The 57,671-nt window shown below is 33.9% G+C and carries 56 protein-coding genes and 1 riboswitch (2 of these 57 cut by a window edge); of the genes, 28 read left to right on the top strand and 28 right to left on the bottom strand.

All coding sequences use genetic code 11. The annotated features are described in order from the left end of the window. Window positions 1-869, bottom strand: the 5' portion of a protein-coding gene (gene dnaA, locus ACKX2A_RS19445) for a chromosomal replication initiator protein DnaA (protein ID WP_415326620.1). The gene continues 586 nt to the left of window position 1, outside the view; the window shows 869 of its 1,455 coding nt (coding positions 1-869); its start codon is at window positions 867-869; its stop codon lies off the left edge, out of view. A 136-nt stretch (window positions 870-1,005) separates the two neighbouring features. Here dnaA and ACKX2A_RS19440 point away from each other — a divergent pair, with 136 nt between their 5' ends. The 5 genes from ACKX2A_RS19440 (at window position 1,006) to ACKX2A_RS19420 (ending at window position 6,511) form a co-directional block, all read left to right on the top strand. Continuing rightward, window positions 1,006-1,416 carry an acyl-CoA thioesterase gene (locus ACKX2A_RS19440; RefSeq protein WP_415326619.1) on the top strand — a complete coding sequence of 137 codons (411 nt, stop codon included), beginning with the start codon at window positions 1,006-1,008 and terminating at the stop codon, window positions 1,414-1,416. A gap of 157 nt (window positions 1,417-1,573) precedes the next feature. After that, window positions 1,574-2,422 (top strand): prephenate dehydratase, encoded by an 849-nt coding sequence (pheA, locus tag ACKX2A_RS19435; protein WP_415326617.1) that lies wholly within the window; start codon window positions 1,574-1,576, stop codon window positions 2,420-2,422. Between the two features lie 476 nt (window positions 2,423-2,898). Then, entirely contained in the window at window positions 2,899-3,651 is a 753-nt protein-coding gene (locus ACKX2A_RS19430; RefSeq protein WP_415326616.1) for a hypothetical protein, read from the top strand. A 106-nt stretch (window positions 3,652-3,757) separates the two neighbouring features. Continuing rightward, the gene (locus tag ACKX2A_RS19425; RefSeq protein WP_415326614.1) at window positions 3,758-5,965 is read left to right on the top strand and encodes a DUF2339 domain-containing protein; all 2,208 of its coding nucleotides are present in this window, start codon (window positions 3,758-3,760) and stop codon (window positions 5,963-5,965) included. Between the two features lie 108 nt (window positions 5,966-6,073). Beyond that, window positions 6,074-6,511 carry a hypothetical protein gene (locus ACKX2A_RS19420; RefSeq protein WP_415326613.1) on the top strand — a complete coding sequence of 146 codons (438 nt, stop codon included), beginning with the start codon at window positions 6,074-6,076 and terminating at the stop codon, window positions 6,509-6,511. Window positions 6,512-6,561: 50 nt separating this feature from the next. On the opposite strand, the gene ACKX2A_RS19415 is transcribed toward ACKX2A_RS19420, so the two are convergent. Next, a complete protein-coding gene (locus tag ACKX2A_RS19415) occupies window positions 6,562-7,839 on the bottom strand; it encodes a replication-associated recombination protein A (RefSeq protein WP_415326612.1) in 1,278 nt (425 codons plus the stop codon). Between the two features lie 195 nt (window positions 7,840-8,034). Between ACKX2A_RS19415 and yidD the strand changes: the two genes are divergently transcribed. Further along, complete coding sequence (gene yidD / locus ACKX2A_RS19410; RefSeq protein WP_415326610.1) at window positions 8,035-8,277, top strand: membrane protein insertion efficiency factor YidD; 243 nt, start codon at window positions 8,035-8,037, stop codon at window positions 8,275-8,277. A 433-nt stretch (window positions 8,278-8,710) separates the two neighbouring features. Then, window positions 8,711-9,577 carry a prolipoprotein diacylglyceryl transferase gene (gene lgt / locus ACKX2A_RS19405; protein WP_415329507.1) on the top strand — a complete coding sequence of 289 codons (867 nt, stop codon included), beginning with the start codon at window positions 8,711-8,713 and terminating at the stop codon, window positions 9,575-9,577. An 81-nt stretch (window positions 9,578-9,658) separates the two neighbouring features. On the opposite strand, the gene ACKX2A_RS19400 is transcribed toward lgt, so the two are convergent. Continuing rightward, the gene (locus tag ACKX2A_RS19400; RefSeq protein WP_415326608.1) at window positions 9,659-11,176 is read right to left on the bottom strand and encodes an NAD(P)H-hydrate dehydratase; all 1,518 of its coding nucleotides are present in this window, start codon (window positions 11,174-11,176) and stop codon (window positions 9,659-9,661) included. Window positions 11,177-11,401: 225 nt separating this feature from the next. Between ACKX2A_RS19400 and mscL (ACKX2A_RS19395) the strand changes: the two genes are divergently transcribed. Both mscL (ACKX2A_RS19395) and mscL (ACKX2A_RS19390) read left to right on the top strand, forming a co-directional pair. After that, the gene (gene mscL / locus ACKX2A_RS19395; protein WP_415326606.1) at window positions 11,402-11,782 is read left to right on the top strand and encodes a large conductance mechanosensitive channel protein MscL; all 381 of its coding nucleotides are present in this window, start codon (window positions 11,402-11,404) and stop codon (window positions 11,780-11,782) included. 105 nt (window positions 11,783-11,887) lie between these two features. Then, the gene (mscL, locus tag ACKX2A_RS19390; protein ID WP_415326604.1) at window positions 11,888-12,265 is read left to right on the top strand and encodes a large conductance mechanosensitive channel protein MscL; all 378 of its coding nucleotides are present in this window, start codon (window positions 11,888-11,890) and stop codon (window positions 12,263-12,265) included. A gap of 56 nt (window positions 12,266-12,321) precedes the next feature. Here the strand turns inward: mscL (ACKX2A_RS19390) and ACKX2A_RS19385 are convergent, their stop codons facing one another. Then, a complete protein-coding gene (locus ACKX2A_RS19385) occupies window positions 12,322-13,281 on the bottom strand; it encodes a D-2-hydroxyacid dehydrogenase (protein WP_415326602.1) in 960 nt (319 codons plus the stop codon). A gap of 94 nt (window positions 13,282-13,375) precedes the next feature. Continuing rightward, window positions 13,376-13,783 (bottom strand): phosphoheptose isomerase, encoded by a 408-nt coding sequence (locus tag ACKX2A_RS19380; RefSeq protein ID WP_415326601.1) that lies wholly within the window; start codon window positions 13,781-13,783, stop codon window positions 13,376-13,378. Window positions 13,784-14,004: 221 nt separating this feature from the next. On the opposite strand from ACKX2A_RS19380, the gene ACKX2A_RS19375 reads away from it, so the two are divergent. From ACKX2A_RS19375 to gcvT, 5 genes are all read left to right on the top strand, one after another. Beyond that, the gene (locus ACKX2A_RS19375) at window positions 14,005-14,634 is read left to right on the top strand and encodes a hypothetical protein (protein ID WP_415326599.1); all 630 of its coding nucleotides are present in this window, start codon (window positions 14,005-14,007) and stop codon (window positions 14,632-14,634) included. 84 nt (window positions 14,635-14,718) lie between these two features. Continuing rightward, entirely contained in the window at window positions 14,719-15,318 is a 600-nt protein-coding gene (locus tag ACKX2A_RS19370; RefSeq protein WP_415326598.1) for a Pr6Pr family membrane protein, read from the top strand. A gap of 219 nt (window positions 15,319-15,537) precedes the next feature. Then, entirely contained in the window at window positions 15,538-16,047 is a 510-nt protein-coding gene (gene idi / locus ACKX2A_RS19365; protein WP_415326596.1) for an isopentenyl-diphosphate Delta-isomerase, read from the top strand. Window position 16,048: 1 nt separating this feature from the next. Then, window positions 16,049-16,528 (top strand): hypothetical protein, encoded by a 480-nt coding sequence (locus tag ACKX2A_RS19360; protein WP_415326595.1) that lies wholly within the window; start codon window positions 16,049-16,051, stop codon window positions 16,526-16,528. A 15-nt stretch (window positions 16,529-16,543) separates the two neighbouring features. Then, a complete protein-coding gene (gene gcvT / locus ACKX2A_RS19355) occupies window positions 16,544-17,620 on the top strand; it encodes a glycine cleavage system aminomethyltransferase GcvT (RefSeq protein WP_415326593.1) in 1,077 nt (358 codons plus the stop codon). Between the two features lie 193 nt (window positions 17,621-17,813). On the opposite strand, the gene ACKX2A_RS19350 is transcribed toward gcvT, so the two are convergent. Both ACKX2A_RS19350 and ACKX2A_RS19345 read right to left on the bottom strand, forming a co-directional pair. Further along, complete coding sequence (locus tag ACKX2A_RS19350; RefSeq protein ID WP_415326592.1) at window positions 17,814-18,236, bottom strand: hypothetical protein; 423 nt, start codon at window positions 18,234-18,236, stop codon at window positions 17,814-17,816. 35 nt (window positions 18,237-18,271) lie between these two features. Beyond that, complete coding sequence (locus ACKX2A_RS19345) at window positions 18,272-18,625, bottom strand: arsenate reductase family protein (RefSeq protein WP_415326590.1); 354 nt, start codon at window positions 18,623-18,625, stop codon at window positions 18,272-18,274. Between the two features lie 126 nt (window positions 18,626-18,751). Here ACKX2A_RS19345 and ACKX2A_RS19340 point away from each other — a divergent pair, with 126 nt between their 5' ends. From ACKX2A_RS19340 to ACKX2A_RS19330, 3 genes are all read left to right on the top strand, one after another. After that, the gene (locus ACKX2A_RS19340) at window positions 18,752-19,219 is read left to right on the top strand and encodes an acyl-CoA thioesterase (RefSeq protein WP_415326588.1); all 468 of its coding nucleotides are present in this window, start codon (window positions 18,752-18,754) and stop codon (window positions 19,217-19,219) included. Continuing rightward, entirely contained in the window at window positions 19,219-20,091 is an 873-nt protein-coding gene (locus tag ACKX2A_RS19335) for a sugar phosphate isomerase/epimerase family protein (RefSeq protein WP_415326586.1), read from the top strand. Before ACKX2A_RS19340 ends, ACKX2A_RS19335 begins: the two co-directional genes overlap by 1 nt. A 13-nt stretch (window positions 20,092-20,104) precedes the next feature. Next, window positions 20,105-20,172: riboswitch (Fluoride riboswitch) on the top strand. Window positions 20,173-20,203: 31 nt separating this feature from the next. After that, window positions 20,204-21,508 (top strand): voltage-gated chloride channel family protein, encoded by a 1,305-nt coding sequence (locus ACKX2A_RS19330; RefSeq protein WP_415326584.1) that lies wholly within the window; start codon window positions 20,204-20,206, stop codon window positions 21,506-21,508. A gap of 461 nt (window positions 21,509-21,969) precedes the next feature. Here ACKX2A_RS19330 and ACKX2A_RS19325 read toward each other — a convergent pair whose 3' ends face one another. The 8 genes from ACKX2A_RS19325 to ACKX2A_RS19290 all read right to left on the bottom strand — a co-directional run bounded on the left by ACKX2A_RS19325 (window position 21,970) and on the right by ACKX2A_RS19290 (window position 28,269). Beyond that, a complete protein-coding gene (locus tag ACKX2A_RS19325; RefSeq protein WP_415326582.1) occupies window positions 21,970-22,161 on the bottom strand; it encodes a hypothetical protein in 192 nt (63 codons plus the stop codon). A gap of 171 nt (window positions 22,162-22,332) precedes the next feature. Continuing rightward, entirely contained in the window at window positions 22,333-23,574 is a 1,242-nt protein-coding gene (locus ACKX2A_RS19320) for an MFS transporter (RefSeq protein ID WP_415326581.1), read from the bottom strand. Window positions 23,575-23,654: 80 nt separating this feature from the next. Next, window positions 23,655-25,223, bottom strand: a complete 1,569-nt coding sequence (gene rny / locus ACKX2A_RS19315) for a ribonuclease Y (protein ID WP_415326579.1) — start codon at window positions 25,221-25,223, stop codon at window positions 23,655-23,657. 227 nt (window positions 25,224-25,450) lie between these two features. Next, entirely contained in the window at window positions 25,451-25,738 is a 288-nt protein-coding gene (locus tag ACKX2A_RS19310) for a cell division protein ZapA (RefSeq protein WP_415326578.1), read from the bottom strand. Beyond that, on the bottom strand, window positions 25,738-26,040 hold the full coding sequence (locus ACKX2A_RS19305; protein ID WP_415326576.1) for a hypothetical protein: 303 nt from the start codon (window positions 26,038-26,040) through the stop codon (window positions 25,738-25,740). The genes ACKX2A_RS19310 and ACKX2A_RS19305 overlap by 1 nt, the downstream gene beginning before the upstream one ends. A 138-nt stretch (window positions 26,041-26,178) precedes the next feature. Further along, entirely contained in the window at window positions 26,179-26,961 is a 783-nt protein-coding gene (locus ACKX2A_RS19300) for a porin family protein (RefSeq protein WP_415326575.1), read from the bottom strand. Between the two features lie 3 nt (window positions 26,962-26,964). Then, a complete protein-coding gene (gene ubiE / locus ACKX2A_RS19295) occupies window positions 26,965-27,627 on the bottom strand; it encodes a bifunctional demethylmenaquinone methyltransferase/2-methoxy-6-polyprenyl-1,4-benzoquinol methylase UbiE (protein WP_415329505.1) in 663 nt (220 codons plus the stop codon). A gap of 72 nt (window positions 27,628-27,699) precedes the next feature. After that, window positions 27,700-28,269, bottom strand: a complete 570-nt coding sequence (locus ACKX2A_RS19290) for a hypothetical protein (protein ID WP_415326573.1) — start codon at window positions 28,267-28,269, stop codon at window positions 27,700-27,702. A gap of 101 nt (window positions 28,270-28,370) precedes the next feature. Between ACKX2A_RS19290 and ACKX2A_RS19285 the strand changes: the two genes are divergently transcribed. Next, window positions 28,371-29,438: a 3-oxoacyl-ACP synthase III family protein gene (locus ACKX2A_RS19285; protein WP_415326571.1), complete on the top strand. Its 1,068-nt coding sequence runs from the start codon at window positions 28,371-28,373 to the stop codon at window positions 29,436-29,438. A 69-nt stretch (window positions 29,439-29,507) separates the two neighbouring features. After that, window positions 29,508-30,713, top strand: coding sequence for a metallophosphoesterase (locus ACKX2A_RS19280; protein ID WP_415326569.1), 1,206 nt, complete (start codon window positions 29,508-29,510; stop codon window positions 30,711-30,713). A 259-nt stretch (window positions 30,714-30,972) separates the two neighbouring features. Here ACKX2A_RS19280 and ACKX2A_RS19275 read toward each other — a convergent pair whose 3' ends face one another. Continuing rightward, on the bottom strand, window positions 30,973-31,725 hold the full coding sequence (locus ACKX2A_RS19275) for a polysaccharide deacetylase family protein (RefSeq protein ID WP_415326567.1): 753 nt from the start codon (window positions 31,723-31,725) through the stop codon (window positions 30,973-30,975). Between the two features lie 85 nt (window positions 31,726-31,810). After that, window positions 31,811-32,776: an NAD-dependent epimerase/dehydratase family protein gene (locus tag ACKX2A_RS19270; RefSeq protein WP_415326565.1), complete on the bottom strand. Its 966-nt coding sequence runs from the start codon at window positions 32,774-32,776 to the stop codon at window positions 31,811-31,813. Between the two features lie 90 nt (window positions 32,777-32,866). On the opposite strand from ACKX2A_RS19270, the gene ggt reads away from it, so the two are divergent. Together ggt and ACKX2A_RS19260 are read left to right on the top strand one after the other, a co-directional pair. Then, window positions 32,867-34,552: a gamma-glutamyltransferase gene (gene ggt, locus ACKX2A_RS19265; protein WP_415326563.1), complete on the top strand. Its 1,686-nt coding sequence runs from the start codon at window positions 32,867-32,869 to the stop codon at window positions 34,550-34,552. A 137-nt stretch (window positions 34,553-34,689) separates the two neighbouring features. After that, the gene (locus tag ACKX2A_RS19260) at window positions 34,690-35,970 is read left to right on the top strand and encodes a dicarboxylate/amino acid:cation symporter (protein WP_415326562.1); all 1,281 of its coding nucleotides are present in this window, start codon (window positions 34,690-34,692) and stop codon (window positions 35,968-35,970) included. Between the two features lie 213 nt (window positions 35,971-36,183). Here ACKX2A_RS19260 and ACKX2A_RS19255 read toward each other — a convergent pair whose 3' ends face one another. The 7 genes from ACKX2A_RS19255 to gyrB all read right to left on the bottom strand — a co-directional run bounded on the left by ACKX2A_RS19255 (window position 36,184) and on the right by gyrB (window position 45,810). Continuing rightward, entirely contained in the window at window positions 36,184-37,035 is an 852-nt protein-coding gene (locus tag ACKX2A_RS19255; RefSeq protein WP_415329503.1) for a diacylglycerol/lipid kinase family protein, read from the bottom strand. Window positions 37,036-37,080: 45 nt separating this feature from the next. Then, the gene (locus ACKX2A_RS19250; protein WP_415326561.1) at window positions 37,081-37,893 is read right to left on the bottom strand and encodes a DUF3298 domain-containing protein; all 813 of its coding nucleotides are present in this window, start codon (window positions 37,891-37,893) and stop codon (window positions 37,081-37,083) included. Window positions 37,894-37,980: 87 nt separating this feature from the next. Next, the gene (locus ACKX2A_RS19245) at window positions 37,981-38,808 is read right to left on the bottom strand and encodes an RsiV family protein (protein WP_415326559.1); all 828 of its coding nucleotides are present in this window, start codon (window positions 38,806-38,808) and stop codon (window positions 37,981-37,983) included. Between the two features lie 77 nt (window positions 38,809-38,885). After that, a complete protein-coding gene (locus ACKX2A_RS19240; RefSeq protein WP_415326557.1) occupies window positions 38,886-40,820 on the bottom strand; it encodes a DUF3857 domain-containing protein in 1,935 nt (644 codons plus the stop codon). 2 nt (window positions 40,821-40,822) lie between these two features. After that, entirely contained in the window at window positions 40,823-42,715 is a 1,893-nt protein-coding gene (locus ACKX2A_RS19235; protein WP_415326555.1) for a DUF3857 domain-containing protein, read from the bottom strand. A gap of 139 nt (window positions 42,716-42,854) precedes the next feature. Beyond that, a complete protein-coding gene (locus ACKX2A_RS19230; protein ID WP_415326554.1) occupies window positions 42,855-43,733 on the bottom strand; it encodes a hypothetical protein in 879 nt (292 codons plus the stop codon). Between the two features lie 142 nt (window positions 43,734-43,875). Then, on the bottom strand, window positions 43,876-45,810 hold the full coding sequence (gene gyrB / locus ACKX2A_RS19225) for a DNA topoisomerase (ATP-hydrolyzing) subunit B (protein ID WP_415326553.1): 1,935 nt from the start codon (window positions 45,808-45,810) through the stop codon (window positions 43,876-43,878). A 231-nt stretch (window positions 45,811-46,041) separates the two neighbouring features. Between gyrB and ACKX2A_RS19220 the strand changes: the two genes are divergently transcribed. Together ACKX2A_RS19220 and ACKX2A_RS19215 are read left to right on the top strand one after the other, a co-directional pair. Beyond that, the gene (locus tag ACKX2A_RS19220; protein WP_415326552.1) at window positions 46,042-47,385 is read left to right on the top strand and encodes a cytochrome ubiquinol oxidase subunit I; all 1,344 of its coding nucleotides are present in this window, start codon (window positions 46,042-46,044) and stop codon (window positions 47,383-47,385) included. After that, the gene (locus tag ACKX2A_RS19215; protein WP_415326551.1) at window positions 47,382-48,386 is read left to right on the top strand and encodes a cytochrome d ubiquinol oxidase subunit II; all 1,005 of its coding nucleotides are present in this window, start codon (window positions 47,382-47,384) and stop codon (window positions 48,384-48,386) included. The genes ACKX2A_RS19220 and ACKX2A_RS19215 overlap by 4 nt, the downstream gene beginning before the upstream one ends. 120 nt (window positions 48,387-48,506) lie before the next feature. On the opposite strand, the gene ACKX2A_RS19210 is transcribed toward ACKX2A_RS19215, so the two are convergent. Next, complete coding sequence (locus ACKX2A_RS19210) at window positions 48,507-49,331, bottom strand: OmpA family protein (RefSeq protein WP_415326549.1); 825 nt, start codon at window positions 49,329-49,331, stop codon at window positions 48,507-48,509. Between the two features lie 107 nt (window positions 49,332-49,438). Then, a complete protein-coding gene (gene lysS, locus ACKX2A_RS19205; RefSeq protein WP_415326547.1) occupies window positions 49,439-51,136 on the bottom strand; it encodes a lysine--tRNA ligase in 1,698 nt (565 codons plus the stop codon). A gap of 296 nt (window positions 51,137-51,432) precedes the next feature. Between lysS and ACKX2A_RS19200 the strand changes: the two genes are divergently transcribed. Then, on the top strand, window positions 51,433-53,181 hold the full coding sequence (locus tag ACKX2A_RS19200) for a beta strand repeat-containing protein (RefSeq protein WP_415326545.1): 1,749 nt from the start codon (window positions 51,433-51,435) through the stop codon (window positions 53,179-53,181). Window positions 53,182-53,263: 82 nt separating this feature from the next. Here ACKX2A_RS19200 and ACKX2A_RS19195 read toward each other — a convergent pair whose 3' ends face one another. Continuing rightward, window positions 53,264-53,641, bottom strand: coding sequence for a c-type cytochrome (locus ACKX2A_RS19195; RefSeq protein WP_415326543.1), 378 nt, complete (start codon window positions 53,639-53,641; stop codon window positions 53,264-53,266). Then, window positions 53,641-53,859: a hypothetical protein gene (locus tag ACKX2A_RS19190; RefSeq protein WP_415326542.1), complete on the bottom strand. Its 219-nt coding sequence runs from the start codon at window positions 53,857-53,859 to the stop codon at window positions 53,641-53,643. The genes ACKX2A_RS19195 and ACKX2A_RS19190 overlap by 1 nt, the downstream gene beginning before the upstream one ends. Window positions 53,860-53,993: 134 nt before the next feature. Here ACKX2A_RS19190 and ACKX2A_RS19185 point away from each other — a divergent pair, with 134 nt between their 5' ends. The 4 genes from ACKX2A_RS19185 to trpD all read left to right on the top strand — a co-directional run. After that, on the top strand, window positions 53,994-54,629 hold the full coding sequence (locus tag ACKX2A_RS19185; protein ID WP_415326541.1) for a hypothetical protein: 636 nt from the start codon (window positions 53,994-53,996) through the stop codon (window positions 54,627-54,629). Between the two features lie 247 nt (window positions 54,630-54,876). After that, a complete protein-coding gene (locus tag ACKX2A_RS19180) occupies window positions 54,877-56,304 on the top strand; it encodes an anthranilate synthase component I family protein (protein ID WP_415326539.1) in 1,428 nt (475 codons plus the stop codon). 12 nt (window positions 56,305-56,316) lie between these two features. Then, window positions 56,317-56,919, top strand: a complete 603-nt coding sequence (locus ACKX2A_RS19175; protein ID WP_415326537.1) for an anthranilate synthase component II — start codon at window positions 56,317-56,319, stop codon at window positions 56,917-56,919. Window positions 56,920-56,957: 38 nt separating this feature from the next. After that, window positions 56,958-57,671: the 5' portion of an anthranilate phosphoribosyltransferase gene (gene trpD / locus ACKX2A_RS19170; protein WP_415326535.1), read on the top strand. Its footprint extends 273 nt past the window's final position; only the first 714 of its 987 coding nucleotides appear in the window; its start codon is at window positions 56,958-56,960; its stop codon lies beyond the right edge, outside the window.

Below are 57,671 nucleotides of genomic sequence, written 5' to 3'. Positions count from 1 at the left end.
GCCGGAGCTTTATCTGAAGTAAGGATAATCTGTTTTCCATTTTGATGCAAATGATCGAAAATATGGAAGAAACTGTCCTGAGTTGCAGATTTTCCTGAAAGGAACTGAATATCATCAATGATCAAAACATCAACCATTTGATAGAAATTCGCAAATTCCGTTTGTTTATGAGCTTTTGCCGCTGAAATAAATTGTTGAATGAATTTTTCAGAAGACAAATAAAGAACTACTTTATCCGGAAACTGGCTTTTCACTTCAAGACCAACTGCTTGTCCTAAATGGGTTTTACCAACTCCATAACCTCCATATAAAAATAATGGGTTGAAAGCTGTTGCTCCCGGTCTTTTTGCGATAGATCTCGCTACTGTTGCTGCAAATTTGTTGCTTTCTCCTTCAACATAGTTATCGAAAGAAAAATCTGATTTCAAATTTGAATCTATATTTACTTTTCTGATTCCCGGAACCACAAAAGGATTTACAATATTTGATGAGAAACCTTGTGGCATCGTCTCCTGTACTTTCGGAGTAGGAACAGATTTCCCTTTCATATTCATGGTAACGGGCTTTTCTAAACCGGTAGGCTTGTTTTCCATTACAGAATACCACAATTTTACTCCTTTTCCTATATTTTTCTTCAGGGCAGCAGAAAGTAAGGACAAGTAATTATCCTCTATATATTCCTTGTAAAAATCGCTCGGAACTATCAACGTAAGGTTGTTTTCAACCAAAGACAATGGCTGAACCTTATCAAATAGCAAATCGAAAGATTTCTCAAGTTTTTTGAGGTCAGAATTATCTTCAGCAGCGTTCAGATTATCGCGCATGAACTGAAGGCACCTCTGCCATATCATCATTAAATTTTCATCCATAAATATGCCCCGATTATTCTTGGTTAGTACTTTTTTTTAGAAGGAAGACAAAGGTCTATATTTTTTATTTTAAAAAAAAATATTGGGGTTATTGATTATTTAAAAATATATTTGTATGTATAATTTAGAATAAAAAATGATACACACAACACACTCATTAAGAGTACGTTACGGAGAAACAGATCCTATGAAATATGTCTACTACGGCAACTATGCCGAGTACTTGGAAATTGGTCGCGTTGAGCTTTTTCGAAGCATCGGAATGTCATATAATGAGATTGAGAATCAAGGAATTTGGTTGCCTGTTTCGGAGTATAAAATTAAGTATTTGCGACCTGCTTTTTATGATGAAAAATTAGAAATTCATACCTATGTAAAAAAAATTCCGGGAGTGAGAATTGAATTTGAATATGAAATTTTCAACGAAGAAAATGTTAAAATTACAGAAGCTTCCACTACTCTCTTCTTTTTAGATGCAAAAACCAACAAAGTTGTGAAGTGTCCGGATTATCTGATGAAGTTGATTGAAGAAAATTGGAATAAGTAGTTCCGGGTTGCTGGATGTGGGTTTCGAGTTTAATATTTAATATAAATTAGCTTCAAATTTCAAACTTTAAACATTGAATTGCTAAACTTCCCTCTTCCAACTTCTGACTTCCTAACTTTTTTCACTACATTTAAAATTCAAAAAATATAGATACATAATGAAGATTGCATTTTTGGGTCCACAAGCAAGCTTTACGCAGCTTACTACAACCCAGCTTTTCCCGAATGAAGAACTTTTACCACAAACAAATATTTTAGATTGTTTTAATGCTGTAGAAAACGGAGAAGTAGATAAAGCCGTTGTTCCTTTGGAAAACTCGATTGAAGGAACGGTTTCTATGACGCTGGACTATTTATATAAAACGCCTGAAATTAAAATCGAGGCTGAAGCCGTTCTACCAATTGCCCATCATTTGATGGTTCATCCCGATTGTGATGTTGAAGCGATCGAAAAAATTTACTCTCATCCGCAAGCTTTGGCGCAAAGTTTTCACTTTTTGGATTCTCATTTTAAAGGAGTTCAAAAGCAGGATTTTTCTTCAACTGCAGCAGCGGCAAAACATGTTGCGGAAAATACAGACAGAAATTTAGCTGCAGTTGCCAATCAGTTTGCGGCAAATTTGTATGGTCTAAAAATCATTCATAGAAATATTCAGGATTTTGAACAGAATCATACACGTTTTATTATTATATCTAAAAAGCAGAATGTTTACCAAAATGAAAATTTACAGATTTTAGGAGAAAAATCCGGAATGCTGATTACACTTCCAGAAGATCATGCGGGAGGACTTCATCAGGTTTTATCTGTTTTTGCCTGGCGAAAAATGAACCTCAGCAAAATTGAATCAAGAACATTGAAGACTGGTCTGGGCAATTATTTCTTCTTCATTAACGTTGTTGGAGAATGGCAACCGATACTCCATCAAAATGCTCTTGAAGAGCTGAAAGCTCTCGAAGCCGAAGTAGACTTCCTGGGAAATTATAAAGAATATCTTTTGGAAAGCTAATAAATAAGTGAAATTATCTTACATAAAACTATCTCGTTTGAGATAGTTTTTTTTATAATTTAAGCTAAATTAAGTCTCTTGAAAAGGATTTACGGTAAAATATTTTCATTAAAAAAGAAAATTTCAATCAAAAAACACATTTCTGTGAAATTTCATCTATAATCTATCCCACTTAAAATCAGCATAGTACCACATTTGGTATTTAATTTTAATTAAAATTTATTTAATAAATAAATTTTTTAACCAAGGAAAAATATTCACTTAAATGTGATAAAAAAGCCATTACATTAGTCTACAAAAGGGTTTGAAAGATTTTTTTAAATTAAATTTTAAAAAATACTTAAAAAAATTAACCTTACTACCTGATTATCAGTAAAAATATTTCTTAAAATCGTTTTAATCCGCACAGTTTTTGCTGTATCTTTATACAAAACTAACTGAGGATAAACCATCAACTAATTTAAATTTTTTTAAACATGAAAACTAAGATTTGTACCGCGCTTTTAGCACTTATGGCAATCCCTATGTTTGCACAATCTGGTTGGGTTGGGATAAACACTCCAAATCCACAGGCAAACCTTGACATTAATGGGACAATGAAAATTAGAAACACCCCTGCTGCAGCTGCATTACCTGGATATCAAATCCTTGCAGTAAATAAAAATACAGGAGGTGACTTTCAGGTAGCACAAGTTGACCCACAACTTATTGCTGATTTTGTGATCTCTCAGATGAACACAACTAATGGTATCACAGCATCTGTATATTCTGCAAAAAAAATAGGGAGCTTAACTTTGCTTGATGTAACTCTTTTAACGAATTACAAGCCTATTGCTTTTGTTGCAGCCGACAGAACTGCAGGAAATGCGAGTCTTCTGAACAGTACAGACAATTCTTATAATGTACCGTCTTCCGGAACATATGCCGTAGGATTTTATTTCCGTTACGGAACCGGAGTTCAGGCTGCCTTATTAACAGGAGGAACAACGGGTATAGGAATTTTGAAAACAACCGGATCAACAACAACAGTTTTAGATACCAGAGAATTTAACGGGGTAAGCTTGGCTGGTCTTGCCAGCATTACTTTATCTGAGTCGCATATCAATTCCCTTTACACATTGCAGGCTGGTGACAAATTGCGATTCGGGCTTATTAATTCCGGTTTGTTAAATGCAGGATTATTAGGATCAAGTAACGCTTCATTTTTTGTATATAAAGTATCGAACTAAATTTATTTTTTATATAGTTTAATCACTCCACAATGTTAATCCATCGTATAGAATACGATGGATTAATTGTTTGTATGCTTTTTGATATATTTGAAAAAAACTAAAAATGGATAATTATTCGTTTTTCTTTTTGTCGATCATTATTATCATTGCTGTTTACAATTATCTGAATAGTAAAATAAAAAGATTGGAAAAGGAAATTTCCGAACTTCGGAAAAAGCCAGTAACTCAACATGAAAATCTGGACATTCCAAAACCAATAGCCGATTCAACAGAGATTAAAGAAGAAATAAAAATTTCGTCCCAGCCTGAAATTCATGAAGAAATTCCTGCTGAAAAAAACTGGACCACTCCTATCTTTGATTTTTTAAAACAAAATGCGCTCACTATTATCGGAATTTTCACTTTAGTTTTAGGAATCGGATATTTTGTGAAATATGCTATCGACAGAAACTGGATCGGTGAAACGTCTCGTGTAGGAATTGGTTTTTTGGTGGGAGCCGGAATTATAGCAGTCGGACATTTTCTTAGGAAAAATTACTCTGCTTTTTCTTCAATTATTACTGGAGGTGGAGTTGCCGTTTTATATTTTACCACGACCATTGCGTTTAGAGAATATCATTTGTTTTCTCAGACTACCGCGTTTTCTATTACATGCCTGATTACTTTGATTTCAATTGCGCTTTCTTACTATTATAAAAGTGAGATTTTAATTATTTTTTCTCTTTTTGGAGGGTTTTTAGCACCCTTAATGATAAGTACAGGACAAAGTAATTACCCCTTCTTATTCACTTATTTAACTGTTTTAAATATTGGAATGTTGGTTGTTGTCTTTCTTAAAAATTGGAGAAGTGTAGGTTGGATTGCCTTTATTTTCACGATTCTTTATTTGTTTTATTGGACTTCAGAACAAACTGAAATCAACAGTATTTATTTTTATATCATTAGTTATATCATATTTTATGCATTTGCTTTGTTGGATTATTTTAAGAACGATATCATTTCAAAGTATAATATTTTGATGTTGATCTTAATAAATTTCTCAAGTATTATTGGTTTGGTTTATATTTTCAACACTTTACAGTACAAACCAATTATTATTTTCCCATTAGTATTTGCGACTGTCAACGGAATAATTTTCTATAAAGAATTCAGTAAAAGACATCATGGAATCAACTATTCGGTTTTTGCAGCTTTAACGGTTAGTTTAATTACAATTGCAATTGCTTTACAATTTGAAACCCATTTAATTACAAGTGTTTGGGCTGTGGAAGCAACTTTGTTATTATTCATCTGGAAAAAGACCAATCAGAATATCTTTAAAATCTGTTTTTACATTTTGTTTCCGCTAGTAATTATTGCACAAATAATAACCTGGGGACAATATGCTTATGTACAGAATCTTAAAATTGTTTTCAATCCTGTTTTCCTGACGAGTTCAGTTACCGTAATTACCACCTTTGCAAACCTGATTTTATTAAGAAAATTATCTGATAATGAATCTGAAACCAACTTTTTTGAAGATCTATTTACGATTTTAAGTTATGGCGTTATTTACGTTGCTTTATTGCTGGAAATTATCTATCATATTTCGGAAAAGCCACTTGTTACAATTACTTGTATTGCGATATTATATACTATAACTTTCATTTTTGGATTATTAATTTTCCGTAAAAAATTAGAAATCAATAATTTTTTTGAACTTGGAATTGTTTATATTTTCTTAATTTTAATTGTTTACCATACATCGTTTACAGGTTCGGTGCTTGTTGATAATATTTTAGAGAAAATTAATAAAGAAAGTTTTTATGGTATTTACTTGATGTATTTAATTCCATTAATTATTATTGGTTATAATATTCTTCCAAAAACTGATTTCTATAAATCAAATTATGGATATTGGGCAATTTGTGGAACAATTGTCATTACAGTGAGCTTTGAAATTTACCGTCTTTATATCTTAGGAAACACACCTACTCTTTCAGAATCTTATCAAGTTCAAAAACATTTCAGTATTTTGTATTTGCCGATTATTTGGACGGTTTTGGCAAGTATTTTTATTTATTTGGGTTTAAAAAACAATATTTCCGAACTCAATAAAATCGGTTTTGCTTTAATAGGAATTATGATCTTAAAGCTATATTCTTACGATGTCTGGCAAATGGATAACGTTTCCAGAATTATTGCATTTATCATTTTAGGTATTATTTTATTATTAAGTTCATTTTTGTTCCAAAGATTAAAAAAGATTATTAAAAATCTGGTAGACAGCAAACAAGAAAATAAGGAGCATGAAAATATAGAATCACAATAAAATGATTTATTTATAATTATTTTTTAATTTAATGTAAATTTTTATTCACATTTTATAAATTTTAACTATATTTATCAAGTTTTTAATAGTCACATATTCCTAAACATTATGAAAAAATTACTCTACTCTTTTTTACTATTGTCTTCGGCTACTTTGTTTGCACAGAAGAATCCGGCGACAAAGTTTGCAATTGCCAATGATATCGTTGGAACGGTAGATATGTTTAATGCAAATAAAAATGCAGTTCAAAGCATGAACGTTTTTAAATCTGCAGCAAATCTGCCTCTGAATCTTAAAAAATACAGCGATTTAGCAGAAAATGGATTGATAGAGGTAAAATTCAAAAAAGGTTCTGATAATTTTGATAGAATTTCCTTAGCTGAACTAAACGATCAATATAAAATCGCAAAACAAACTCCAGTTTATATTGATGGATACGAATTTTCAAATACACAGACTTTGGTGTTTGGAGATATCCTGACAAGAATGGAAGCGAAAGATTACAATGGCAAAAAAACATTGTTTATCACAACAAAAATAAAGTAATTTCTTAAATCATATTTAAATGAAAAGGATACTCCGTTGAGTATCCTTTTTTAGTATTTATTATTCCATTTTTTCTTCAATTCTTCGTAAATTTTTTTCTCCGTAGAATTGTTTCCAGGTTGATAAATTTTCACATCTTTGATTTCTTCCGGTAAAAAATCCTGTTCTACAAAATTGCCTTCGTAGGAATGTGCATACTTGTATTCTTTTCCATAATCCAGATCTTTCATCAATTTTGTCGGAGCATTTCTTAAATGTAGCGGAACAGGCAGATTTCCAGTCTGTTTCACCAAAGCAAGAGCATCATTAATCGCCATATAAGCTGAATTACTTTTTGGAGAAACCGCCAGATAAACAGCCGTTTCGCTCAAAATAATTCTCGCTTCCGGATTTCCTATAACGTTGATCGCCTGAAAGCAATTGTTGGCAACCACCAAAGCATTCGGATTGGCTAATCCAACATCTTCCGCAGCCAAAATCAACATTCTTCGAGCAATAAATTTAATATCTTCACCACCAGCAATCATCCTTGCTAACCAATATACCGCGCCATTCGGATCACCTCCACGCATCGACTTGATAAATGCAGAAATAATATCATAATGCTGCTCTCCATTTTTATCATAAAGCGCCATCGTTTCCTGCAAAACTTCTAGCACATCCTCATTTTTAATCTCCGTTTTCGATGAATTTTTATATTGATTTAAAACCAATTCAATCGAATTAATCAATTTTCTGGCATCACCTCCGGAATATTGAATAAAAGCCTCATTTTCAATTATTTTAAAATCCGTTTTTTCATCTTTATTATAACTTTCAGAAGCTATTTTAATTAATTCTTCCAACTTTTCATACGTCAAAGCCTTCAGAATATACACCTGACTTCTCGAAAGCAAAGCCGAAACCACCTCAAAACTAGGATTTTCCGTCGTTGCTCCGATTAAAACAATCCAGCCTTTTTCTACAGCATGAAGCAAAGAATCCTGTTGAGATTTATTAAAACGGTGAATTTCATCTATAAATAAAATTGGTGATTTTCCTGAAAAGAGATTCTGCTTTTTGGCATCTTCAATCACATCACGAACGTCTTTTACACCAGAAGAAACCGCAGAAAGTTTGTAAAATTTTCTTCCAGATTTTTCAGAAATAATTTCCGCTAATGTTGTTTTCCCTGTTCCCGGTGGCCCCCACAAAATAAGAGAATTCAGTGTATTATTTTCTAGCATTTTTCTAATTGTCCCCTTTTCTCCGGTCAAATGTTCCTGTCCAAGAACTTCATCCAGAGTTTTGGGTCTTAATTTTTCAGCTAAAGGAATATTTTGATTCAAAATTTTTAGATTTAATGTAAAGTAAAATTTTTAATGTAATCGTCTCAAAGCAGACATAAATTTCATGATTTTAAAACAACAAAGTAATCAAATCGATAAACACCGGAATTTATCCGACGAACAGTCTTTTACAGCTCCGAAACTTCTAACAAATTTAAACTAATTTTCAATTTTTTACCCTATTTTTGTACCGTTTTGAAACTTACATTCAATAAAATAATCACTTTTCCTTTGGTAATACTCATCAGATTTTACCAATGGTTTATCTCGCCCTTACTTCCAAAAAACTGCCGTTACGAACCTACCTGCTCACATTATATGGTGAAAGCATTGCAAGTACATGGAGTTTTTAAGGGATTTTGGCTGGGAGTGAAAAGAATTTCAAGATGTCATCCGTGGGGAGGAAGTGGCTACGATCCTGTTCCACCAAAAAAGTAAAATCAATTAACAAACTACTAAAAAAATAGAAATGAGTAATATTTTTTTCAGAATTTATCTCGTAATATTTGCACTTATTACACAATCTTTATTCGCGCAAAATTATCCGGACGGAATGTCTGACGGAATCTTAAAAGTAAATTCCACAAACATTCCTGTAAAAATTTATTCAACAACTGAAGTGGGTGAATTGAATGAATTTGCGGAAAAACCAGCCAATAAAAATGTCTTAGTAATTCTGAATGAAACTAATTTTGAACCCGCTTATTTTAATTATAGTGCTAATATTTTAGCAAAATTTAAAGCAACAGGCTATCAGCTTTTAGATAAAAATTTTAAAGTAATTACAACTCCTGCAACGGAACAAAATATTGAAACCTTTAAATATGCTGTAAAATCTGATAAACCAATTACCGTTGCTGATAACGTAAACTTGGAAACATCTTTCAAAATTTGGGATCCTTCAAAAGGAATTCAATTAGGTCCAATCACGTTGCATTTTTATAGCTTAATGTTCATTTTTGCTTTCGGTTTTGGATATATTTTAATGACTAAAATGTTCAAAATTGATAATATTAACCAAAAATATTTGGAGCCACTTTTCACTTGGACCTTGATCGGGACAATTCTTGGAGCAAGAATGGGACATGTTATTTTTTACCAGCCGGAATTATTTAAAGAAGACTTCTGGAGTGTATTTTTACCAATAAGTACTAAAAATGGTTTAAAATTTACAGGTTTCTCTGGGCTGGCAAGTCACGGCGCAACGATCGCTTTGATCTTCACGACATTATATTACTCATTCAAAATCATTAGAAAAAATCCTTTCTGGGTATATGATAGATTGGGAATTGTTGTTGCTTTAGGTGGTGCTTTTGTAAGAATGGGGAACTTCTTCAACTCAGAAATCATTGGAAAACCAGTGGATCCAAACTCTCCTTTTGCATTACTTTTCCCACAACAGAGCAGCGAATATGGTATGACAGTTCCACGTTATCCTGCACAATTATTCGAAGCTTTTGGATACGTTTGTCTATTCGTTTTGCTATGGATTTTATACAGAAAAACAAATAAAAAATATCAGCAAGGATGGTTATTCGGATTGTTTTTCATCATTCTTTGGGCAATAAGATTCTTTGTTGAATTCTTAAAAGAACCACAAGGTGACGAATTTATAACATTCGGAGGATTAAACACAGGACAAGTTCTTTCTATCCCTTTCATGATTGCCGGAGTTGTGATTATGATTGTTTCTAAAAAGTTTAAAATTACTCCTGCGGAAAACGAAAAACCGGAATAATTTTTAAGCTCAGATAAAATAAAAAAGGCAAACTTGAAACGTACAAGTTTGCCTTTTCTATTTTGATTTTTTAATTTAAATTCAAAGTTCTATTTCTGCTCTTTTGTTTAACAACTCAAAAACGTTTCCAAATTCATTAATAACATCCGTCGGAAGCATAGATTCTTTAGAATATTTTTCAGAAGCAAACTCAGCAGCTTTTCCATGAAACCAAACTCCCAAAATAGCAGCATTTTCCTCGGAATAGCCTTGAGCAACAAATGAAGTTAAGATTCCCAAAAGAATATCTCCACTTCCCCCCTTCGCCAATCCTGAATTTCCTGTAATATTGTAGAAAACGTTTCCTTCAGGAGTCACAACTTGGGTGTGATGATCTTTCAAAATAATATAAACGTCTAATTCGTTGGCTTTTTTTCTCGCTAATTCTACTCTTTCAAAAGAATCTTCAGTTTTTCCGAAAAGTCTTTCAAATTCTTTAGGATGTGGAGTGATAATTGATTTTTTTGGAATTAATTTTAAATTTTTCTCATCCTGCGAAATAATATTCAAGGCATCAGCATCTAAAATTAATGGTTTTGAATATTCTTTTAAAAATTGAAGAAAACCTTTCATTGTTTCTTTTTGAGTTCCCAATCCAGGACCAATCCCATATGTAGAATTTTCATCAATTTCTATATTTTGAATAAAATCATTTCCACCTTCGATGAACATTGCCTCTGGGCAGGAAGTTTGTAGAATTTCGTAACCACATTTTGGAGCAATTGTGAAAGTTAATCCCGTTCCTGTTTTCAAAGCCGATCTTGTAGAAAGTACTGCTGCACCGATCTTTCCATAGCTTCCTCCAATAATTGTTGATTTTCCGTAAGTTCCTTTGTGAGAAAATTCATTTCTTGGTTTAAAGATATTTTCAACAACCTCATCATCGATGACGAAATCTTTAGTTTCTGTTTGTGAAATATATTCTTCACTTAAATCTATATCTAAAACTTCAACTTTCCCAGTATATTTTCCACTTTCAGGATGCAGAAAACTCTTTTTCCAAAACTGGAAACTTAAAGTATAATCTGCTTTAAAAATTGTGGAACCATCGGAAGAAATACCATCTGATAAAAGTCCGGAAGGAACATCAATAGAAATTTTAACACTCGTTTTTGAGTTTAAAAAATCAATTAAATTTTTAAAATCACCTTCTAAATTTCTTGACAGACCTGTTCCGAAAAGAGCATCGATAATAATCGTTCTTTTATCAAAACGATAATCTTCAACATCTTTAAAATCTTTTATAGTTATTCCCGAAATCTCCTTTAATTCTTTAAAATTTATTGTTGCATCTTCAGAGAACTTTGCTTTTGGACTCTGGATAAAAACATCCACATCAAATCCTTTATGGTAAAGCATTCTTGCCATAGCAAATCCATCTCCACCATTATTTCCGTTGCCACAAAAGATGGCAAAATTTCTGTGATTTTTACAGTTTTCGGAAATCCAGTCGATGCAGGTTTGCGCTGCTCTTTCCATTAATTGAATTGATAAAATTGGCTCGTTTTTAATCGTATATTGATCACATTCTCGGATCTGTTGTGCTTTGAAAATTTTCATAGTGGAGATTACTTATTTATGGATAATCTTTACATAGCAATTTACAAAAAAGAAATTTTACACTTACTAAAAATAAAATTCTAATACGGTTAAAAATTCAATTGATAATAATTTACATTTCAATCAATTCACATATTTTTAATCATAAAAATGGGAAAAATATAATATTTTTTGTACCTTAAATCCCTATTTTTACTTCATACAATAATTAAAAAAATATAAATTATGGGATTTATTAAAGAATTTAAAGAGTTTGCCTTCAAAGGAAATGTTCTTGATCTGGCTGTCGGTGTGATCATTGGTGCTGCATTCAGCGCGATTGTAAAATCATTTGTAGATGATATTATAACACCTTTACTTCTAAATCCTGCATTGGAAAAAGCAAATGTAAAAAACATTGCAGAGCTTTCATGGAACGGGGTAAAGTACGGTAATTTTCTATCATCGGTCATTAGCTTTATTATTGTTGCTTTTGTTTTATTCTTATTAATTAAAGGTGTAAACAGTTTAAGTAAAAAACCGGCAGAAGCAGCTCCGGCAGGACCAACGGAAGACCAAAAATTATTAATGGAAATCAGAGATTTATTGAAAAATAAAAACCTATAAAACATAAACCACTTCAAATTGAAGTGGTTTTTTCATAAAATCCCATTTTAAGTTTTAAAAACTTCCCATTTTATATACATTTGCTGTAAAAGATGTAAAAAAATTATGGGATTTTTAAAAGAATTTAAAGAGTTTGCCTTCAAAGGAAACGTTATTGATTTAGCTGTCGGTGTTATTATTGGTGGTGCTTTCGGCAAAATTGTTTCATCATTGGTAGCAGATGTTATTACGCCTTTATTATTAACTCCGGCTTTGAAAGCTGCAGGTGCAGATGATATTTCAAAACTTTCCTGGAATGGTGTTACATATGGAAATTTCCTTTCTGCAGTAATCAGTTTTTTCTGTATTGCGATGGTACTTTTCTGGATCATTAAAGGTGCCAATAAAATTGTAAAGAAAACAGATCCTGTTGCTGCAGGGCCAACAGAAGATCAAAAATTGTTAATGGAAATCAGAGATTTGCTTAAAAATAAAAACAATTAATAAAAACAAAAGCACTTCAAAATCGAAGTGCTTTTCTATATTTAACAATAAATAAATTATTGAATCTGTAAAATACTTGAAATTTGTTCAGCCAAAGACAGTCCGATTCTATCCTGAGCTTCCAATGTAGATGCACCTGTGTGCGGAGTTAAAGAAATTTTAGAATGATTCAAGATATCCTTTGAAGGCGTTGGTTCGTTGATGAAAACATCCAGACCGGCAAATCTTACTTTTCCTGAGTTCAAAGCCTCGATCAAAGCAGTTTCGTCGATCACGCCACCTCTTGAGCAGTTTACGATAGCCACCCCGTCTTTCATCATATCAAATTCATCTTTACCTATCATATAACCGTTTTTCTGAGCCGGAACGTGAAGTGTAATAAAATCTGAATGCTTTAAAACATCCTGAAGTGGTTCAGTTTCGATATCAACATTGATGAACTGGTTGTTGTAGAAAGTTACCTTTATACTTGCTTTTCCGACATTGCTGTCTGCTGCAATAACCCTCATTCCAAGTCCAAGAGCGATTTTTGCTACTTCTTGACCAATTCTCCCCATTCCTACAATCCCAATCGTTTTGCCTTTCAGTTCGATACCTGCAGCATAAGCTTTTTTCAAACCTGCAAATTCCGTATCTCCTACTAAAGGCATTTTTCTGTTTGAGTCCTGTAAAAATCTTGCACCCGAAAATAAGTGTGCAAAAACCAACTCAGCAACCGATTCTGAGGAAGCAGAAGGTGTATTGATTACATGAATTCCCTTTTCTCTTGCATAATCTACATCGATATTATCCATCCCGACACCACCTCTCCCGATGATCTCAATTGAAGGACAATTGTCGATAATATCTTTTCTCACCTGCGTTGCACTGCGAACCAGAATAGTACGGATCTGGTGCTCATTAATGTAATCTACCAATTGTTCTTGCGGAACTTTTGTAGTAATCACTTCAAAACCTTTCTCAGTCAATGCATCAATTCCAGACTGATCCAAGCCATCGTTTGCTAAAACTTTCATAAAACTTTTTAATAGATTTAAAAATTAAAAAGATTAAATGATTAAAAATTACAGATGTAAAAATTTAATCGTTTAATCTTTAAACTAAATTTTTTTATTCTTCTTCTTTGAAAACTTCAATGGTAACTTGTTTTTCCACAAGATCCGTGAATTTTCCTTTATATCTTGTTGCTCTTACCAAGTGGTTGTCGATCCAGTGGTAGTTTCCACCTCTTGGTTTTCCGCATAATACACTGTGATATTTAAATCCGTGTTTGTCTAACCAATCGATTGTAATTTGTTTAAGATTTTCCGTTCTCGAAGTGAAAAAACAAATCTGGTGACCTTCATCATACCATTTGTTGATGGTTTCCAATGCGTCCGGGAAGGGCTCACAAGTCACCATTCTCTCAGGCTCTTCGTTCGGAACGTCTTCCGTGATGGTTCCATCGATATCGATTAAATAATTTTTTACGCCGTCCTTCAGAATCGGACTGATGTGCTCTATGTACTCTAATTCCATTATAAAAAATTGAATGACAAAGTTAAGGTTTTTACTTCAAAAAGGTTCGTTAAACTTAATTTATATTAAATTTTTACCTAAAAAAACCTTATTTATAGAATAATTTCAATAATTTATATATAGTTTTTATAATTATGGTTAAAAATTTTCTCTTTTATAATAATCCAATCTTTTTGTATTTATTTGGTACTATTATTGGTGCAAAAATGGTAAAATTATTTATGAAAATTAATTTATTTACCCTTGGAGTTTGTTCTCTACTTCTTTTTTCCTGTAATAAAAACAATAAGATAGAAGAAACAGTAAAAAATTCAGACAGTACAATTATTACTCCTCCTGAAAAGGATGTTACACCTGCAGAAGAAATTAAAGAAGATGCTCCAAAAACAGAAAAATATATCCTGATTGCAGAATCGAAAGATGCTCCGGGGACAATTAATGAAGCTGATATCAAAAAAATTCCAGAATCTTTAAAAGCAATCGCAGCATTATACAGTGGATTGGGAGGATCTAATTGTGAAGGTGAAAACTGTGAATTAACAACTGCTTTAGGTTTGGGAAAACAGGGTTCACAAGCTCAAAAAGATTTAGTAAAAAAATGGTTTGGAAAAGATAAAGCTGCTGAACAATTGATTGCACAAGATTTTTATCAACCGCCAAGCTCGGCTTCCAGCTTTTCAAATTTTCAGTATCTGAATTTTGAACAAAATGGAGACACTGTAACCGTCGATTACAGCTTATCGGTCTATAATCATGGATCTACAACCGATATTAAAGGTCCTGATAAATTTATCATCAAAGGAAATACAATAGAAACCATCAACAGAAATATCTGGAAAGACACGAAATAACTCTTTTTTAAATACAATGAAAAGTCATTTTACAACATGTAAAGTGGCTTTTTTGTTTTATATTTGAGTAACACTTTATTAAATATGAAAAGAATTTTGGCGCTTATTTTCAGTATTATCGGCTGGTTTGCAATCATTGCACAGTTTTATATCATGATGGAAAACCGTGTTTTACCTGCTTCAGAATCTGTGATAAGATTTTTCAGCTATTTTACGATTTTAACGAATATTATTGTTGCTTCGTATTTTACTTTTCAAATATTTAGAAATCAATCAAAAACAGAAAAATCCGGAATTTTAACTGCGATCACAATTTATATTACCGTAGTTGGGCTGATTTATCAGGTTCTGCTTCGTTTTACATGGAATCCAACAGGTTTGCAAAAGATTATTGATGAATTACTGCATACGATTATTCCAATTTTAGTTATTATTTATTGGTATTTATTCGAAAACAAAAGCAATTTGAATTATAAAATGATTCCCAAATGGGCAATTTATCCGCTCGTTTATCTTTTCTATATATTAATAAGAGGAAGTTTTTCCGATTTTTATCCTTATCCATTTGTAGATGTTACAGCATTTGGCTTGACAAAAGTTTTAATTAATGCTTTCTGGATTTTGGTTTTCTTTGTGGGATTGTCGATGCTTTTTATTCGTGTTGGAAGGGTTTTGCATAAATAGTTGTTGGGAAAGTTTCTTACATAGTTATGCTTTAAGACATAAGGATTTATCTTTGATAAAATTTTATATGAATATTACTACCTCCAAAAAAAATGAAAATATTTGATTTTCTTGCTTCTTTTCAAATTCCAACAACAAACAACCATCAACCACCAACAAAGAATATGATGTTTCACCAAAAATTTTCGAAATACATTTATTAAACTTACATTTGTAGAAATGGAAGAATTCGTAGTTTTAGTAAATCCTCAAGATGAAGTTTTGGGCTTAATGGAAAAACAGCAGGCTCATGTCAACGGTTTATTACACCGTGCTTTCTCCGTGTTTTTGTTTAATCATAAAGGTGAAATGCTTTTACAAAAAAGAGCTTCCGGAAAATATCATTCTCCGTTAAAATGGACGAATGCAGTTTGTTCACATCCAAGAAATGGCGAAACGTATCTTGAAGGTGCAAAACGCAGAGTGAAAGAAGAATTAGGAATTGAGGTTGAAATTTCAGAAAAATTCAATTTTATTTATAAAGCAGATGTTGGAAATGAGCTTTGGGAGCATGAATTAGACCATGTTTTCATTGGAACTTTTGAAGATGATTTTCATTTAAATCCAGACGAAGTTGCAGAAGTACGATATATTTCTTTTGAAGATTTAGATAAAGAAATGATCGATCAGCCTGAAAACTTTACAGAATGGTTTAAAATTATCCTTGAAGAATACAAACACCATTTTTAGAATGATGAAGAAAATAATTTTAGCATTATCTTTTTTTGTAGGATGTTTTTCATTTGCACAGGGCGTTCCGACGAAAGTTTATGAAAATCCGAACTATTCTATCACTGTTCCAGAAGTTTGGAAAGTTACCAATGATGAAGAAATCATTAATATTTTTCCGAGTAACCAAATTGGAGCAATCACGATTTCAGAATATCATGATCTAAATCTTCCAAAAACAGAGACCAAAAAATTTATTCTCGCTCTTTACAAATCTGAAGACGACGAGAAAAAGATAAAATCTAAAAGCGGTAAAAAAGGATACACAGAATATTTTTACGAATATTTCGATGAAAAAGAAAAATTATTCTGGATTACAAAGGTTTTTCAAAAAGATAAAGATCTATTCCTCGTTTCCATCAATTGCGAACAAAAGTACTGGAACGGAAATTACATGAAACTTTTCAACGAGACTTTTGACAGTTTTAAAATAAAGAAATAGAAATAAAATTTAAATATGAAGAAAACAGCATTGTACGACAAACACGTTTCTTTGGGAGCTAAAATCGTACCTTTCGCAGGATTTGAAATGCCTGTACAATATTCCGGAGTTACAGAAGAGCATTTTGCAGTAAGAGAAAAAGCAGGTTTGTTCGACGTTTCTCACATGGGACAGTTCTTCGTGGAAGGTCCTGAAGCAAAAGATCTTTTACAATTGGTAACAACCAATAATGTGGATGCTTTAGAAAACGGAAAAGCTCAATATTCTTGTCTTCCGAACGAAAACGGAGGAATTGTAGATGATCTTATTGTTTACAAAATCGAGGATAACAAATATTTCGTGGTTGTAAATGCTTCAAACATCGAAAAAGACTGGAATCACATCGTGAAATTCAACAAGTTCGATGCTACTTTAACAAATGCTTCAGACGATATGTCGCTATTGGCTGTTCAGGGACCAAAAGCAACTGAAATTCTTCAAAAATTAACGGAAACTAACCTTTCTGAAATTCCATATTATAACTTCACTATCGGTTCTGTTGCCGGAGTTGAGAACGTAATCATCTCAAATACAGGATATACTGGGAGTGGAGGTTTCGAAATTTATTTCAACAACGAATCTGCAGAAAAACTTTGGGACGCAATCATCGATGCGGGGCAAGAAGAAGGAATTATTCCTTGCGGATTGGCTGCCAGAGATACTTTAAGACTAGAAAAAGGATTCTGTCTTTACGGAAATGATATCGATGATACGACTTCTCCAATAGAAGCTGGCTTAGGATGGATCACGAAATTCGACAAAGAATTTATTTCTAAAGAAACTTTCGCAAAACAAAAAGAAGAAGGTGTTACAAGAAAATTGGTTGGTTTTGAACTGACTGATAAAGGTGTTCCAAGACACGACTATCCAGTTGTAGACGCAGAAGGAAACGTGATTGGAAAAGTAACTTCCGGAACTCAGTCTCCAATGAAAAAAGTTGGTTTAGGTCTTGCTTATGTGGACAAACCTCACTTCAAATTGGGTTCTGAGATCTTTATCCAGGTAAGAAACAAAAATATTCCTGCAAAAGTGGTGAAAGCTCCTTTTGTATAATTGGAAAAAGATATTTATAGAAAAGCGTTTCGTAGAACTTACGAAACGCTTTTTATTTTTTAGAAGCTGATTCCCGCTTTTCGCTGTATCTTTTTGGTTACGGCCTCCGCTTCGCTCCGGCCGCAACCAAAAAGGATGTCGCTGCAATCGGGGCTAGGATTTTGTCATTCTTTACAAAATAAGCAAAAGTAAATCAACGATATACCAAAATATTTTTTACAATTCTATTTCCATAAAAACGTTTTTCAGATTCGGAAAAATAGAATTTGTTTCTTCTGTTATTAAAATTCAAAGTTTTATAAGGAAGTCCCATATCCCATGTTATCATCATTTTCACTTCATTCATGATCGGATAATTCATATCATAAAATCTGAACAACGATTTTTCGACAACTGCACTGTCTTTAGAATTAGGAATAATCCACACTGTTTGCGGCTGGATTTTATTCATCTTACACAATAAATAAGAAAATTTCTTTCCGATGTATTCCTTCTTATTGACTTCAAAAGTTTTGAGATAACTTAATGTATCTAATTGTACAGCTTTATTCTGAGCATTCGAACAAACACACAAAAGGAAAAATGACAATATTAAAACTCTGATTTTCAATTCCATTCATTTAACTAAACCTTGAAGGTTTAAGATCGTAATTAATTCACACCAAAAAACTCCTGCAAAGCCGCCACATTATTCTTATCATTCCCAACGAAAATCTTATCATCCGTAATAAAAACAGGACGCTTCAAAAAAGTATAATGATCCAATAACAAATCTTTGAAATCCTTTTCTGTTAAAGACTTTGCATCCAAACCTCTTAATTTGATCTGAGTAGATTTTTTACTGAATAAAGCTTCATAAGATTTTGTTTTCTTGTACATTTCAGCCAATTCCTCTTTGGTTATCGGTTCTTTTTTAATCTCACGAAGTTCCCAATCTGTAAGATCAAATTGTGCTAAAATTTTTCTGCAAGTGTCACATGTATTAAGGTGAAATACTTTTTTCATTATTATTTTTAAGTCTGTTATAAATTAAAATTCGTTTTCATTCAAATTTCTGACTTCAAAAATAGGATTTAATCCAGTATTTTGAAAATTATTAAATACCTTTATTCGATCAAATTTTTAGTGGAAATGCAAAACAAACCTATTACTTTTCAGTTTATTTCAGAGCCTTCAGACGTTAATTACGGAGGAAATGTACATGGAGGAAGCGTAATGAAATGGATTGACCAAGCCGGATATGCATGTGCAACAACCTGGAGTGGAAATTATTCGGTAACTGTCTATGTTGGTGGAATCCGTTTCTATGAACCGATCAAAATTGGGGAAATTGTAAAGGTAGAAGCTCAGGTAATTTATACAGGGTCGTCGAGTATGCACATTTCTATCAATGTTTTTTCAAGAAACTTAAAACAACCAAATTTCGATAAGAAAACCCATTGTATCATTGTGTTTGTTGCCGTAGATGAAAATGGTAAAAAGCTTCCAGTTCCGAAATGGGTTCCCGAAACCGAAGAAGAAAAACAGCAGGAACAATACGCAAAACGCCTGATGGAGCTCAGAACACAGATCGAGGACGAAATGAAACCATTCTTATAATGGAAAGAAAAGATTTTATTAAACTTTCCTCTTTGGGATTTTTAGGACTGTATTCTTGTGGAATTTCAAATTTAAATATGAGTAAAAAAACCTTAGCAATTCAGTTATACACCGTTCGTGATTCCATTTCTAAAGATCTGGAAAAAACTTTCGAGAAATTAGCAGAATTAGGATTTACTGAGTTTGAAATTTATGGTTATAATGGAAAATTTTTCGGAAAAACAGCAAAAGAATTCAAACAAATTTTATCTGATAATGGTTTAAAAGTCATCAGTTCGCACCACCAAACCGGAATTACCAACAAAGAAAACGGAACTCTTTTGCAAAATTGGGATCAAACATTGGATGATCTTAATTATATAGATTCAAAATATGCAGTTTGCTCCTATCTTCCAGAAGTAGAAAGGACACATGAAAATTATAAGAAACTTCCTGAAATTCTTGAAAATGCCGGAAAAATATCCAAACAAAATGGAATTCAATTGGCTTATCATAATCATGATTTTGAATTTTTAAAGATGGATGAACAGCGAAGCTATTATGATTTTATTTTAGAAAGTACTTCGTCGGATTTGGTTAAAATGGAGTTGGATTTATATTGGATTTCCAAAGCAGGTTTAGATCCATTAACTTATTTTGAGAAATACCCAAAAAGATTTCCGTTGTGGCATGTAAAGGATATGAAATATGTAACCAAAGACTTTACAGAAATCGGAAACGGAACTATTGATTTTAAAAGAATTTTTGAAGCCAAAGAAAAAGCAGGATTAAAACATTGGTTTCTGGAACAGGATTCCAGTGACAAAGATATTTTTGAAAGCATCAAAATCAGTAAAAAGTATATTTTTGAACATGATTTCTTTATAAAATAATTTTTATCTTTGCTAAACAAAAGGAAATGGTGTTCTTCCTTACCCAACCGCCTTCAAAAAGCTGATGACGCCTGATTAAAAGATTATTAACAATAATTGAATCAGGAAAATTATGCCTAAACATCAACGAACTTTCAGCAACAAAACAAAATTTCACACTCAATTTTTCTTTAGAAAATTTCCGGCTTTGCCTTATATTTTTAAGTGGCTTTGCATCAGTCTCATCATTGGAGCATTGGTAGGTACGGCTTCGGCAGGATTTTTACAGTCATTAGAATGGGCAACAAATTTCAGGGAAAATCATATCTGGTTGATCGCTTTTTTGCCCATTGCCGGTTTTTTGGTTGGTCTTTTATACTATTATTTCGGGAAAGATGTAGAAGCAGGAAATAATTTATTGCTCGAAAATATTCATGAACCGAAAGAAATTATTCCTTTTAAAATGGCTCCTTTTGTTTATCTGGGAACGATTATCACTCATTTTTTCGGAGGTTCTGCAGGTCGTGAAGGAACGGCTTTGCAGATGGCAGGTGCAATTGTAGATCAATTGACAAAACCATTTAAACTTGATCAAAACGAAAGAAAAATTTTGATTATCTCTGCGATTGCGGCGGGTTTTGGTTCGGTTTTCGGGACACCTTTGGCGGGAGCAGTTTTCGGACTTGAAGTTTTTCTGGTTGGAAGAATTCGTTACAATGCTATTTTTCCTGCATTTCTATCCGCAATTTTAGCAGACTGGATGACGAATCTCTGGAATGTTAAACATACACATTATCACATCAATTTTATTCCAAAACTTGAATTTCTTCCTGTTTTATACAGCGTTTTGGCGGGAATTGCCTTCGGAATTTGTGCAGCAACTTTCAGTAAAGCGATTCATTGGGTAGGTTCTGCTTTTAAATCTAAAATAAAATATCCACCGCTTCGTCCGGTTATCGGCGGAATAATTGTTGCGGTTGCCGTTTTTGCAATGGGAACGACAAGATACATCGGTCTGGGAATTCCAACCATTGTTGAATCTTTTGAAAAACAACTTCCTTTGTATGATTTTGCTTTAAAAATGATCTTTACAATTGTCACACTTTCGGCAGGTTTTAAAGGTGGTGAAGTCACTCCATTATTCTTTATTGGAGCAACTCTGGGAAGTGCTTTATCATTATTTATTCCGCTTCCGTTTGGTTTATTGGCCGGAATGGGATTTGTCGCGGTTTTTGCCGGAGCAACCAATACTCCACTCGCCTGTATGTTGATGGGAATTGAATTATTTGGTGCAGAATGCGGAATTTATGTCGCCATTGCTTGTATCGTATCTTATTTATTATCAGGAAATAACAGCATTTACATCAAACAAAAAATAGGAGAAGCAAAAAATAGAAGATTCGAAAATCTGAATGATAAAAGTTTCTCGGATCTGTGAGGCTGTTTTTTGGTTGATTGATTATTGTTGACGGCTACGTTTTTGGTTGAGAATTATGCTTTATGGAAAATTATAACTTCAATCAACAGCTTACAACAAATACCATTTACCGTCATTTTCTGAAAATTCCTGCGACCATAGCCCCGATTGCAGCATTTGTTTGAGCTCATTTTTTTTGGTTTTGGCGCGGCAGCGAAGCTGCCGCGCCAAAACCAAAAAAAATAGCGAGTGCGGAAAGCGGGATTAAGCTTCAAAAAGAATAAGGCTGGATGATGAGAATTTTAGTTTTACTTTTTATTTCTTAACCACCCCATCAAAAATATTTGAATTTTGACACACCTCCATTGGATGTCAATTTAAGATTTACAAGGGTTTTATAAATTACAAAAACCTTTTGGAAGGTCCCAAAAGGCTTTTGCGTATTAAATGTGGAAATGTTTATTTCTAATTGAAATAATTTCTTATACCGCCGACTGATCGCAAGTGTAAACTTGTGGACAAGCAATGTACTGAATACAATATTTCGGTCCTGTTACAGCTCCTGCGCAATCACATCCACAAAGAGAAAGATCCGGTGTTCCGCTTACTCCTCCTGTGATGTTCTTAAGATCGGCTTTTTTTAATTTTGTAGCATTTTTTAAAAAATTTTGCATGTGATTTGGTTTTTGAGATTATAAATTTAGTTTTAGTTACCTTCCAAAGTTAAACAAATATTAATTATTCAAAGCATAATTTAATATTAAATTTTATAAATTCTTTAGTCTGTTGAACTTATTATCATTATAACGCAAAATAATATTTAAATATTTCTTAAACAGTTGTAATTATTCTGTAAATTCCAGATCTTTATTGTGGGTTTCGGAGATCGTTAAAGCCGAATAAAAAGCCAGTCCGAATACGATCAATCCTACAATTGCAGCGCTTATGATTACAGAAAAATCTTTCTTAAAGAAATCAAAACCGAAAATCAAAACAGGAACTAATCCACGAACCATATTGGGAACGGTTGTTGTTGCCGTATTTCTGATATTCGTGCCAAATTGTTCCGCCGCCAAAGTCACGAACATTGCCCAATAACCTGTACCCAAACCAAGCCAAACGCAGAAAATATAATACTTAGTTTCTGTATCGGTATTTCCAAAAAGCATAATAGCCACACCAATAATTGTGAAAACAAGCATATAAAAAATGGCCATTTTTCGGGATTTTAAAGCATGAGAAATGAATCCACTTGCTAAATCTCCGACCGAAATTCCTACATAAGCCCACATAATTGCTTTTCCGGGATTAAGATCTTTAATTCCTAATTCTGGAGCGAACTGGTTGGCAAGAACCGCCAAAATTCCGATGCAATACCAGGTTGGTAATCCGACAGCGATGCATTTTAAATATCTTATTAAACGGTCTTTATTGGTAAAAAACGAAAGAAAATTCCCTTTTGAAACAGATTGATGTTCGATATTTTTATAAATTCCGGATTCGGAAACGCTGATTCTTAGAAATAATAATAGAATTCCCAAAACTCCGCCAATGATGTATGAAATATTCCATCCTCCGGCTAACTCTACTGTTAATTGAGCGACAACTGCCCCCATTAATCCAAAACCTGCTACCACAGATGTTCCAATTGCTCTTAAATTCTTTGGCAGACTTTCAGAAACAAGGGTAATTCCGGCTCCGAGCTCTCCGGCAAGACCAATTCCCGCAATGAATCTTAAAGCTGCATATTGATACACTAAATGCTCTTTAGGAAAATATGGTAAAAAGCCACATGCAATATTTGCTAAAGAATATACCAAGATTGATCCGAATAACACGGATAATCTTCCTTTTTTATCTCCGAAAATTCCCCAGAAAATACCGCCAATAAGCAAACCAATCATTTGAGCATTTAAAATAAATGTTCCGTCAACGTCAGGATTCAAGCCTAAAGCCTTTAAACTGGGAATCCTTACAATTCCGAATAAAAGCAGGTCGTAGATATCTACAAAGTAACCTAAAGCGGCAATAATAACGGGAATGGAAAAAATAAGTCTTGCTTTTGCAGACAAAGAAAGTTCTTGCATTTTGGAGTTTTAAATTTTGCTAAAAATAAAAAACCTTTCAATTTCTTGAAAGGTTTTTATAAAATATCTTTTTCCGATTATTATCTCGCAATGTTTACAGCTCTTGTTTCTCTGATCACTGTTACTTTTACTTGTCCCGGATATGTTAATTCGTTTTGAATTTTTTCCGAGATATCGTAAGATAATTGAGAAGCTACTTCATCATTTACTTTTCCGCTTTCTACCATTACTCTCAACTCTCTACCTGCCTGAATTGCGTAGGCTGATGAAACGCCATCAAAGCTTAATGCTGCAGATTCAAGATCTTTCAATCTTTGGATATAAGATTCCAGAACCTGTCTTCTTGCTCCTGGTCTTGCTCCGGAAATGGCATCGGCAACCTGAATGATTGGTGATAATAGTGAAGTCATTTCTACCTCGTCGTGGTGAGCTCCGATCGCATTTACAACCTCTGCATTTTCACCATATTTTTCTGCCCATTGCATACCTAGTAAAGCGTGAGGAAGTTCAGATTCCTGCTCCGGAACTTTACCGATATCGTGTAATAGACCTGCTCTTTTAGCCAGTTTTACATTTAATCCTAATTCAGCAGCCATTGTTGCAGCGATATTTGCTACTTCTCTCGAGTGCTGTAATAGATTTTGTCCGTAAGATGAACGATACTTCATTCTACCTACGATTTTGATCAACTCAGGATGTAATCCGTGGATTCCTAAATCAATGATCGTTCTTTTTCCAACTTCAATAATCTCCTCCTCGATTTGTTTTCTTGTTTTTTCAACAACTTCTTCGATTCTTGCAGGGTGAATTCTACCGTCTGTTACCAATCTATGAAGTGACAATCTTGCGATCTCTCTTCTTACCGGATCGAAACATGAAAGAAGAATCGCTTCCGGAGTATCATCAACAATGATTTCTACACCTGTTACAGCCTCTAAAGCACGGATATTTCTACCTTCTCTACCGATAATTCTACCTTTTACCTCATCAGATTCGATGTTGAAAACAGATACAGAATTTTCAATAGCCTGCTCTGTTCCGATTCTCTGAATCGTCTGGATAACGATTTTTCTCGCTTCACTTTTAGCATTCAGTTGAGCTTCTTCCATGATGCTCTGAACGTGCGCCTGAGCTCTTGTCTTCGCTTCAGCTTTCATGGTTTCTACCAATTCTGCTTTTGCTTCTTCAGCTGTATAGTTTGAAATTTTTTCAAGAACTTCAACTTTTTTAGCCATTGCTGTGTCCAGTTCCTGTTGTTTTCTTTCTAAAATTTCTGTTTTCTTAGCATAATCTGCGATTTGCTTATCAAGATCTTTTTCAAGTTTTCCTGTTTTGCTAAGCTCGTCGTTCAGCTTATGTTCTTTGTCTTTCGTTCTTTTTTCAATCTCCTGCATTTTCTTTTCACGAGACTGAATATCTGCATCATGCTGAGATTTTAATTCCAGGAATTTTTCTTTAGCCTGAAGGTTTTTCTCTTTCTTTATGGATTCGGCTTGTACGTTAGCTTTTTCTATAATGTTTTCGGCATTTTTCTTTGCATCATCTATAATAAATTTTCCCTTTGTATTCAGTGAGCTTTTAGAGAAAACGATCCCTATTACTGCACCAATTATAAGGCAAATAACGCCGACTATAATGGCTGTTGTCATAATCTATATTGAGTTTTAATTGTCTTTATATCCTTTAAATAAAAAAGCCCACAATAATCCAGAGATTGAGAGTAAACTCCTAATCAACACGATTTGAACTGATTTCCACTGTCTGTAATCCGGAGAACCGGCACGCCATTCGATGGACATTTGTTCGGTAATTGTTTAGCGTTGAGTTTACCTTTAATGTGTTAGAATTATTGTAGGCAGTCTGTCGGGAAAAAAATCTATTTCCCTATTTCGTTCAGCGAATGATTAATTTGGGCTAATCTTTCGTTGGTAGAGCTTATTGTTTTATCGTAGTTCATAGACACCACTTCAGCATTTGTTCCCAATTTCAGGGCACACATCGCCAAAGCATCCTGCTTGTCTCTCACATCGAAATTTTGTTCAAAATCTTTAATCATACTTTCAATTTGCTTCCCTACTTTACGCAAAGTTTCTTCCTCTGCTGCCGGTACGTTCAGCGGATATACCCTTCCTGCAATGTTGATGGTTATTCTTCTTACCTCCATTATAGTCCACTGTTTTGAAGCTGTGCGATACAGAAATCTATTTCCTTTACCAATCTGTTGATATGATTTTTCATCAATCTGTTGTGCTCAGGATTTCCTGATATCGCTGAATAAAGTTTTATATTTTTTTGTTCTTCTGCTAATACCTGACCTTTTCTTCTTTCTTCATCGTATCTTTTCTTCAGGTCTTCATGCTCAATACTTAGTTCTGAGAATTTTTCAGCAAGATTTTTATAATTTTTCTGTAAAATCAAAATCTTTTTCTCTATTTCTGAAAAATTGTTTTCTAAATCTTGAAGCATTTCAGGTTTGTATATTCTAACTATTAGCAAAAATAACAAAATATTAATACTAACAAAAATAAAACTCTCTATATTTTGATAAGGGCACAAAAAAAGGAGACGCAATTGCATCTCCAGAATATATTTAAATCAAATTTCTTATTCGAATTTAAGTACAAAAAATACTGCTCTTGTCTGTAAAGTAGACATTGCAGAAGTCCAGTAAGGAGGTGTAGTCGCATTATCTGCCACAATCTCGTTATTCATGATGAATGTACCTCTTACTGCCGGAGTTAATTTAAACTTATTAAAGTAAAACTGAATCCCCATTTCAGCAGACCAAGCAAAGTTGTGTGTTGTTGATCTGAAAACCTGCTGCATGTTGTCATCCGTAGAATCGGAATTCGACTGAAGGTTTACGATATAGTTCACACCCGCTGCAACGTAAGGTCTGGAGTTGTACCATCTGTTTCCGTGGAATTCCAGCAAAACAGGAACATCTACCAAAGTAGTTTTAATATCTCTCACTCTATCTCTTTCCGTTAATGGAATTGGGATAAACGGATCATTCGTTAAAGTACCTGCTGCGTACTGGTCGTTTGATTGTGTATTGAAAGTCAGTTGTCTCTGACCAAATTGTAACCCTGGTTCCAATCTCACGTCCAAGAAGTCATTCAGTCTCCATTTGGCGATCAAACCGGCACCGAAACTGTAACTTTCTTTAGAAGTAACGAGATTCTGATTATTATTCATACCGTATCTAGGATTCAAAACGATACGGTAGTCTAGTTTGTTACCATTCAGATAAAAACCCCAACTGAATTTTTGCTCGTCAAAGTCTTCCAACTTATCCATTCTGTTTCGGGTTCTAAATTGCGCGTTTGCTAAAACTGCAATATTTACTGAGGCTAAAACCAGTGCTTTTAATAAAAATTTATTCATAGGTTACTTTGTTGCTTTATAAATTGTGGCTATACCTAAACTTAGTTTTTTATATTCAACTTTTTTAAATCCTGTATCTAAAAGAATTTGCTTCATCTTTTCCCCGAAAGGAAATGCATTTACAGAATCCGGAAGGTATGTATATGCCCTATTATCTTTAGAAACCAATCTGCCTATCGCAGGTAATATATTTTTGAAATAAAACATATATAATGGCCCCAAGAACCCCTCAACCTTTGAAAACTCCAGTATATAAACACTCTTGTTATCTTTTACTACTCTTCTTAACTCTGCTAAACCTTTTTTAAGATTTTCAAAATTCCTTACTCCAAATGCAACGGAAACAGCATCGAATCTATTGTCCTCGAAAGGTAAATTTTCTGCATCCCCTTTTTGCATGGAAATTTTGCCGTCTAATTTAAGTTTTTTTATTTTAATAACGCCAACATTTAACATTTGTTGCGATAAATCCAAACCAATTACTTTTGAACCTGTTCCCTTTTCAATCGTAATGGCCAGATCTCCCGTTCCTGTAGCCACATCCAGCACTTCCTGCGGATTGTCATTTTTCATCCATTTCACCAAAGTATTTCTCCACAAAACATCAATTTTCAGAGATAAAACACGATTCAGCAGATCGTATTTTGGTGCAATATTGTCGAACATATCCTCTACCTGACTCTTCTTCGTCGCCTCGGAATTGTAGGGCGTAATTTTGGTAATATCTTTTGTCAAAACTTAAAACTTGTAATATTCGTTATAATAATTAAGGTAATCCTGCTTTCTGAAGATTTTCGATCTCGATTCTACCTGCTGAACGTTTTTAATTACTTTATCGTAATCTTCATCCACATTGTAATAAAAATCATCAGTAAATAATTTGTTGAAGCGTTTTGCTCCTCCAAAATATGCTTTTCCGTCGATCACAGTCTTATCAAGCGCCAAAAGTAATGAATCTTTTTTAAGATTGTATCCATAATATTGATCATTGATGTAATAATCCTGATGTGCAATATTAATTAAACCACGAATTTTATTCACTTCAAACGCAGAATCGAATAATAATTTTTTATTCTGATCAAAAACTTTAATAGAATTTTTTCCTTTATTTAGATCTACGGAGACTGTTTGTCCACCTGCAATAGTTCCTTCCGAACCATTATTTATTTTATAGTAAAATGTGTTTGGTGTAGGATTATCTACTACATAAGAGTTCTTTTTGGCTAAAAAAAGGAAGTAGATCCCAAAGGCAACGATAAACGCCACAACTGCAATAAGTAAGCCTTTTAAGGACGGATTGTTTTTCATAAGATTGTAAAGTACAATTTTTGCAAATTTAATAATATTTTTAATTCTCCGTTATTAATATTAATTATTAACTTTGCATCTTTAAAAAATCATATAAACGAATGCCGAATACGATCATTATTGGTTCTGGATCTTACCTTCCGAATAGAATTGTGGGGAGAGACTTTTTTCTAGATTCAGAGTTTTATACAGAAGACGGGGTGAAGATTGATAAACCTGCTGAGGAAACTATTGCGAAATTTGTAGAAATTACAGAAATAGAAAACAGAAGATTCATTGAGGATGATCTTTCCAACTCACAAATCGGTTACGAAGCTGCAAAAATAGCAATTGCAGACGCAAAAATAGATCAGGAACAGCTAGATTATATTATCTACGCAAGTAATTTCGGTGAAGTTACTGTAAACGGATATGCAGATTTTATGCCGACAATGGCTGCAAGAGTAAAAAACAAGCTAGGCATTAAAAACAGAAAATGTATCACTTACGATATGCTTTTCGGATGCCCTGGCTGGGTAGAAGCAATGATTTTAGCAGATACTTTAATAAAAGCAGGATCAGCTAAAACGATATTAGTAATCGGAGGAGAAACATTAAGCAGAGTAACAGATCCATCCGACAGAAACAGAATGATCTTTGCAGACGGAGCCGGAGCTGTTGTTGTACAGGCAACTGAACAGGAAAATGTAGGAATCATCGCTCACAATACGATTTGTGATAACGGTATCGAGCTGGACTATCTGGCAAACGGACCATCTATCAACAATGAATCTGATCAGACTCGTTTGTATGTGAGAATGCAGGGAAGAAAAATTTATGAGTATGCTCTTAAAAACGTTCCTGCTGCCATCAAAGAAACTATTGAAGACGCAAATCTATCCATTGAAGATATCGACAAAATCTTAATCCACCAAGCAAATGCAAAGATGGATTATGCCATGATCGAAAGACTTCATAAGCTTTATGATGTGAAAGATTACGACCATGCTATCTCTCCAATGACAATCCAAGACTTTGGAAATTCATCTGTTGCAACAATTCCTACCATGTTTGATTTAATAATTAAAGGAAAAATGGAGGGTCAAACGTTTAAAGAAAAAGGTAACGTTGTAATGACTTCGGTTGGTGCCGGAATGAACATCAATGCTATCGTTTATAGATTTCCTTAATAATATTTAATTTAAAATATATAAAAAAGCACAGGGAAATTATTCTTTGTGCTTTTTTTAAACTTAATTATGCAAAGAAATTTTTTAATAATTGCAGCCGTTTTTCTATTTTTAGAAGTTTATATCTATCAGGCGATAAGAACTTTAACAGATAACTTCTGGATAAGAATAGGATATTGGGCAATAACTTTGGCGGTTTACGGACTTTTCGCTTACGAAATCACACATATTCAGAAATCGGACAGAAGCACGGTGAGAATGCAGATCATGATTTCACTGTTTTTGGTATTTATTTTACCTAAAATTTTCGTAGTTCTGTTTTTATTGATTGATGATATTTTCAGAACAGGAAAATATTTAATCGGATTCGCAAGTCCAAGTGAAAACTTTTTCCCAGAGAGAAGAAAGTTCCTGAGTTTGGTCGGATTAGGTCTAGGAGGTGTGCTTTCTGCCCTATTCATCGACGGAATCACGTTTGGTAAATACCGCCATAAGGTAAGAAGAGTAAGAATTAATTTTAAAAATCTTCCAAAAAGTTTTAAAGGGTATAAAATTGTACAGATTTCCGACGTTCATAGTGGAAGTTTTTCTGATCCGAGCAAATTGGAGCACGCAATTAATCTGATTAATGAGCAAAATCCAGATTTGGTTTTATTTACAGGAGATATGGTGAATAATGTTGCGGAAGAGTTTAAGCCGTTTATTCCTTTATTTTCCAAAATTAGAGCTAAAGACGGCAAATTAGCAGTTCTTGGAAACCACGATTATGGCGATTATATAACTTGGACATCCCCTGAAGAAAAGAAAAAAAATCTGGAAACGTTGATTGATTACGAAAGACAAGCCGGATTTGATATGCTTAGGAACGAACACAGAATCATAGAAAAAAACGGTGAAAAATTATATATTCTTGGTGTTGAAAACTGGGGACTAAAACCCTTCCCACAATTTGGAAGACTGGATGATGCATTAAAAGACGTGCCAAAAGATGCTACAAAAATATTAATGAGCCACGACCCTACTCACTTCGATTATGTAGTTAAAAAACATCCAACAGATATTCATTTAACGCTTTCGGGTCATACACACGGAATGCAGTTTGGTCTGGATTTGAAAAATGTAAAGTGGTCTCCTGTTCAGTATAAATATCCAAAATGGGCAGATTTATATGAAAGCGAAGGAAAAATGCTTTATGTAAACAGAGGTTTCGGTGTGTTGGGATATCCGGGAAGAGTTGGTGTTTTGCCGGAAATTACGCTTTTTGAATTAGCTTAAATTTTTTCTCCCACAGATTTACATTTTTTTGTGTTATATTTTTTTTAGGCAAAGATTATATTCGATATTCCATAATTAAAGAGCAAAGATTAATCAGTAAAGTTGATTTTTATGAAGCAATCGTTTTAGCTTCGCGAAGAAAATTTATTTGCCTTTGCCTATCTGAAAATCTACGGTTTGAATAATTAAATCTTTGCGTCAAAAATATAACACATAAAATATCTTTATTAAATCTTAAAATAGTCGGGAAAATAAAAACCTAAAAAATATAATCTTTCATACGAGAAGTAGCCATTTCTTTCTCGTTGATCCAAGTAAGGAGGGCATCTAATTTGTCCTCCATTTTTTTGCCCGAATTCAGCTTTCTGTAAAAAGGAATATCAAATTTATAAGTACTGAAATCCGTGAATTGCCAAGCGTTAAGATAAATCAAAACAAAATCATCTTTCTTCAATGTTTCGAAAACCATGCTTTGGTAGTAATCCATCGGCAGCATCTGAAACACAAAGTCATTATACGGCAATTGACTGTAAGGCGAAATACTTTCAGGAACGATACTCAATCCATCCTCTTCAATTATTTGCGTATCTCTTTTCAGACGTTTAAAAGGAAAAAGAATATTCGCATTATCAATATTGGAAACATAATTAAATTCCAACAATTTCAAACTTTCCTGAGGCAGTTTAAAATCTTTCTGGCGAATTCCTCTGATCTGTTTTTCTAAAAGCTCTTGAGTAAATTTCTTTGCATTTTCAATTTCTTCAAGGCTTGAATTTTTATTAAAAAAAGCAATTTCATGCCCTTTGGATGAAATTGCTTTTAGTAAATTTTGAAGTTTTTGAGCAATGGAAATCTCCACAAAAAAACTTGCTTTGACATCATGAATATCTAAAATTCTAAGAATCGCTTTTGTATTATCTTCTGAAATTTTCAATCTCTCTTCATCGGAAATCTGGATACCATTTTTGGGATCAGCTTGAATATTTGCGATGTTAAAAGTGAATAATATCATTTAAATTAAATTTTAGATAAATTTTATAATAAATTAAAAATCAGATGTTAAAATATATTTTAATTAAACCTTAACTTTAGATAGATTAATTTTTACCTAATTTTACTTTAAGATTTTCAATCATATCTTTTGTCATTTCAGAAATTCCGAAATCGTATGTTAAACCCCAGTCTTTTTTTGCTACGGAGTCATCAATTGAAGCCGGCCAAGAATCTGCAATCTGTTGTCTGAAATCTGGTTTATAATCAATTTTAAACCCTGGAATTTCTTTCTTGATTTCTTCCGCTAATTCTTTTGGAGTGAAAGACATTCCACCCAAATTATAAGACGAACGAACGGTCAAACTTTCTTTCGGAGCTTCCATTAACTTCAATGTTGCGTTGATCGCATCGTCCATATACAACATCGGCATTCCTGTATTCTCAGAGATGAAACTAGTATATTTTCCTTCTTCTATTGCTTCGTAGAAAATCTCAACCGCGTAATCAGTCGTTCCTCCACCTGCAGGAGTTTTCCATGAAATCAAACCAGGATAACGGATACTTCTTACATCTACTCCATGCTTATCGAAATAATATTCGCACCACTTCTCTCCTGCCATTTTTGAAATTCCGTAAACGGTTGTAGGATTTAATACCACATCCTGCCCCACGTCATGTTTTGGAATACCTTTTCCAAATACAGCAATTGAACTTGGCCAAAAAATCTTTTGAATAAGTCCTTCTTTTGCTAATTCACAAAAGTGAAGCAATGGCTCAAGATTTAATTTCCAGGCGAAAATAGGCTGCTTTTCTGAAGTACCGGACAATAATGAAGCCAAATGGTAAACTGTCGTAATCTCATAATCTTTGATCACCTGTCTTACCAGCTGTGAATTTGTGACGTCCATCCTTTCATAGTGACCGGCAGAAGTAATTCCCTTTTGCCATCTGTCGAGACCAGATGCCACCACATTATCTGCGCCGTGAATTTCAACAAGCCTGTTCGTAAGTTCGGTGCCGATTTGTCCTAAAGCACCTGTAATAAGTATTCTTTCCGTGTGGGGTTCCATTTTTACTTTTATTAGTTGATGAAAAGCAAAAGTAAATATTTTGCACACTATCTTAAAACAAAATTGTAAATTCGGTTATAAAATTTCAAAATGAAAAAGATTATTATTTCACTAATTCTAATTTCCACCACATTATCAGCACAATACACCGACATAAACATTGTGAAAGAAGTTAAAGTAAAAAATAAAGGTGTAGTCGTTTCCGCACATCCATTGGCGAGTGAAGCCGGTGCAAAAATCCTGAAAATGGGAGGAAATGCCTACGACGCCATTGTTGCGACTCAATATGCTTTAGCGGTCGTTTATCCTCAGGCCGGAAATATTGGAGGTGGTGGATTTTTGGTGGGTGTAAAAAATAACGGTGAAAAATTTACCATCGATTATCGCGAAACTGCTCCTAAAAAGGCAACTCACAACATGTACGTCGACAAAAACGGAAAAGCCAACACAGATCTATCCCAAAACGGAAGATTGGCAGTCGGAATTCCGGGAAGTGTAGCAGGATTTTTCGCAACTTTAAAGCATTGCAAACTTCCTATGGATCAATTAGTTCAACCTGCAGTTGATTTAGCAGAAAAAGGATTTGCCATTACCGAGCAGGAAGCGAGTTTATTAAATTCACACAAAGAATATTTCCAAAAGCACAATCAATCTTCAACTGTTTTCATTAAAGATACTCCATGGAAAGCAGGTGATCTTTTAATTCAGAAAGAACTGGCGGAAACTTTAAAATTAATTCAAAAACAAGGCTTAAAAGGCTTTTACGAAGGAAAAACCGCCAACCTTTTAGTTTCAGAAATGAAAAAAGGAAACGGAATTATTACTTTAGAAGATCTCAAAAACTATAAAGTTGCCGAAAGAAAAGCTTTAGAATTCGATTATAAAGGAAATAATGTCGTTTCTATGCCATTACCTTCCAGCGGAGGAATTTTATTGGCTCAGATGCTTAAAATGGCGGGTTATGAAAATTTAGAAAAATATCAGCAAAATTCAACGAAAGCTGTTCAAATTATGGTGGAAGCCGAAAGAAGGGCTTTCGCTGATAGAGCCGAATATATGGGTGATCCGGATTTTATTCAGGATAAAACTTCGTATTTAATTTCTGATGATTATTTGAAAAACAGATGGAAAAATTTCAATTTTAATAAAGCTACACCAAGCTCGGAAGTTGGAAAAATTATAAATCAACCTAAAGAATCCACACAAACAACCCATATTTCAGTGATCGACAAAGATGGAAATGCAGCGGCTGTTACCACAACTTTAAATGGTTTATACGGAAGTAAAGTCGTTGTTTCCGGAGCGGGATTTTTCTTAAATAATGAAATGGACGATTTTTCTATAAAACCTGGCGTTCCCAATATGTTTGGGGCTGTTGGCGGTGAAGCGAACTCGATTCAGCCGAACAAAAGAATGCTTTCTTCGATGACTCCAACAATTGTTCTGAAAAACGGAAAACCTTATATGGTTGTGGGAACTCCGGGTGGAACAACAATTCCAACATCTGTTTATCAATCGATTGTAGATGTTGTTGATTTTAAATTGAATGCCAATATTTCTGTTAACGCTCCTAAATTTCATCATCAATGGCTTCCTGAAACGGTTGCTTTTGAAAAGAATTTTCCTGAGACAACTATTAAAGATTTGGAAAAACTGGGTTATAAAGTTGAAAAATGGAACCAAATCGGGAGAACAGAGATGATTTTGATTGATGATAATGGTAATATTCATGCGGTTGCGGATGGTCGCGGAGATGATTCTGTAGCAGCGGAATAAAATAACTTTACTAAACCTTGAAGGTTTAGAATGATAAAGTTTCGGCGCGGCTGAAAGCCGCGCCGAAACTTTTCCTGACTTTTGTCATATTTAAAAGCAAATTTTACTAATTTTCGTTTTTTAAAATCAACAAACTTTTGAAAGCGAAACAACTTTACAAACAACTTTATTTTCAAGTAATTATAGCGATCATTGCAGGGATTCTGTTGGGCAGATTCTATCCTGAACTGGGTGAAAAAATGAAACCTCTAGGCGACGGATTCATCAAATTGGTAAAAATGATTATCGCTCCTGTGATTTTCATTACCCTTACTTTAGGAATCGCACATATGACCGATCTTAAAAAAGTCGGGAAAATTGCCATTAAAGCAATGATCTATTTCATTACATTTTCAACTTTAGCATTAATTATAGGTTTAGTTGTTGGAAATATTTTACAGCCTGGTCATGGTTTAAATATCGATCCTTCTACCCTTTCCGGCGATGTTTCACAATATCAGCAGAAAGCTCACGAAACAACACTTACAGGTTTTATCATGAATATTATTCCTGAAACATTGTTCAGTCCGTTGGTTGGAGAGAATATTTTGCAGGTACTTTTGGTCGCGATTTTAATGGGAGTTGCGTTGGTGTTAACAAAAGAAAAAAGTCAGAAAGTAACCGAATTTTTACAGGATCTTTCCACTCCTGTATTCAAGATCGTTCATATGTTGATGAAATTAGCACCTATCGGAGCATTCGGCGCAATGGCTTTTACTATCGGAAAATACGGACTTCATTCAGTTTTAAATCTCATCTTTTTAGTCGGAACATTTTACATCACTTCTGCCCTTTTTGTAGTTTTGGTTTTGGGAGCTGTAGCTTGGTACAACGGATTCAATATCTTTAAACTTTTATACTATCTTAAAGAAGAATTATTACTTGTATTGGGTACAAGTTCCTCAGAATCTGCACTCCCGGGAATTATGGAAAAGATGGAAAAAGCAGGTTGTTCCAGAGCCATTGTAGGTTTGGTTGTTCCTACAGGGTATTCTTTCAACTTGGATGGAACTAATATTTACATGACTTTAGCCTCACTTTTTATTGCTCAGGCACTAAATATTCATCTTCCGATTGAAAAACAAATCATGTTGTTTTTGGTAGCCATGTTGAGCTCGAAAGGTGCTGCAGGAGTTACCGGAGCAGGATTCGTGACTTTAGCTGCAACATTGGCGGTTGTTCCGGAAATTCCAATTGCCGGAATGACTTTGATTCTAGGAATCGATAAATTTATGAGTGAATGTCGTGCTCTTACGAACGTTATCGGAAATTCTGTAGCAACCGTTGTTGTCGCAAATTGGGAAAAACAGTTAGATAAAGAACAGCTTCAATATTGTTTGAATCATCCAAATGAGATGGAGAAGAAATTAGAAGTTTAATTTTTTTGAAGCTATTTCCCGCTCTCCGCACTCGCTATTTTTTTTTTAGGTTTCGGCGCGGCAGCGAAGCTGCCGCGCCGAAACCTAAAAAAAAATGAGCTCAAACAAATGCTGCGATCGGGGCTAGAAAAGTTAACTGTCAATGGGTGAATCGTTAATTTTTTAAATCTTTAAATTGATAACAAAATGGTTAGCAATTTACTATTCACGTTTTTAAACCAAAATGTTCAAACTCGAAGGCTGCACTTTCACATGAATTGGAGATTTTATTTTATTAAATTCCCCGTCAAGGTGCCAGTTTTTAGTATTTACTTTAAATTCAATCTCAGAAACAGGAAGATAAGTAACGTAATCATCGTCCTTTAATCTTTTCGTAAACATTCTAAAAGCAAAAAGCGCAGAATATGTTAACGGAAATTTTTTCACCAAAACCATATCAACCAATCCATCACTTTTGCTGGCTTGTGGTGCAATGTAAGCATTATTTCCAAACTGGCGCGTGTTGGCAATATTTACCATTAAATATTTTCCGTTATGTTCCTGATATTTTTCATCAAAAAATTTAACCTTAATTGGTTTATAGTTGAAAAATGTTTTGAGAGAAACCTTAATATAATTTTTAAATCCGCGGTCAGTTTTTTCAAATTCCTTTACCACTTTGCCATCGAATCCTGTTCCTGAAACATTGATGGAAAGTTTACCATTTACCGTGAAAGTATCGATCTTTCGGGAATTTTTAGTCTTGATTTTTTCTAATAATTCATCCAGATTTTTATTGAATTTAGTTTCATTAGAAAAACCATTTCCCGAACCGGCAGGAAAAATTGCCAAGATTTTGTCTGTATTAATAAGATTTGCTGCAATCGTTGAAATAGTTCCGTCACCTCCAATTGCGACAAAAATGTCCACATCATTAAAATGCTTTTGAATGAATTCATCCGTTCCAAGAATCGATTCTGAAATATAGTACAACGGATTTTGCACTTTATTTTTCAGTTCATTGAGAAACGGCTGATAATTTTTTTTCGCCGAAAAAGGATTAATGATGAAGGCTACTTTTTCCATTCCTGCAAAATTAAAAAATGCTTCCTGATTTGAAAGCATTAATTTTTATTTAATTTTCATTCTTTGCATAAATTCTGGTTTTAACGTTCCTTTCAGATCGTCCCAAGAAACAGGAATGATAATATCTCCAATATCATAATTTTCCGTCAATTGATTCATATTGTAATGAAAATAAAGATTATTATCGTCAAAGTAAAAATTATTCGTCACAGGAACCGATAATGAAGATAATATTTCATAGGCTTTCGAATCATATTTCTGCATTTGTTGCATCATTGTGGTTTTACTCAAATTTACTTTTATCAAATCAGCAAGTTTGGTTTCGGACATCGCCGTAATATCGGAAATTACCATTCTTTTATGATTTTTCAAATCAAAAACCTTTTCTTTATAACGATATACATCTTTATTTCCTTCTTCTGATTTACTATCATAATACTGAATGTAGAGATAATCATTTTTATTAAGCTTTAGATTCATTTGAGAAACATATTTCCAATCTTGTCTTGATTTTAATTTTGAAAATTTTACTATTTTCTTACTATTTTCAATTAAATCTTTCTTTTCTTTAACCAAAAATTTTTGTAATCCACCTTTAGAAAAATCAGTAATATTTTTATTGGAATAAATACTATCGAGCAATTTTTTATCATTCAAATTAGGAAATAAAAGAAGCTGAGCAGAATATTTCATTGACATTGAATCGGAAATTTTTATAGAGTCCTCTTCGATCACGGAATCAATAATTAATTTTGAGGGATTATCAGCTTGTACATTATTATTTTTAAACTCAATTTCCTTACAGGCAAAAATTATACATAACAACAATATCATCCATATGAATTCTTTCTTTTTCATCTTTTAAAAGTGTTTTTGGTCTTTTAAGATGACTCAAAAAATGTTCCAAATAACAAAAAAAGCCTCCAAAATGGAAGCTTGTCTTATTTACTTTATATTCATTCTTTTTTTAAACTCAGGAGTAAGCGTTGCCTTTAATTCTTCAAACGAAATTGGAATTGTAATGTCTCCCGCAGCGAAAGCCGTAATTTCATATGGGCTGTAATGGAAATACAAGTTTTTATCATCGAAATAAAAGTTCGCAGTTGGCGGAATTATATCTTCCAGAAGCATATCAGAATTGTTAATCTCTCCATTTTCGTCCGTTGCACCTCCATTCATTTTATTAATATTTTTCTTTAATAAAGTTTCCAGTTGCTTTTTCGACATTGATGTAATATCCTTTAATTCAACTTTTTTATTGTTTTTTAAATCAAAAACCCTTTCAGAAAAACCAAAATTATCATGCGCTCCACCAGAATATGAACCCCAAGAATATTCGATATGCATATAATCATTTTTATTAGAAACCATCGTCATTCCCGAACTTTCATACCATTCTAGTGAAAATCTTATATCAGAAATAAAATCTTTGCTGTCGTTTTTAACTGATTTAAAATAATCGGCTTTATCTTTTTCTAAAAATTTCTGCAATCCCTGTTTAGAATAATCTGTATTTCCTTTTATGTTAAAATAAATACTGTCTAATAATTTTTTATCTTTTATCGTTGGAAAAACCAATAATTTGGAATCAAATTGCGCAGACAAAGAATCAGCAATTTTAGTAGAATCTTCAATCTTTACTGAGTCAACAACAAATTTTTCAGGTTGTGCTGTTTCAACTTTATCTATGTTCTGAATATTTTTATCAGGTTTATTACAAGCCGAAACAGCAAAAAGAGAAGACAGCGCCAAAACAGCGATTGTGTTTTTCATAATTTTTCATTTTCTTCTTATATGCAAAAACCATTCAAAAAATGAATGGTTTTAAAATTATTTCAAAAAATTTTCAACTATTGCTTTTTCACTAAACTGATCACCTGATTTTCCTGTTTCGAAGCAACACCCCATATTTGTTTAAATGCAGGATAATATTCTTTCGGATAATCCGGACTCATAATCTTCGTTGTGGAAGTCAGCTCAATGGTATTTCCTTTTTGTTCTGCCATGTAACTGTACTCGATTTCCTTATCATCCGTAACGATTTTTTTATTCTTTGGCATTTCTTCAATTACATAACCCTCAGGAATTTCCAAAATCACTTTTTTCACTTTTGTAAAAGGAGAGACAAAATCAATCAGATATTTTCTCTCTTCGGTTTGGTCGAATTCATTTGAATTTTTATTTAAAAACAACATCGGATTGATAATCATTTTCTTTCCGATCTTATCAATAAGATTGTCTGATGTAAATTTCATTGTGCTTTCAAAATCGCCATTATCAAGCACTTTAGAATCAATATTCGTAAAATCTATCGTGAAATTTTCTTTGTATTGCTTCTTATATTTTTCAGCATTATCATCATAATTTTCCTTAGCAAACATGGCATAAGTTCCGGTATCTTTATCCGAATATGTTCCAGAAATACTTCCATCATCATTGATTTTTGCATTAGCCGTCAGATATGTAAAACTCGTTTTTGCATTCACCATCGACAATTGCTGAACTTTTTCTTTCGCTAATAAAACCCCAAACTGATTCCAGTCTCTTGGCGGTAATTGATCGACTGAAGATTGTTTTGCAGTCGCATCATATATATGAAAACCGTCTTTTGTTTGGATCGCTGCAATTACAAAATTTAAGTTTGAAACATTTGGCGAAGCAATATTAATTATCCCATTACTTACTGTAGAAATCGCAAGAGGATCTGCTTTAAGACCAGCTTCACGAAGCAACATTACCAAAAAAAGATTGATTTCTGCCGCGTTTCCTGTTTTAGTTTCAATCATTTTTTTTATTCCGTCTTCGGTGTAAATTCCTCTATCTTTGTTCCAAGTAAAGGTATTTTTCACATAATTGAAAATCGCGTTTGCTTTTTCCAACTCATCAGAAATCCCGGAAATATTTGCCGGCATATTTTCTTTTGCCAACTTCGTTTTTTTCAATTCGCCACCGAAATCTTCGTGGTCATATAATCTCTGCTTGATTTGTTCCCATGAAGAAGAATATAATTTAAGTTCTCTAAAATTCGTTGAATGTAGCTCTGCACTTATTTTTGTTCTATAATTTCTATCATTGCTTACAAATTTTTCAGTTTTAAAACCTTTTACATTTTCATAACCGAATCTGTAAGTTCTGTAGCTTGTTCCGTACATCATTTTTTCCTCAACAACACGATGTTTCGGAGTTAAAGAACCTGTATAATTAACATTATAGGCAATATTAGATGGGCTATCCAAAACATATTCTGTATACAAGGAAGGTGTATCGGTCTCGATCAGAATTTCAGGTACAACGTACAAAAAAGGAGACGTAACTTCATACTGATACTCGATAATTGAACCGTTTTTCACGTTTGGAAAAGCAAATTTCGTAATCGAATAATTTTTGCTTTCCTTACTTTTATATTTAGAGCTTTTATCTACTTTTGTTGTAACAGCAGCTCCATTTTCAAGATTGTAAGTATATGCTTTGATTTTTGAAATCGTTTCCTGATCGCTTCCACTTTGATACAACGGAATTTCAAGATTCAACCAATCTTCGGCTTTATCTTTATCATAAATTTTAATTCTGTAAAACGTATTTTTCACCAATGAACCTGTGTTGTTATCAATACTGAAATGAACAGATTTATATAAAATTTCCGCCGATGCATTTTCATCTAAAGCAGATTTTTGCTTGGATAAATCTGCATCATTGAATTTTGGAGGATCAAGAAATTCATGTTTTTGTGCCTCAATGAAAATAAAACTCACTGAACAAATGGCTACCATTAAGATCTTTTTCATGCTTAGATTTTAGAAATTAAAATTTTAGAGTTATCGATGTTAAGAGTTTTTTTTCTGAAATTGATGTAATCGTTGTATTTTTCCTTTGGATACAGTCCTTTATTGATTCTGATAGTTCTGTTTACCTTTAATTCTTCACCATTTTTCACGAAACTTAATTTATACGTTCCAAATTCTGAATTGAGCGTAACATTTTCAGGAACTTCATCAATTTTATAGCTTTTTGGAAGCGCAAAAATGATTTCGTATTCGTCTTCAAAAGACTGTCTTAATTCAAATGGTAATTCTCTGTTTTCTTCAGTTTTATAAATATTATTTGAATAAATAGGAACTGCTCTGAAAATCAAACTACTTCCCGCATTTTTAGAATAATTATTTGCTTTAAAATCAAGATCGAATTTTGCAACAGCATTATCTTTATCATTTAGAAAGTTTTTCATTTCAATCTTTTCAAAATGAAGAACATCTAAAAGATTTTTCACAGCTTCGTTTCTTTCTTTCGGATCAAGATGGGTAAGCGCCATGTTGTTATCATACTGAATTCCTGTATAAGAAAAATTTCCTTCTCCTAGAATACTATTATCTTCGTTAAGTTTGATCTTAAGTTGCTGTTTTTCTTTACTTTGTTCAGCAGAATATGATGGAGTTTCAATTAATTCAATTCCATTTTTTCTGATAGAAAGAACATTTCTATCTGTCGTACTGTAGCTTAAATGATTGAAAGCTATTTGCTGAGAAGTATTTTCAAGCCAAATATTTCCCTTATCCGTCGGAACCATCAAAATGACATGATTTCCACCCATTTTCGGAAAATCTTTATCAAAAGAAACCGGTGAAGACCCAGAATTTATCACCGAATAATAAGACGGAATTCCAGCTTCATCCAGTAAAGTTTTCATATAATTCGTCAAACCTTTACAATCTCCATAACCTTTTTTCTGAACCTCATCCGGAAGCATCGGCTGCCAACCGCCAATTCCCAATGCTACAAAAATATATCTTGTTTTCGTCTGCATATATTGGTAGAGCTTTTTCACTTTTTCTTCGGTTGTTCCTTGTAAATTTAAGGCTGCAACTTCTGCTTTAATCGCGGGAGTAGATAAGGAAACAGGCTGCAAAATACTGTTGTAATACCAGGTTCCGAAATCGCTCCAATTATTGATTGTTCCTTGCTTACCTTCAAGATTGAACTTTGTTAAAGCAAAGCTTACTTTTGGTAAAATTTTTACAGGTTGTGGCAACAAAAACGCATCATCAATCGCAGGAACATTTTTATAAGTAAACGTTTTTTCACCTGCATTATCACTTTCTGTTACCGAAGTATAATTGTATTTTGAAGGATATGTTTTTGATTTAAGCTCAATTCCAGACTTATTGATAATTTTCATTTGCGCTTCTTCCAGTGAAACATTTGTTGATCTGAAAGGCACAAAATCTGGCAAGAAAACAGTATTTTCTTCACCAATCTGATAAGAAAATTCAACCGTATAAGGATATTGAGTCGGAGTAAATGACAAAGCCATTACTCTGTTATTAGAATAAAAAGTTCCCTGATTGTTATTGGCAAAATCACCAAAATCCGACTTCGAATAGGATTTTATTTTTTTTCCTGACTCGTCATAAAGCGTAACTTTTACATCAGAAATATTATCACCTTTTTCGTAAGGAATAGCAACTATTGCTTTTTCGTCTCCGTCTTTATTTAAAACAGTTGTGACAGTGGTAAACTGATATTTAATATCATTAATTGAATTGATCTGAATCGTCGTAAGATCTTTTCTGATAACCGCATCAGCATTTTTTTTCAGATTTTCAGGAATCGCAGAAACAGGATAGCTCTGCGCATAATATAAAGAGGCTATCGAAAACGCCCCGATACATAGGATTTTCATCATGGTTATTAAAATTTAGCAAAAATAATGAAATCTTATAACTTTTGAAAGTTATTTTTATTGTATTAAAAAGACTTCACATTCATTAAAACAAAAAAGACTTCATTGCTGAAGTCTTTTTTGTTTTAAGTTTTAATTTTAACTATTTCAAACGTTTTACAGAGAAAAAACCTATTTCAGCTGTTCCTACACTTGTTGATGCTAATCCTCTAATTTTTAAAAGAGCTGCGTTACTAGCAGTAAGTCCATTTTGTGTCTGACGCACACAGAACGAATACGTCTTAGAAGGACTTAAATCCATAGCTGCCTGATAACTGATATCTTTAACATCACCATTCTTCATTCCATCTATTGTATAGATACTAAAAGCGACCCAAGTGTTATCAGTATTATTATACAAACCATAATAGAAATTACCATTTAAAACATTATCGTTCTGATTTTGTATCGGAAAGTTCATTCCAATCATATAAGTACCGCTGTTCTTTACAGTAAATGTATTTCCACTTGCTGTTCCTGTAAAAACATTATAATTATCGATTAGTTTATTTCCAATATTCCCTACCTGAGCAAGAGAAGATGGATTTGTAATTGGCACTACCCAATCATTTGTCATTCTTGCAGATATTTCCTGAGCTACCTGTATTACACCATTAATCATAATAACGGTACCAGTTCCATTCATTAAATTTGTATCAATTCCTGGAGTTAATTTCCAAACCGAACCGTCAAAATAATAAGTTCCCGGATTTTTAACATTAACTGTCTGTCCTGCAGGTGCTGAATCTCCAACCGTTACGTATACAGATGCTCCTGTCTGAGCCGCAGTATATGTTTTAGCTCTTAATTGATCCCCTGTAAGTCTAGGAGGAATAATACCGTCTAAGCTTGAAGCAATTGTTGGCTTACCTGTAACATCTAATGAAGCCTGCGGAGTTGATGTGTTGATTCCTACTTGCGCGTTTGCAAAAGAGTATGATGCCGCGATAGCGACGATCACCATAAGTGTCATTTTTTTCATCCCGTGTGTTGTTTTGTTGTGTTTTTCTGGGTACAAATGTAGAAATATTTTTTATATTTCAAAACATTTTTAAAAAATTTAACATTTTTTATCAAAAAAGCTCCCAATTGGGAGCTTTCAGTTTTTTATTATTTAGTTTTAATTATGCATCAATTTTAGCATATTTAGCATTCTTCTCAATAAATTCTCTTCTTGGAGGAACTTCATCTCCCATCAACATAGAGAAAACACTATCAGCTTCAACGGCGTTATCGATTGTTACCTGTTTCAAGATTCTGTGTTCAGGATTTAGCGTTGTTTCCCAAAGCTGCTCAGGGTTCATCTCTCCAAGACCTTTGTAACGCTGAACTTCTACTCCTTTTCCGTCCGGAGACATTTCTAAAGTAAACTCTTCACGCTCTTTTTCGTTGTAAGCATATTGCTTTTTATTTCCTTTCTTTAATAAATATAAAGGAGGTTGAGCAATATAAATATATCCGTTCTCAATCAGTTCCTTCATATATCTAAAGAAGAAAGTTAAAATTAAGGTTGAGATGTGAGAACCATCGATATCGGCATCGGTCATGATTACGATTTTGTGATATCTCAATTTAGCCATATTCAAAGCTTTAGAATCTTCTTCTGTACCAACAGAAACTCCAAGAGCTGTATAAATATTCTTGATCTCTTCGTTATCATAAACTTTATGAAGCATCGATTTCTCGACGTTCAAAATTTTACCTCTTAATGGAAGGATCGCCTGAAAGAATCTGTCACGACCTTGTTTTGCCGTTCCACCTGCGGAATCTCCCTCTACTAAGAATATCTCTGATTCTGCCGGATCTTTTGAAGAACAATCTGAAAGTTTACCAGGAAGTCCAGAACCTCCCATCGGAGATTTTCTCTGAACCATTTCACGAGCTTTTTTCGCAGCTTGTCTAGCTTTTGCAGCCAATACAACTTTCTGCACAATAATTTTTGCTTCGTTCGGGTTTTCTTCCAGGAAATTGGTCAACATCTCCCCTACAATTTTATCAACAGCACCAGAAACCTCGGAGTTACCTAATTTAGTTTTTGTCTGTCCTTCAAACTGAGGTTCCATTACCTTTACAGAAACAACCGCAGTCAAACCTTCACGGAAGTCATCCCCAGTAATTTCTACTTTTTCTTTTGCAGGAAGTCCTAGTTCGTCTGCATATTTCTTCAAAGTTCTCGTTAAAGCACGTCTAAAACCTGCTAAGTGAGTACCTCCTTCGTGAGTATTAATATTATTAACGTAAGAGTGAAGATTTTCGTTAAATGAAGTATTATAACGCATCGCCACCTCAACAGGAATATCATCTCTTTCACCTTCCATGAAAATTACGTGTTCCATAATCGATTCACGATTTCCGTCGATGAAAGCAACAAATTCTTTCAAACCGCCTTCAGAGTGGAAAACTTCAGATTTGAAAGAACCGTCTTCTAGTTTTTCTCTTTCATCTGTAAGGGTAATTGTAATTCCTTTATTAAGATAAGAAAGTTCTCTCAAACGACTTGCCAACGTATCATAATTATAAACTAATTCCGTAAAAATAGTATCATCCGGCTGGAAAAACTGTTTTGTTCCTCTCTTCTCGCTATGACCGATTTCTTCAACCTGAGTTTGCGCCTTACCTTTAGAATATATCTGCTGATAAATATTTCCGTCTCTATAAACAGTAGTCACCATTTCGTTGGAAAGTGCATTTACACACGATACCCCAACTCCGTGAAGACCTCCGGAAACTTTATAAGAATCTTTATCAAATTTACCTCCGGCTCCAATTTTAGTCATTACAACCTCAAGAGCGGATTTTTGTTCTTTTTCGTGGAAGTCAACCGGAATACCTCGGCCATTATCCATAACCTCGATTCCGTTTCCTTCTTTAATAGCAACGAAGATCGTGTCGCAGTACCCTGCCAATGCCTCGTCTATAGAGTTATCTACTACTTCATAAACCAAATGATGGAGACCTCTTACTCCCACATCACCAATGTACATTGAAGGACGCATACGCACGTGTTCCATTCCTTCCAATGCCTGAATACTACTAGCTGTATATTGTTTCTGACTCATATCAAATATTAAAAATCTTGCCCAATGCAAAGACTTACAAATATCGTGATTTTTTTCGAGGTATGAAAGTTAAAATATGTCAAAAAATGATAGATTTTAAAAGTTAAAACACACAATTTTTAATATAAAAAAGATCAAAGTTAAAATCTATAATTTAAACCAACACTGTTGTAAATCATACCAGACATCTCTAATTTATGCGTAAATTTATTTACTCAAAAATTGATATTTATGGACGACTTTCTTGCAGCTCGTGCACAAATGGCGATGTCACTCGGTTTTCATATCATCTTCTCTTGTGTTGGTATGGTAATGCCTTTTTTGATGGCTTTCGCTCACTGGAAATATTTAAAAACGAAAAATGAAGTTTACAAAGGACTCACCAAAGCCTGGAGTAAAGGTGTTGCAATACTTTTTGCAACAGGAGCTGTTTCCGGCACAATGCTTTCCTTTGAGCTTGGACTTCTTTGGCCTGAATTCATGAAGCATGCCGGACCCATTTTCGGAATGCCATTTTCTTTGGAAGGAACCGCTTTCTTCATTGAAGCTATTGCCATCGGATTTTTCCTTTACGGATGGGATAGATTCAATAAATGGTTTCACTGGTTTTGCGGATTTTTGGTTGGTTTAAGTGGTTTAGCGTCGGGGATTTTGGTTGTTGCTGCGAATGCCTGGATGAATTCACCTGCCGGATTCGATTATGTCGACGGACAATATTTAAATATAGATCCTATAAAAGCTATGTTTAATGAAGCTTGGCTTCCACAGGCTTTGCATATGACGGTTGCTGCATTTTGTGCGACAGGATTTGCTGTTGCTGGAGTTCATGCCTATTTAATTATGCGAAAAAAGAATGTAGAATTTCATACTAAAGCATTCAAAATTGCGGCTGGATTTGCTTTAATCGGAGCATTTGGAGCACCGTTGAGCGGTGATGTCGCTGCAAAATCTGTTGCTGAAAGACAACCTATAAAATTAGCAGCAATGGAAGCTCATTTTGAAACAGAAAAAGGAGCTTCTTTCGTGATCGGTGGAATTCCTGACGAAGAAAAAGGTGAAATAAAATATGCTGTAAAAATACCGAAGGTTTTAAGCTTTTTAGTGAGTAATGATTTTAATTCTGAAGTAAAAGGTCTGAAAGATTTTCCTAAAGATGAATGGCCTCCAATTGCCGTGGTACACTACTCTTTTCAGATTATGATCTTTTTTGGAGTCGTGATGATTATCATAGGAATGGTTTATTTGTATGCTACATTTTTAAAAAAAGAATGGTTGACGAAAAATTGGTTATTAAAAACATTTTTAGCTGCTACTCCTTTCGGATATATCGCTTTAGAAGCAGGTTGGACAGTCACTGAAGTTGGTCGGCAGCCGTGGATTATCTACGGAATCATGAGAACCGCAGATGCCGTAACACCAATGCCAGGAATTCAGTATTCATTTTACTTTTTCACGGCTATTTTTATTTCCTTATCATTAATTATCGTATTCCTTTTGAGAAGACAAATACAAATGGTTCCGAGATTGTACGATCCAACCGATGCTGAATTTAACACTAAAAACAAAAAATCATGATTTACGTAGTTATAGGTTTTCTTTGGCTTTCGATCTGTCTGTATATAATTTTGGGCGGGGCTGATTTTGGTGCAGGAATTGTGGAACTTTTCACTAAAAAAAGGGCACGTGATAAAACGAAAACCATTATGTATGAATCGATTGCACCTGTTTGGGAAGCGAATCATATGTGGTTGATTATTGCGATTGTAATTTTGTTCGTCGGTTTTCCTCAAATTTACACGACCCTTTCGACTTACCTTCATATTCCGTTGGTTTTAATGTTAGTCGGAATTATCGCAAGAGGAACAGCCTTTACTTTCAGACATTACGATGCGGTAAAAGATGATTGGCAACATGTTTACACGCAAATATTTTATTTTTCAAGTTTATTGACTCCTTTTTTCTTAGGACTAATCGCTGCTGCAACGGTTTCGCATTCGATAAATCCTGATGCAACGAGCTTTGTAGACTTATATATATTCAGTTGGCTGAATTGGTTCGGAATTGCAGTCGGGTTATTTACTGTTTCTATTTGCGCTTATCTGGCTTCCATATTTGCTTTAAGAGAAACAATCGACCGTTTGGAATTGGGTTTAATGATTAAAAAATCAAAACAGACCATGATTTTTGTAGTGATTACAGGAATTTTAGTGTTTTTAACGGCTTACTTATCAGATATTCCACTGGTAATGTGGGTTTTCTCAAAACCATTGGGAATTATGGCTACTGTTTTTGCAACCATTTGTCTTTTTCTGATTTTGAGAGCCATGAATACCAGAAAATTGCTTCCGGTAAGAGCTTTAGCAGGTTTTCAGGTGATTATGATTTTGGTTGCGGCAACGTATCAGCACAATCCAAACATCATTCTTTTTGCCAACGGTGAGCATCTTTCTTTGCTTGAACATGTCGCTGCTCCGAAAACAATTTCTGCCTTAGGATGGGCTTTGATGTTGGGTTCTTTATTTATTTTGCCGTTTTTGTTTTATTTAATGTTTTCATTTAGTAAACAGAGAAAATAATAATCTGTTTAAATTAAGTTGAAGTTGCAATGAAATTATCCTTAACACAATGCCCACAAAATTATATCAAAAAATTCTTTGTTATCGTCGAGTTTAAAATAAAATTTAACAAGTTCCATTTCACTTTTTAAGCAAAACAATTTCAACTCTCCTATTTTTTGTAAGATCATCTTCTGTTTTTTCGGGATAAACAACAGGATTAAGATGTCCTTGTCCTGTTACTTTTATTCTGTTTGAATTAATTCCTTGTTTTACTAGATATTCTTTGATGGCATTGGCTCTCGTCCAAGAAAGATTGAAGGTTTTCAAATCGAGATCTTCGCCATCAAAATTATCGTAATCGCAGCAAATATGTCCTTGTAATTCGACCTCAACATTTGGATTATCAATTAAAATAAAAGATAATTTCCTTAAAGTTTTTTCCGCGCTTGAAAGCCAAATATGACGACCTCCAATGAAGTTGACATTTGGAAGCGAAAAGGTTGCTCCAACCTTCATATCAGAAATTTTCATACTGAAAAAACTGGCAAATGCGACTCCTGATTTTCGTTCTCCAGAAACAAAAATTTCATCAATGAATACATCTACTCTTCTATTTTTTCCTCGAAGTTCTGCCGTACTGTTATCGTTAATTTGCTTTTCTTCTCCCAACCCAATTGTACTTTCCAGCTTGATGTTATTTCCAACCTTTTCTTGTAAATATTTGCTGACCGTTCTCGCACGATTTTCCGATAAAATTTTATTATATTCCGAAGTTCCAGAAATATCACAATTCCCAAAAATCCTGAATTTCAAATTGCTTTTTAATTGAATTAAACTATCCAACTTCCGCTTAGATTCTTGATTTAGCTGATAACTGTCGTGCTCAAAATACACAGATGTCAGCATCTGTGCTGGAAAGGTTGCACAAATGAAAAACAACAGAAATAAATGAGCAGATTTCATCGATTTTAAGTTTTATAGAGAACGGGAAATTTCCAATTATCGTTTGTGTAATAAAAAAATCCTGAAAACAAATTTCAGGATTTTAATTTATATTTTGTTTAAAATTTTTACACCAATTTCATCAAAACATTTTCATCAATTTTTTCCACTTTCACCAAATTATTTTTAGTTAAAAGTTTTGATGCTTTGTCCCATTTTTTACCGGAAAGTTTAGACTGATCTTTCACTTCTGCTAAAGAAATCTGTTCTCCTGATTTTAAGATTTCAAGAATAATTTTCTCATCTTCTCCCAATTCAATCTGAGGAACTACCTTTTCGGGTCTCATTTGAGGGAAGAATAATACTTCCTGAATTGATGCATTATTCGTTAAGAACATGATTAATCTATCCATTCCGATTCCTAATCCTGAAGTTGGCGGCATTCCATATTCAAGGGCTCTTAGGAAATCTTCATCGATGAATTGCCCTGCTTCATCATCACCTTTTGCAGATAATTTCAACTGCTCTTCAAAACGCTCTCTCTGATCGATCGGATCGTTTAACTCAGAATAAGCGTTCGCGATTTCTTTACCACAAACCATTAATTCAAAACGTTCTGTAAGACCTTCTTTGCTTCTGTGCTTTTTGGTAAGTGGCGACATTTCGATCGGATAATCTGTAATGAAAGTCGGTTGAATGAAGTTCCCTTCACATTTTTCACCAAAAATTTCATCAATTAATTTACCTTTACCCATCGTTTCGTTTACATCGATTCCGATAGATTTTGCAAAATCGAATAATTCTTGTTCCGTTTTTCCTGTAATATCAAAACCTGTGAATTTCAATATCGCATCGGTCATAGAAATTCTTTCATAAGGTGCTTTGAAATCTACTTTATGTTCACCAAAAGTAGCTTCTGTAGTTCCGTTTACCTGAATGGCGCAGAATTCCAACAATTTCTCTGTGAAATCCATCATCCAGTTGTAATCTTTGTAGGCTACATAGATTTCCATTGCTGTAAATTCCGGGTTGTGCGTTCTGTCCATCCCTTCATTTCTGAAGTTTTTCGAGAATTCATAAACCCCGTCGAATCCACCAACGATCAATCTTTTCAGATATAATTCGTTTGCAATTCTTAAATATAACGGAATATCTAAAGCATTGTGATGCGTAATAAAAGGTCTCGCAGCAGCTCCACCTGGAATCGATTGTAAGATCGGAGTTTCAACTTCAAAATATCCTGCATCGTTGAAGAAAGTTCTCATTGCATTAAACAATTTTGTTCTTTTCACGAAAATTTCTTTCACTTGAGGATTTACCGTTAAATCTACATAACGCTGTCTGTATCTAAGCTCAGGATCGTTGAATCCATCATGAACGATTCCATTTTCATCTGTTTTCGCCTGAGGAAGAGGTCTTAATGTCTTAGTTAGAAGAGTAAAATTCTTGACTAAAACTGTTTTCTCACCAACTTGAGTCGTGAACAGCTCTCCTTCTACACCGATAATATCTCCTATATCTAAAAGGTGTTTGTAAACTTCATTATATAAAGTCTTGTCTTCACCTGTGCAGATTTCATCTCTGTTAAAATACACTTGAATTTTCCCTGTAGAATCCTGCAGTTCCGCAAAAGAAGCCTTCCCTTGAATTCTACGAGACATCAATCTTCCTGCAATCTTCACCTGTTTACTCTCAGAGAAATCCTGTTTTATAGATTCTGTAGTATCTGTAATTACATATTCATCTGCAGGGAACGCGTTGATTCCCATTTCAACAAGCTTATTCAGCTTTTCTCTTCGGATTATTTCCTGTTCTGATAATTGCATTTTTCTGTATTTCAATAAACGTGCAAAGATAACGGTTTTTATAGGTATGAGTCAAAAAAATATTTTAAGTTTTAAATAAATATTAAATTATAGATACTCAGAAATATTAAATCAACTTTAATTAACATTTTAGAATAATAATTCACACAACTTGGCATTATTTTAGCTCTCTCTTAAACCCCATAAATAAAACTAGCAGTTACTTAAATTTTTTAAGAAATTATTGATAAAAACATCACATAATTGGGATTTTATTACTAATTTTAGAATAATAACTTAACTTTAAAGGATTATATATGAAATTTATTTTCGGGACTCTTCTCATAGGGTCGGCAAGTTTTATGTACGGGCAAGTTGGGATAAATACATCTTCCCCCACCACTTCATTAGATGTTGTTGCTAAAAATGCAACAGGAACTTCTACAAATGTTGACGGTTTACTTGCACCACGAGTAGACCGTGCACGAGCACAAAGCATGACAGGTGTTCCTCTGGGAACAATGATTTACATTAATGATGTAAGCACTGGAACTGCAACTGGACAAACTGCTAATGTCTCTACCACAGGTTACTACTATTTTGAAGGTGGTGTTTGGGTGAGATTGGCAACTCCAATTTCCGTAGCTTCTACAGCTTGGAACACAACAGGGAACGCTGGAACAACACCTGGAACAAACTATGTAGGAACATCAGACAACCAAAACCTTATTTTCAAAAGAAATAATGTTCAGGCAGGTATGTTGACGACCAGCAATACAGCTTTCGGGGTATCTTCGATTCCTACAGCGGCAACAGGAGCAGACAATTTAGCTTTGGGAGCTGGTACCTTGCCAGTTTTAACGACCGGAGCAAGTAATGCTGCTTTAGGAACCAGTTCTTTGAATACCCTTACCACGGGATCAAGAAATATCGGGATTGGTTTAAATACCGGACGTGGGATCACCACAGGTACTTCCAACATTGCATTAGGGGTAAATTCCTTATCGAGCACTACTGCTGCTGCAATTCAAAGAAATATCGCAATCGGAGAAAGTGCATTGGCTGCCAATAATGGAGGAAGTTCCAACGTTGCCATCGGGGTTGGTTCAGCTTCGGGACTTACGAGTGGCGCAAGCAATACTCTAATCGGTGATGCGGCAGGAGGCACAACCCTGACTACTGGTTCCACAAATACAGTAATAGGAAGTACAGCAGGATCTGCATTGACGACAGGTTCCAACAACGTTATTCTGGGAGCTGCTGCAGGGTCGAATATTACCACTGGAGGAACAAACATCGCAATTGGTAACAACTCTCAAATTCCGACTGCTACAGCAAGTAACCAGATGAATATCGGAAACGCCATCTTCGGAACAGGGATGACCGGAACATTGGCCGCTCCTGCAGGAAATATCGGTATCGGAACAAGCACACCAGCAAGAAGACTGGAAGTAAATGCTGCTGCTGCACCCATCAGAGTAAGTAATTTACAGGCTATTGCAACAGCTTCTCCAAACACAACCGTTCCTTTGATTTTAGATACAGCAACGGGAGATATTTATCAGGGAAGACCTTCAGAAATGTTAATTTTCAACACCAATACAATTCCTAATGCAACTCCGGTTGTTGTGAATGTTACTGCGACTGCGACTGCGACAGGTAACTCTACACAGTCTATTTACAATACAACTTTCACATTGGTGAGACCTGCTATTGTAACGATTTTTAATTCCACTTCTACCTCTTTCGGGCTTGTTGGTGGAGGTGTGATTAGTGATGGTACTCCAAGATTGTCTTATACTTGGGTAAGAATTTCGGATTCTACAGGAGCGACGATTATTCAGGATAGTATGGGACTGGCTTCAGTATCGCACAATAATACCCTGTCAACTACTCAGAACCTTGTAGGTAATTACCGTAGCGCGTCTGCGCCGATGCTTCAATTGCCGGCAGGTACTTACAGACTGGACATCTTTTCTTTAGTAGGATGTAGTAGCGGCCAGAACGTAAGTGTAAGCTACGGTACAGGAAATGATAACTTGTACGTAAAAGCAGACTACTTTTAAATACGATTCTAAAAACACACCACTCTATACAAAAAAGAGACTGCTTCAAAAACAGTCTCTTTTATATTTAATAAAGATGAAATTATTTTTTCTTTTGATTTAAAATATATTCCACCATTTTTTTAGCATCTTCTTTTGATACTTGAGGATGAGCAGACATTGGAACGCCTCCCCAAACTCCACTACCGCCTTCAATAATCTTGGACGCCAGCAATTCAATATCTTTATCTGAATATTTTTCTGCGATTTCCTGATAAGAAGGTCCTATCATTCTCTCATTTACCGAATGACAACCAGAGCAATCCAAAGTTTCAATGATTTGATCTCCTGAAAGATTGGCATTTGCTTTATCCGAAACAACTGTAGTTTCAGAAGATGAAGCGTCGACCGGAGTATTTTCTTTTTTAGAACAAGAAAGAGCAAACAAACTTACACATCCTGCCAAAAACAGTTTCTTCATTATTTTTTCGCTGCTGCAGAATCAGTTTTAGGAGCTTCTGTTGCCGGAGCAGGAGTTGCAGCAGGTGTATCCGCTTTTTTCGCTGTAGAATCTACCACTGTTGGAGCATCTGGTTCCGGCAACATTGTGTTGCTGTCTTGTAAATCATGATTTGGCTTTTTTGAACAGCTTACAGCCAATAAACCTCCGATAAATGCAATTGCTAATACTTTTTTCATTGTTTTCTAATTTGGAAACAAAAATATAAAAAATAAACTTCTAAACTCATGACAAATACCCATTTCGACCATATTTTCATTAAAAATCCAGAATTTATAATCATTATGTTTAAAGATTATATTAAATTTAAAGTATGATTTTCATTTCAAAAATTCTATTTTTTACCAGCCATCACGGATTTTATACGGCAATTATTGTCGTTTTAATCTTTGGTATATTATCTTCATTAACAAAAAAATGGTGGTTTTTGATTCCCATTCTTCCTTTAATTATCTTAAATGGAATTGGCGGACAATTTTTAAATGCATGGTTTTTAAACAAATATGGCGTTGAAAGTACAGCCATCATTACTTCCGACGTTGAAACAAACTCTACATTAAACGAACAGTATATTCATGATTATGAAGCAATTGTAAAGAAACAGGATGGCAAATATATTTCCACATTCTTTTCGACAATGACGGCTGCCATTTATCCTATTGAAAATGCAATTCGAATTCCGCAGGTAGATAAGCCATTTCCTATAAAATTTATTTCCGGATATGAAAAAAATATCGTTATCCTTTATAATAAGTCTGATGAAGGGAAAAATTTGCTTAAATATCAGAAATTAGCTCCCATCAACGCAGCACAGATTAAATACAACGCAGATCCTACGAATCAGGAATTTATAAGAGAATACAAATCGGCTCTACAAGACTATTTGAAAGAATATGATGATCCGGATTATGAAATGAAAATCAAGCAATTGGAATCGCAGACAGAATAAGATTTCCAATTTTAAGTTTTTTTATTTTCAATTTTTTTATTTTTTGTATTGAAAAAATATCTAAATTTGTCACATGTTTAATAATAGCAACAATATTTGGTGGTGGCTTTCAAACTCTTCGTCGGGTCTGAAGTTATTATCATGCCGTTAATCTACAAGCAAGCATATAATAAAACAATATAATAAGAGACTTTGACGTATACGTTGAAGTCTTTTTCGTTTAAATCAGGTTAAAAATAAGCTACAAATGTTCAATAAAACCATAAAAATAAGAACTGTATCCAAAAAAACATTGGGAGATTTACAAACTCCAATGAATATTTATCTGCAGATTCGCGATAAATTCAGGGATACCATCCTTCTGGAAAGTTCGGATTCTAAAAATATCGACAACAATTTCTCTTTCATCGCCATCAACGCCGTTGCCGGAATTGAAATTAAAAATTTAAATGAATTTGAAATAAAACTTCCCAATCAAGAACCTATCAAACAGTTCATTATCGAACACAAAATCGCAGATGTTTTCGACCATTTTTCTAACATTTTTAAATGCGAAAAAACCGATGATCCCGTAGAAGAAACAGCACAAAGTCTTTTTGGTTACACAAGTTTTGAGGCGGTTCAGTTCTTCGAAAACATTACATTTAAAGCTCAAAGTCCTGAGGTTGAAATCCCGATTCTTCGTTACAGATTGTACCAATATGTCATTGCAATCAATCATTACAACGACGAAATGCACATTATCGAAAACCAAATCGAAGGGGTAAAATCTGAATTGTATTTGTTGGAAAGTTTAATTAAAAATCAAAACACCGTCATTTATCCATTCGAAAAAGAAGGAAAGGAAACATCAAATATTACAGATGAAGAATATATTGAACTGGTGAAAACGGCTCAAAAACATTGTATGAGAGGTGATGTTTTTCAATTGGTTTTAAGCCGTAGATTCGAACAGAAATTCAAAGGTGATGAATTCAATGTTTATCGTGCTTTGAGGAATATTAATCCCTCTCCTTACCTATTTTTCTTTGATTACGGAAATTACAAATTATTTGGCTCAAGCCCTGAAAGTCAATTAATTATCAAAAACAATAAAGCAATTATTCATCCAATCGCAGGAACTTTTAAAAGAACAGGAGATTTTGAAACTGATTTACAGTCGATTGAAGAATTGAAAAACGATGCAAAAGAAAACGCAGAACACACCATGCTCGTCGATTTGGCAAGAAATGATCTTGGAAAATTGGGCAAAAATGTAACGGTGACCAAATTAAAAGAAATCCAGCTTTTCTCACACGTCATTCATATGGTAAGTGAAGTTACTGCCGATCTTCCGGAAAATACAAATCCCTTCGAAATGGTTGCCACCACCTTTCCTCAGGGAACTTTGAGCGGTGCTCCCAAACATAAAGCTCTTCAATTAATCAATAAATACGAAAAAGATTCCCGCGGATATTATGGTGGATGTATTGGAATGATTGGTTTAAACGGAACTTGTAATCAAGCCATTATGATCCGAACTTTTTTAAGCAAAAGCAATACTTTATATTATCAAGCAGGAGCTGGGTTGGTCGCAAAATCAAATCCAGAAAGTGAATTACAAGAAGTGAATAATAAATTGAACGCCTTGAAAAAAGCAGTTGAGAAGGCAGGGAAATTAGTTGAAAATTATTAAAAAGTAAAAGAAATGAACAACAATATAGAAAAAACAAATTCAGAAACTAAGGTTTTAGTTTTTGACAACTATGACAGCTTTACATACAATCTCGTTCAAATCATCGAAAGAGTTTTGAATACAAAAGTTGATGTGGTGAGAAACGATGAAATCACTTTGGAAGAAATTGGAAAATACGATAAAATTATTCTTTCTCCAGGCCCTGGAATTCCTGAAGAAGCGGGAATTTTATTAGACTTGATTAAAGAATATGCTTCTACAAAAAGTATTTTGGGAGTCTGTCTTGGTCAACAAGCGATTGCGGAAGCTTTTGGCGGAAGTTTGATTAATCTTTCTGAGATTTTTCACGGCGTCGCAACATCTGCAGATTTGGTTAAAAATGATACAAAACTTTTCAAAAATCTTTCAAGTGGTTTGGAAGTGGGAAGATATCACAGTTGGGCTGTTAATCCCGAAGGTTTTCCTGAAGAATTGGAAATCACAGCAATTGATAAAGACGGAATGATCATGGCTTTACAACATAAAAAATATGACGTACATGGTGTACAGTTTCATCCTGAAAGTATTTTAACTCCTGATGGAGAAATTATCATTAAAAATTTTCTTTTAAATTGAGAACAATAGAAAATCCCTCAACTATAAAAACTCCACAAATGAAAGAAATCTTACAATATTTGTTTAATCATCATACTTTGTCTAAATCTGAGGCAAAGGCAATTATGATTGAAATTGCGCAGAATAAATTCAATGCGACAGAAGTTACGGCTTTTATGACTGTCTTTCTTATGCGTAATATTACTTTGAAAGAACTTGAGGGTTTCCGTGAAGCCCTTTTGCAAATGGCGGTTCCCGTAACTTTGGATTCCAGCGATGCGATCGATATTGTTGGAACGGGTGGTGACGGGAAGAATACAATCAATATTTCGACATTGGCAAGTTTTGTGGTTGCCGGAGCAGGACAAAAAGTAACCAAGCATGGAAATTACGGAGCGTCAACAATTACTGGTGCTTCAAATGTAATGGAAGAACTTGGCTATCAGTTCAAAAACAATTCAAAAGATTTGCAAGAAGATCTTGAAAAAGCGAATATTTGTTTCCTACATGCACCTTACTTTCACCCTGCTTTGCAGTCGGTTGGTTTATTGCGAAAATCTTTAGGATTGAGAACTTTTTTTAATCTTCTTGGACCTTTGGTAAATCCTGCAAAACCTCAGTTTTCGATGATTGGAGTTTACGATTTGGAGATTGCGAGAATCTATCAATATCTGCTTCAAAAAGATCAAAAAGAATTTATTTTAATTCATGGAATGGATGGTTATGACGAAATAAGTTTGACTCATGACAGTAAAATTATTACTAAAAACGGA

It is taken from the genome of Chryseobacterium sp. MMS23-Vi53, assembly GCF_047651245.1.
Taxonomy (GTDB): Bacteria; Bacteroidota; Bacteroidia; order Flavobacteriales; family Weeksellaceae; genus Chryseobacterium.
The sequence above is the reverse complement of the archived record's forward strand: the minus strand, read 5'-3'. Positions and strand labels throughout refer to the sequence as shown.

What these genes read in the sequence shown, in the direction of transcription:
- ACKX2A_RS19420 (WP_415326613.1), top strand. Translation starts at nt 6,074, where the DNA reads ATGAAAAAATTACTCTACTCTTTTTTACTATTGTCTTCGGCTACTTTG.
- ggt (WP_415326563.1), top strand. Translation starts at nt 32,867, where the DNA reads ATGAAAAAGATTATTATTTCACTAATTCTAATTTCCACCACATTATCA.
- ACKX2A_RS19195 (WP_415326543.1), bottom strand. Translation starts at nt 53,641, where the DNA reads ATGAAGAAACTGTTTTTGGCAGGATGTGTAAGTTTGTTTGCTCTTTCT.
- ACKX2A_RS19330 (WP_415326584.1), top strand. Translation starts at nt 20,204, where the DNA reads ATGCCTAAACATCAACGAACTTTCAGCAACAAAACAAAATTTCACACT.
- ACKX2A_RS19230 (WP_415326554.1), bottom strand. Translation starts at nt 43,733, where the DNA reads ATGAAAAAAATGACACTTATGGTGATCGTCGCTATCGCGGCATCATAC.
- ACKX2A_RS19300 (WP_415326575.1), bottom strand. Translation starts at nt 26,961, where the DNA reads ATGAATAAATTTTTATTAAAAGCACTGGTTTTAGCCTCAGTAAATATT.
- ACKX2A_RS19280 (WP_415326569.1), top strand. Translation starts at nt 29,508, where the DNA reads ATGCAAAGAAATTTTTTAATAATTGCAGCCGTTTTTCTATTTTTAGAA.
- ACKX2A_RS19240 (WP_415326557.1), bottom strand. Translation starts at nt 40,820, where the DNA reads ATGAAAAAGATCTTAATGGTAGCCATTTGTTCAGTGAGTTTTATTTTC.
- ACKX2A_RS19255 (WP_415329503.1), bottom strand. Translation starts at nt 37,035, where the DNA reads ATGGAAAAAGTAGCCTTCATCATTAATCCTTTTTCGGCGAAAAAAAAT.
- ACKX2A_RS19285 (WP_415326571.1), top strand. Translation starts at nt 28,371, where the DNA reads ATGCCGAATACGATCATTATTGGTTCTGGATCTTACCTTCCGAATAGA.
- ACKX2A_RS19320 (WP_415326581.1), bottom strand. Translation starts at nt 23,574, where the DNA reads ATGCAAGAACTTTCTTTGTCTGCAAAAGCAAGACTTATTTTTTCCATT.
- ACKX2A_RS19380 (WP_415326601.1), bottom strand. Translation starts at nt 13,783, where the DNA reads ATGGAATTAGAGTACATAGAGCACATCAGTCCGATTCTGAAGGACGGC.
- ACKX2A_RS19325 (WP_415326582.1), bottom strand. Translation starts at nt 22,161, where the DNA reads ATGCAAAATTTTTTAAAAAATGCTACAAAATTAAAAAAAGCCGATCTT.
- ACKX2A_RS19290 (WP_415326573.1), bottom strand. Translation starts at nt 28,269, where the DNA reads ATGAAAAACAATCCGTCCTTAAAAGGCTTACTTATTGCAGTTGTGGCG.
- ACKX2A_RS19275 (WP_415326567.1), bottom strand. Translation starts at nt 31,725, where the DNA reads ATGATATTATTCACTTTTAACATCGCAAATATTCAAGCTGATCCCAAA.
- ACKX2A_RS19210 (WP_415326549.1), bottom strand. Translation starts at nt 49,331, where the DNA reads ATGAAATCTGCTCATTTATTTCTGTTGTTTTTCATTTGTGCAACCTTT.
- ACKX2A_RS19185 (WP_415326541.1), top strand. Translation starts at nt 53,994, where the DNA reads ATGATTTTCATTTCAAAAATTCTATTTTTTACCAGCCATCACGGATTT.
- ACKX2A_RS19270 (WP_415326565.1), bottom strand. Translation starts at nt 32,776, where the DNA reads ATGGAACCCCACACGGAAAGAATACTTATTACAGGTGCTTTAGGACAA.
- ACKX2A_RS19190 (WP_415326542.1), bottom strand. Translation starts at nt 53,859, where the DNA reads ATGAAAAAAGTATTAGCAATTGCATTTATCGGAGGTTTATTGGCTGTA.
- ACKX2A_RS19235 (WP_415326555.1), bottom strand. Translation starts at nt 42,715, where the DNA reads ATGATGAAAATCCTATGTATCGGGGCGTTTTCGATAGCCTCTTTATAT.
- lysS (WP_415326547.1), bottom strand. Translation starts at nt 51,136, where the DNA reads ATGCAATTATCAGAACAGGAAATAATCCGAAGAGAAAAGCTGAATAAG.
- ACKX2A_RS19245 (WP_415326559.1), bottom strand. Translation starts at nt 38,808, where the DNA reads ATGAAAAACACAATCGCTGTTTTGGCGCTGTCTTCTCTTTTTGCTGTT.
- ACKX2A_RS19305 (WP_415326576.1), bottom strand. Translation starts at nt 26,040, where the DNA reads ATGCTTCAAGATTTAGAAAACAATTTTTCAGAAATAGAGAAAAAGATT.
- rny (WP_415326579.1), bottom strand. Translation starts at nt 25,223, where the DNA reads ATGACAACAGCCATTATAGTCGGCGTTATTTGCCTTATAATTGGTGCA.
- ACKX2A_RS19220 (WP_415326552.1), top strand. Translation starts at nt 46,042, where the DNA reads ATGGACGACTTTCTTGCAGCTCGTGCACAAATGGCGATGTCACTCGGT.
- ACKX2A_RS19375 (WP_415326599.1), top strand. Translation starts at nt 14,005, where the DNA reads ATGAAAATTAATTTATTTACCCTTGGAGTTTGTTCTCTACTTCTTTTT.
- ACKX2A_RS19400 (WP_415326608.1), bottom strand. Translation starts at nt 11,176, where the DNA reads ATGAAAATTTTCAAAGCACAACAGATCCGAGAATGTGATCAATATACG.
- mscL (WP_415326606.1), top strand. Translation starts at nt 11,402, where the DNA reads ATGGGATTTATTAAAGAATTTAAAGAGTTTGCCTTCAAAGGAAATGTT.
- ACKX2A_RS19340 (WP_415326588.1), top strand. Translation starts at nt 18,752, where the DNA reads ATGCAAAACAAACCTATTACTTTTCAGTTTATTTCAGAGCCTTCAGAC.
- ACKX2A_RS19200 (WP_415326545.1), top strand. Translation starts at nt 51,433, where the DNA reads ATGAAATTTATTTTCGGGACTCTTCTCATAGGGTCGGCAAGTTTTATG.
- ACKX2A_RS19440 (WP_415326619.1), top strand. Translation starts at nt 1,006, where the DNA reads ATGATACACACAACACACTCATTAAGAGTACGTTACGGAGAAACAGAT.
- ACKX2A_RS19370 (WP_415326598.1), top strand. Translation starts at nt 14,719, where the DNA reads ATGAAAAGAATTTTGGCGCTTATTTTCAGTATTATCGGCTGGTTTGCA.
- mscL (WP_415326604.1), top strand. Translation starts at nt 11,888, where the DNA reads ATGGGATTTTTAAAAGAATTTAAAGAGTTTGCCTTCAAAGGAAACGTT.
- ACKX2A_RS19250 (WP_415326561.1), bottom strand. Translation starts at nt 37,893, where the DNA reads ATGAAAAAGAAAGAATTCATATGGATGATATTGTTGTTATGTATAATT.
- ACKX2A_RS19360 (WP_415326595.1), top strand. Translation starts at nt 16,049, where the DNA reads ATGATGAAGAAAATAATTTTAGCATTATCTTTTTTTGTAGGATGTTTT.
- ubiE (WP_415329505.1), bottom strand. Translation starts at nt 27,627, where the DNA reads ATGTTCGACAATATTGCACCAAAATACGATCTGCTGAATCGTGTTTTA.
- gcvT (WP_415326593.1), top strand. Translation starts at nt 16,544, where the DNA reads ATGAAGAAAACAGCATTGTACGACAAACACGTTTCTTTGGGAGCTAAA.
- ACKX2A_RS19335 (WP_415326586.1), top strand. Translation starts at nt 19,219, where the DNA reads ATGGAAAGAAAAGATTTTATTAAACTTTCCTCTTTGGGATTTTTAGGA.
- ACKX2A_RS19215 (WP_415326551.1), top strand. Translation starts at nt 47,382, where the DNA reads ATGATTTACGTAGTTATAGGTTTTCTTTGGCTTTCGATCTGTCTGTAT.
- ACKX2A_RS19350 (WP_415326592.1), bottom strand. Translation starts at nt 18,236, where the DNA reads ATGGAATTGAAAATCAGAGTTTTAATATTGTCATTTTTCCTTTTGTGT.
- ACKX2A_RS19385 (WP_415326602.1), bottom strand. Translation starts at nt 13,281, where the DNA reads ATGAAAGTTTTAGCAAACGATGGCTTGGATCAGTCTGGAATTGATGCA.
- gyrB (WP_415326553.1), bottom strand. Translation starts at nt 45,810, where the DNA reads ATGAGTCAGAAACAATATACAGCTAGTAGTATTCAGGCATTGGAAGGA.
- ACKX2A_RS19430 (WP_415326616.1), top strand. Translation starts at nt 2,899, where the DNA reads ATGAAAACTAAGATTTGTACCGCGCTTTTAGCACTTATGGCAATCCCT.
- idi (WP_415326596.1), top strand. Translation starts at nt 15,538, where the DNA reads ATGGAAGAATTCGTAGTTTTAGTAAATCCTCAAGATGAAGTTTTGGGC.
- ACKX2A_RS19180 (WP_415326539.1), top strand. Translation starts at nt 54,877, where the DNA reads ATGTTCAATAAAACCATAAAAATAAGAACTGTATCCAAAAAAACATTG.
- ACKX2A_RS19175 (WP_415326537.1), top strand. Translation starts at nt 56,317, where the DNA reads ATGAACAACAATATAGAAAAAACAAATTCAGAAACTAAGGTTTTAGTT.
- pheA (WP_415326617.1), top strand. Translation starts at nt 1,574, where the DNA reads ATGAAGATTGCATTTTTGGGTCCACAAGCAAGCTTTACGCAGCTTACT.
- ACKX2A_RS19310 (WP_415326578.1), bottom strand. Translation starts at nt 25,738, where the DNA reads ATGGAGGTAAGAAGAATAACCATCAACATTGCAGGAAGGGTATATCCG.
- ACKX2A_RS19425 (WP_415326614.1), top strand. Translation starts at nt 3,758, where the DNA reads ATGGATAATTATTCGTTTTTCTTTTTGTCGATCATTATTATCATTGCT.
- ACKX2A_RS19345 (WP_415326590.1), bottom strand. Translation starts at nt 18,625, where the DNA reads ATGAAAAAAGTATTTCACCTTAATACATGTGACACTTGCAGAAAAATT.